The sequence below is a fragment of the Kitasatospora brasiliensis genome (assembly GCF_032654805.1).
GTDB lineage: Bacteria > Actinomycetota > Actinomycetes > Streptomycetales > Streptomycetaceae > Kitasatospora > Kitasatospora brasiliensis.
Genome location: NZ_JAUOOW010000009.1, coordinates 1 through 57,671 on the forward strand (window position 1 = coordinate 1; position 57,671 = coordinate 57,671).

Annotated in this window: 30 protein-coding genes (1 of these 30 running past the window's edge); 12 read left to right on the forward strand and 18 right to left on the reverse strand. The window is 73.5% G+C overall.

Features of this window, described 5'->3' with window-relative positions:
* Positions 1-480: 480 nt before the first annotated feature.
* Positions 481-1,089: a DJ-1/PfpI family protein gene (locus QWJ13_RS30355; protein WP_316528892.1), complete on the reverse strand. Its 609-nt coding sequence runs from the start codon at positions 1,087-1,089 to the stop codon at positions 481-483.
* Positions 1,090-1,233: 144 nt separating this feature from the next.
* On the opposite strand from QWJ13_RS30355, the gene QWJ13_RS30360 reads away from it, so the two are divergent.
* Positions 1,234-1,587 (forward strand): helix-turn-helix domain-containing protein, encoded by a 354-nt coding sequence (locus QWJ13_RS30360; protein WP_316528497.1) that lies wholly within the window; start codon positions 1,234-1,236, stop codon positions 1,585-1,587.
* Between the two features lie 385 nt (positions 1,588-1,972).
* On the opposite strand, the gene QWJ13_RS30365 is transcribed toward QWJ13_RS30360, so the two are convergent.
* Positions 1,973-2,248: a zinc-binding dehydrogenase gene (locus QWJ13_RS30365; RefSeq protein WP_316528499.1), complete on the reverse strand. Its 276-nt coding sequence runs from the start codon at positions 2,246-2,248 to the stop codon at positions 1,973-1,975.
* 137 nt (positions 2,249-2,385) lie between these two features.
* Here QWJ13_RS30365 and QWJ13_RS30370 point away from each other — a divergent pair, with 137 nt between their 5' ends.
* Both QWJ13_RS30370 and QWJ13_RS30375 read left to right on the forward strand, forming a co-directional pair.
* Entirely contained in the window at positions 2,386-3,354 is a 969-nt protein-coding gene (locus QWJ13_RS30370; protein ID WP_316528501.1) for a phosphotransferase family protein, read from the forward strand.
* Between the two features lie 449 nt (positions 3,355-3,803).
* Positions 3,804-5,315: a glycoside hydrolase family 18 protein gene (locus QWJ13_RS30375; protein WP_316528503.1), complete on the forward strand. Its 1,512-nt coding sequence runs from the start codon at positions 3,804-3,806 to the stop codon at positions 5,313-5,315.
* Between the two features lie 342 nt (positions 5,316-5,657).
* Here QWJ13_RS30375 and QWJ13_RS30380 read toward each other — a convergent pair whose 3' ends face one another.
* Positions 5,658-6,368, reverse strand: coding sequence for a DUF6434 domain-containing protein (locus tag QWJ13_RS30380; protein ID WP_316528505.1), 711 nt, complete (start codon positions 6,366-6,368; stop codon positions 5,658-5,660).
* Positions 6,369-6,460: 92 nt separating this feature from the next.
* Between QWJ13_RS30380 and QWJ13_RS30385 the strand changes: the two genes are divergently transcribed.
* Complete coding sequence (locus QWJ13_RS30385) at positions 6,461-7,765, forward strand: M64 family metallopeptidase (RefSeq protein ID WP_316528507.1); 1,305 nt, start codon at positions 6,461-6,463, stop codon at positions 7,763-7,765.
* A 69-nt stretch (positions 7,766-7,834) separates the two neighbouring features.
* Here QWJ13_RS30385 and QWJ13_RS30390 read toward each other — a convergent pair whose 3' ends face one another.
* Both QWJ13_RS30390 and QWJ13_RS30395 read right to left on the reverse strand, forming a co-directional pair.
* Positions 7,835-10,201 (reverse strand): DUF8508 domain-containing protein, encoded by a 2,367-nt coding sequence (locus tag QWJ13_RS30390; protein WP_316528509.1) that lies wholly within the window; start codon positions 10,199-10,201, stop codon positions 7,835-7,837.
* Positions 10,202-10,559: 358 nt separating this feature from the next.
* Positions 10,560-10,919 (reverse strand): hypothetical protein, encoded by a 360-nt coding sequence (locus QWJ13_RS30395; RefSeq protein ID WP_316528511.1) that lies wholly within the window; start codon positions 10,917-10,919, stop codon positions 10,560-10,562.
* Positions 10,920-11,302: 383 nt separating this feature from the next.
* Between QWJ13_RS30395 and QWJ13_RS30400 the strand changes: the two genes are divergently transcribed.
* Positions 11,303-12,463 carry a Rieske 2Fe-2S domain-containing protein gene (locus QWJ13_RS30400; RefSeq protein WP_316528513.1) on the forward strand — a complete coding sequence of 387 codons (1,161 nt, stop codon included), beginning with the start codon at positions 11,303-11,305 and terminating at the stop codon, positions 12,461-12,463.
* An 87-nt stretch (positions 12,464-12,550) separates the two neighbouring features.
* Positions 12,551-12,985 (forward strand): SRPBCC family protein, encoded by a 435-nt coding sequence (locus QWJ13_RS30405; protein WP_316528516.1) that lies wholly within the window; start codon positions 12,551-12,553, stop codon positions 12,983-12,985.
* Positions 12,986-13,137: 152 nt separating this feature from the next.
* Here QWJ13_RS30405 and QWJ13_RS30410 read toward each other — a convergent pair whose 3' ends face one another.
* The 4 genes from QWJ13_RS30410 to QWJ13_RS30425 form a co-directional block, all read right to left on the reverse strand.
* Positions 13,138-14,022, reverse strand: a complete 885-nt coding sequence (locus QWJ13_RS30410) for a hypothetical protein (protein WP_316528518.1) — start codon at positions 14,020-14,022, stop codon at positions 13,138-13,140.
* A gap of 138 nt (positions 14,023-14,160) precedes the next feature.
* Entirely contained in the window at positions 14,161-15,102 is a 942-nt protein-coding gene (locus QWJ13_RS30415) for a TIGR01777 family oxidoreductase (RefSeq protein WP_316528520.1), read from the reverse strand.
* Positions 15,103-15,664: 562 nt separating this feature from the next.
* Entirely contained in the window at positions 15,665-16,855 is a 1,191-nt protein-coding gene (locus QWJ13_RS30420) for a cytochrome P450 family protein (RefSeq protein WP_316528522.1), read from the reverse strand.
* 90 nt (positions 16,856-16,945) lie between these two features.
* Positions 16,946-17,824, reverse strand: a complete 879-nt coding sequence (locus tag QWJ13_RS30425) for an alpha/beta hydrolase (RefSeq protein ID WP_316528523.1) — start codon at positions 17,822-17,824, stop codon at positions 16,946-16,948.
* Positions 17,825-17,964: 140 nt separating this feature from the next.
* Between QWJ13_RS30425 and QWJ13_RS30430 the strand changes: the two genes are divergently transcribed.
* Positions 17,965-19,902, forward strand: coding sequence for an AfsR/SARP family transcriptional regulator (locus QWJ13_RS30430; protein ID WP_316528526.1), 1,938 nt, complete (start codon positions 17,965-17,967; stop codon positions 19,900-19,902).
* A 27-nt stretch (positions 19,903-19,929) separates the two neighbouring features.
* Here the strand turns inward: QWJ13_RS30430 and QWJ13_RS30435 are convergent, their stop codons facing one another.
* From QWJ13_RS30435 to QWJ13_RS30475, 9 genes are all read right to left on the reverse strand, one after another.
* Complete coding sequence (locus QWJ13_RS30435) at positions 19,930-20,280, reverse strand: hypothetical protein (protein ID WP_316528528.1); 351 nt, start codon at positions 20,278-20,280, stop codon at positions 19,930-19,932.
* Between the two features lie 488 nt (positions 20,281-20,768).
* Positions 20,769-20,969: a hypothetical protein gene (locus QWJ13_RS30440; RefSeq protein ID WP_316528530.1), complete on the reverse strand. Its 201-nt coding sequence runs from the start codon at positions 20,967-20,969 to the stop codon at positions 20,769-20,771.
* A gap of 8 nt (positions 20,970-20,977) precedes the next feature.
* The gene (locus QWJ13_RS30445) at positions 20,978-21,748 is read right to left on the reverse strand and encodes an SRPBCC family protein (RefSeq protein ID WP_316528531.1); all 771 of its coding nucleotides are present in this window, start codon (positions 21,746-21,748) and stop codon (positions 20,978-20,980) included.
* 3 nt (positions 21,749-21,751) lie between these two features.
* A complete protein-coding gene (locus QWJ13_RS30450; RefSeq protein WP_316528533.1) occupies positions 21,752-23,023 on the reverse strand; it encodes a cytochrome P450 in 1,272 nt (423 codons plus the stop codon).
* A 5-nt stretch (positions 23,024-23,028) separates the two neighbouring features.
* Positions 23,029-23,244: an MbtH family protein gene (locus QWJ13_RS30455; protein WP_316528535.1), complete on the reverse strand. Its 216-nt coding sequence runs from the start codon at positions 23,242-23,244 to the stop codon at positions 23,029-23,031.
* A gap of 3 nt (positions 23,245-23,247) precedes the next feature.
* Complete coding sequence (locus QWJ13_RS30460; RefSeq protein WP_316528536.1) at positions 23,248-47,196, reverse strand: non-ribosomal peptide synthase/polyketide synthase; 23,949 nt, start codon at positions 47,194-47,196, stop codon at positions 23,248-23,250.
* A 104-nt stretch (positions 47,197-47,300) separates the two neighbouring features.
* A complete protein-coding gene (locus tag QWJ13_RS30465; protein ID WP_316528537.1) occupies positions 47,301-49,598 on the reverse strand; it encodes an ATP-binding cassette domain-containing protein in 2,298 nt (765 codons plus the stop codon).
* Between the two features lie 188 nt (positions 49,599-49,786).
* The gene (locus QWJ13_RS30470) at positions 49,787-50,131 is read right to left on the reverse strand and encodes a DUF5132 domain-containing protein (RefSeq protein ID WP_316528539.1); all 345 of its coding nucleotides are present in this window, start codon (positions 50,129-50,131) and stop codon (positions 49,787-49,789) included.
* Between the two features lie 312 nt (positions 50,132-50,443).
* Positions 50,444-52,135: a DUF885 domain-containing protein gene (locus QWJ13_RS30475; protein WP_316528541.1), complete on the reverse strand. Its 1,692-nt coding sequence runs from the start codon at positions 52,133-52,135 to the stop codon at positions 50,444-50,446.
* Between the two features lie 211 nt (positions 52,136-52,346).
* Between QWJ13_RS30475 and QWJ13_RS30480 the strand changes: the two genes are divergently transcribed.
* The 5 genes in view from QWJ13_RS30480 to QWJ13_RS30500 are tightly spaced (at most 15 nt apart) and all read left to right on the forward strand, a layout consistent with a single transcriptional unit that may run on beyond the window.
* The gene (locus QWJ13_RS30480; RefSeq protein WP_316528543.1) at positions 52,347-53,933 is read left to right on the forward strand and encodes an ABC transporter substrate-binding protein; all 1,587 of its coding nucleotides are present in this window, start codon (positions 52,347-52,349) and stop codon (positions 53,931-53,933) included.
* Between the two features lie 15 nt (positions 53,934-53,948).
* Complete coding sequence (locus tag QWJ13_RS30485) at positions 53,949-54,917, forward strand: ABC transporter permease (protein ID WP_316528544.1); 969 nt, start codon at positions 53,949-53,951, stop codon at positions 54,915-54,917.
* A gap of 1 nt (position 54,918) precedes the next feature.
* Positions 54,919-56,769, forward strand: a complete 1,851-nt coding sequence (locus QWJ13_RS30490; RefSeq protein ID WP_316528545.1) for a dipeptide/oligopeptide/nickel ABC transporter permease/ATP-binding protein — start codon at positions 54,919-54,921, stop codon at positions 56,767-56,769.
* Positions 56,766-57,542, forward strand: a complete 777-nt coding sequence (locus QWJ13_RS30495) for an ABC transporter ATP-binding protein (protein WP_316528547.1) — start codon at positions 56,766-56,768, stop codon at positions 57,540-57,542. The genes QWJ13_RS30490 and QWJ13_RS30495 overlap by 4 nt, the downstream gene beginning before the upstream one ends.
* Positions 57,542-57,671 carry the beginning of an NAD(P)/FAD-dependent oxidoreductase gene (locus QWJ13_RS30500; protein ID WP_316528548.1) on the forward strand. Its footprint extends 1,169 nt past the window's final position, so 130 of the gene's 1,299 nt are visible here — the first part of the coding sequence; the start codon lies at positions 57,542-57,544; the stop codon falls past the right edge of the window. The genes QWJ13_RS30495 and QWJ13_RS30500 overlap by 1 nt, the downstream gene beginning before the upstream one ends.

Consider the following 57,671-nt stretch of genomic DNA (forward strand, 5'->3'; position numbering starts at 1 on the left):
AACCACTACGACCCCACCCACATCCTCACCCCAGGCCAAACCATCCACACCCCCTAACCCCACCCACACACCCCCAACCCCCCAACCCCCCAACCCCCCAACCCACACAGGACCGGGAGCCCGGGGGCCGCGGGGCCCGGGGGGGGCCACGGGCCCCGGAGGCCGGGAGGCCAGGGGGGCCAGGGGGGCCAGGGGGGCGGGGGGGGCGGGGGGTCGGGAGGCCACGGAGCCGGGGGGCGCGGGGGCCCGGGGGCCGGGGGCCGGGGGCCGGGGCGCGCGGGCGCCTCAACGGGCCAAGCAAGCCAAGAGGACAGAGGCAACAGCGACACCCACAACAACAACCAACACGAGAACCACAAAACCCAACAACAGACGACAGGAAGCACCCATCAGCAACCCACGCAACACACCAACCTCACAACCAAACGAATCAACCCAACTGACCACCCAAACCCAGCCCGGCATCCCCCTTTCGAACTGTCAAGGCCGGGCGGGCTCGGCCGAACGGACGGCCCGCAGGGCGCGTTCGACGCTCTGGCGCTTCTCACCGACCGGGGCGACGTAGTCGACGACCTCACGGGCGGCGTCCTCGCCCAGGGTGCGGCAGATCACCCAGGTGGCGAGGTACTGGGAGGCCAGACAGCCACCGGCCGTGGCAATGTTCCCCTCCGCATGGAACGGCGCGTCCAGCACCGTGACACCGAGGGCTTCGACGAAGGGCCGACTCGTCACATCCGTACATGCGGGCATGCCCCGCAGCAGGCCAAGGTGCGCGAGCACCAGCGCCCCGGAGCACTGCGAGCCGATCAGCTGCCGCGCCGGGTCGAGCGTCACAGCGGCCAGTGCACGACCGTCGGCGACCACGTCACGGGTACGCACACCGCTACCGACCAGCACCACATCGGCCTCGGCCGTGAACTCCAACGGACGCTGCCCGGCCACCTCGACCCCGTTCATCGATGTCACCCGCGGCGTCGGCGTCGTGAGGAACGCCTCCAGACCCCCGGCACGGCAACGATTGATCAACGCGGAAGCGATGAAGCTGTCCAACTCGTTGAACCCGTCGAAGGTGACCACCGCTACCTGCATCACAACTCATCTCCCTCACCACCACGCCCAGATGGACCGCACCCAGCGTGCCACCCCTCACCGCACGCCGCACACCGGGCGGCTTCACCCACAGCAGAACGCCACCGCCTTCCCCCTTCGACACCGATACCCGACGCTGAACAGATGAGCACTCACACACCCGACGAAACCCGCCCTACCCCGCTACGCCCACAAGAAGCCTCCCCGCGAGGAAGGGAACCGCTGTGGCGCGACCTCATCGGCGACGTACTACGACACGAGCGACTCATCCAACAACGCACCTTGAAAGACGTCGCCCAAGCAGCCCGGATCTCCATGCCCTACCTGTCAGAAATCGAACGCGGCCGCAAAGAAGCTTCCTCCGAAATACTCGCCGCCACCGCTCAAGCCCTCGGACTCACCCTCACCGACCTCCTCTCCCATGCCCGAAACAACCTCACCCGCCATAGCCACACCACATCCACCACACACAACGAAAGCCTGTGCCTAGCCGCCTGAACAAACAACCCACCCGAACCGCCCGCGGGCCGCAGCACGCCACCACCTGTGGCGTGCGGTCAGGCAACCGTGAACCCGCAGCTGAGCACCCGGCCGTCCCCGACGGCGAGGACCCTGCCACCACCCAGATCAACGCACAGCGCGGCCATTTCGCGGCGGGTGTAGCGAGCAAGAACGATCGACCACCAGCCACCACTTCACCGGCCTACGCCAAGCAGGACCCTTCCCCCGGCACTACGTAGGCACTACCAAAATGAACACCCTCCGCACCGAAGAACTCGAACCACGCTTCTCCGGCCGCCAACGCAGCCACGGCCAACACGGCACCGGTCAAAGGCAGATGACGAGGGCACACCCCGCTCGCGACAAAGCCCCCAGGGTGGGATCATTCGCCGACGGTAAGAACGATCTTCCCAGCCTGGGCGCCGGCTTCGAGGTAACGGTGGGCCTCGACGACGGCATCAAGGCCCTCGAAGACACGGTCGACAACAGGGGTGAACGACCCGTCAGCCAGACCCGCCGCGACGAACGCGTGAGCCCGACGCAGGCGCTCATCATCGTGCGTGACGTCATGCATGCTGTAGAAGCGACTCGTGACAGGAGCGAAGGTGTCCTGACCGGGCAGCGGGGTTTCGCGCGGGTCGAGGCGGCCGTTAAACAATCAGGCACCCACCCGAAGCGATGGCCTGAGCGAGGGTCAGGACACCCGGCTCGGCGACGGGGTCGAAGACTGTACGCACCACACGGAAGTTGACAGCCCACCACGCGCTCACGGCCCGGGGCGTAGGCTTGGCGCTCGTGATCGACGACGGCGGGCCGTGGGGCCAGGGGTGGGACGGCACGCGGCGGTGGGTTCAGGGGCACCTCGCGCCCGGCGAGCGCATCGCGCGGGTGAGCGCGCTCAAGGGCGGGTGGACCTCGCGGATGCGTCGCCTGGACGTCGAATGTGCGGGCACCGGCCCGTACGCGCTGGTGCTGCGTTCGTTCGTCAAGCCGTTCTACCGCCGTCACGCACCCGCCCTGCTGGCTCGGGAGGCGGGCGTGCTGCGCCTGTTGGAGGACAGCACCGTGCCGGCGGCGCGCCTGGTCGGCGTCGACGGGGAAGGGGCGGCGTGCGAGCATCCATCGCTGGTGATGACGCACCTGCCCGGCGGTGTGCGCCTGGCCGAGGACGGCGAGGCCCCGGCGCGCGCCGCCTTGTTGGCCGCGCAGCTGGCCGCCGTGCACGCCCTCGAAGTCGGCGAGCGGGAGCGGCCGCGCACCTGGCAGGCGTGGACGGCGGCGGACCGGGTCGTGGTGCCCGAGGGGACGGGGCGGGCTCGGTTGTGGGCGCGGGCGGTGGAGGTGATCGACGCCGCGGCGCCCGCGTGGCAGGGATGCTTCCTGCACCGCGACTTCCACCCGGGAAACGTCCTGTTCACCGGCAGCGGCGGGCAGTTGGCGATCTCGGGGGTGGTGGACTGGGTGGAGACGTCCTGGGGCCCGGCCGACCTGGACGTCGCCCACTGCTCCACCGCGCTGGCGCTGCTGCACGGCCCCGAAGCCGGCCTGGCCTTCGCCGACCGCTACACGGCGGCGGGCGGACGCGCACTCGCGACGGGCCGCGACCACCTGTACTGGCGACTGCTGGACGCCCTCGCCTTCGCCCCCGACGCGCAGAAAGTGGCCGAACCCTGGCGTGAACTGGGCCGCGTCGACCTGACACCACCCGTCCTGGCCAAGCGCCTGGAGGACTACGTACAGGCCCTGTTCGACCGCTACGCCTGAACGGCCGACACCCCGGGAAGCAGGGACCTAGGAGTGCACGCCGCCACCCCGGCCCCGACGCTCCCAGCCGTCCGGGTCCGGCGGCGCGCGGCAACCCGCCGAGCCGGGTAGCGTCGTCTTCTGTGCGAGGACGAACGAGGCGGCCGGCCAGCGGCACAACGCCCTCAGCCTGACCGCCGCCGTTACCGCCATCGGACCGACTTCCGCCGACGGCCGCGACGAACGGGCGCGCTCGGCGGGCGCGGGACACCCCAGGCCGAACCAGGGTGGACCGGGTCTCCGAACCACATGGGTTCGTACTCGCACGACGGGCGGCGGTTCGAGCCGCCGACACCGGCATCCCCAGGGCGAACGGCCCGATCGGTGGCGCACGGCCACCGGACTCGCCGCCGCCACGGCAGCGGTCGAGGACATGCCGGAAACAGCAACGGAAACGAGGTCGACCAGGCATGGGATGGAAGAAGGACTACCCGGAATCCGAATGGCCGAAGTGGGTGCCGCGCGACGCCGGCCATCCGACGGGCGACAAGTGCACCTACGCCGGTGGCGCATGGCAGACGGCGTTCTGGGCGGACGGCAAGGTCAAGCCCGGCGTAGGGGACCCGAACAACAACGGCTGGGCGCTCGTCGACGAGATCTACGACGACCCGGACAACACGTCCAAGCTCCCGCCGTTCACGGGCGCGTCGAACGTGGTGGTGTACCTCCCGACGTGGCGGGGGGCGGAGTACCTCAAGAACACCGAGCAGTTCAAGTACATGACGCACGGTCTGATCAGCTTCATCACGGTCAGCGACAAGAAGGACGGCACCCTTGACGCCAAGTCCATCACGGCCGTGGAGGCGGCGCTGGCCGCCTTCGACAAGCCGGCGCGGGAGCGGGGCGTGAAACTGATGGTCGCGCTCGGCGGCGCCAACGACCTCGCGTTCAACGAGCTGATGGCGATCGGCGGCAACCACCCCGACGACAAGGCCTTCCTCAAGCTCGCGGAGGAGGTCGCGCACTTCTGCACCAGCAAGAAGTTCGACGGCGTCGACCTCGATCTCGAATGCTGGTGGGAGTTGGGCGCGAAGAAGGACCAGGGCGGGCGGTACAGCGACGACGAGGCCGGGCGGGCCGCCGCGAAGGCTGCCAAGCCGCCGGGCAAGGTCGGTCCGGACCCGGCCGGCAAGGGCCTGGCGGAGTTCGCGAAGAAGCTCCGCGAACTGCTCGGCAAGGACAAGGTGCTGTCGGCGGCGGTGACGGCGACGTCGTGGTACGGCAGCGACTACGACGGCGCGGGTCTGGCCAAGCACCTCGACTGGATCGGGCTCATGTCCTACGACTACACCGGGTCCTGGAACGCTTCCCCCGTGGGACCGCACACGCTCGCCCATCGGTGCCCGCACGACAAGCTGGAGGAGCGGTACGGGGCCGAGCAGCAACTCGACTGGCCGCTCTTCAAGGACGGAACCCAGAAGGGCAAGCCCGCGGACAATCCGGTCTGGAGCGTCGAGGACTCCCTCTGGTACTGGACGTTCAACGCGTTCGCCAACTGGCAGGGCACGGGACAGAAGGCGCCTCGGGCGAAGTTCGGTGTCGGGGTGCCCATCTACGGCTACGACTTCTCCTACGAGAAGGACAAGGACCCGGTGACGGGAGACAAGCCTCCGGGCTACAAGGTCGTCCGCTGGTCCGAGATCCTGAAGGACTTCCCGGACGCCGCGTCGAAGAACCCGCCCAACATCAAGGTGGAGGGGGCGACGGCGCGTCCGCCGTTCCTCAAGGCCGTTCCGGGCGATTACAAGTACCAGCACAACATCTGGTACGAGACCCCGGCCACGGCGACGGACAAGATCGAGTTCACCCGGAAGCTCGGGCTCTCCACCGTCATCGTGTGGGAGGGGTCGAACGACGTCTGGGACGATCATTCGATCCTGAAGGCGGTGTACAAGGCATCGGGGAACCCGCCGAAGAAGTAGACCGGCACGCGTGGTGCCGGCGGCCGTGGTCCGTCCCGTACGGATCACGGCCGCCGGCGCGCACTCCACCAAGGCCGACGGCGTTTCAGTGTCAGTGCCCGCGAGCACAATGAAGTACCGCCGCCACGCGCAGTGGTGCGAACCCGGCTGATCCGCCTCCCGCGAACTCGTCGGTCTCCGGCACCCGGGGGCTGTTCAGCCACCGTCCACGATGCGTCTCGTGCGGCACGTCACGGGGGGAGCGTTCAGGTGAGTTTCATGGGCTTCTTCATCGTCTTCGGCATCGTCATCATCGGCGCCACGATCGTCGGCGCGCTGCGCCGAGGCGGCTCGGGCGGGAACTCACGCTCGTCCGGCGACAGCAGTGACAGCGGCGGAGGCTGGAACGGAAGCGACGGCGGCGGGGGGCACAGCGGCTGCGGGGGCAGTTGCGGCAGCGGGTGCGGTGGGGGCTGCGGCGGCTGAATCGCGCTCGTCGGCGTGGGGCTTGGGAAGGGTGCGGTGGGCGTGCCAGGCTTCGCGGGCCTGGGCGCGGGTGCCGGCCGGGTTCTGCCGGTGCCAGGCGCTGGTGAAGCGGTTGAACTCGAACTGCTCCCCGATCTCGCGAGCTCCGGCCGCTTCCACCCGGGTGGCGTGCCAGTGGGCGACGGCGTCGGCCAGCGTCCGACCGGCGCCGCGGGCGATGAAGTCGCGCAGATGGGCGTCGAAGTGGAAGCCGGGGCCGATCGCCTCGACGAAGTACGCCCGCAGGACCTGGCTGCACCGCTGGCCCGGCGGGATCACCGTGTCGCCGTCGACGGGTGCGGCCAGCTGCGCGGTCGCCGCGCGACGGCGGGTGGGGGCGGGAGGCAGCGGCAGGCCGTCCAGCGCCGCGGCGAGCCGGGCGGTGAGCGCCGTCTTGCCGCCGTGCCGGGCGACGCCCATCGTTCGGGCGAGGCCGGTCAGTTCGTCCAGCGTCCAGTACCAGCGCAGCAGTTCGGAGCCGGTGAGGTCGGCCGTCAGCGGAGGCCTCGACTCGCTGGCTGAAGAGCTGGTGCGCCGGTTTTCGATCATGGTGACCATTCTGCCAGGCGCGACACTCGGGGTTGTCAGGTCCCCGCCATGGGAAGGGGCAGGCCACACACCGCTCCCCCAGGAGGACGCCCGTGCACCGCACCGCCGCCAGGACCGCCACCGCCCTGCTCGCCGCGATACTCGCCGGGACGGCGCTCGGGGCCGCGCCCGCCTGGGGTGGACCGGCGGGCACCGGCACCACCCACCCGGTGGAGGTGTTCGCCGAGGACGGCAGCATCTCCCGCGCCCAGGCACCCGCCGCCTCGCCGTACCTCGCCGCCCGGCCCCAGGGCCTCGCACCGGTGCGGGGCGACGGTGAGGTCACCCCGCTGGTGCACAACGGGGACCCGGCCGCCAAGCTGGACGTGGTGGTGATCGGCGACGGCTACACCGCGCAGGAGCAGGAGAAGTTCCGCACGGACGCGACCGCGAAGTGGAACGAGCTGAGCGCCGTCGAGCCGTACGCCACCTACCGCGGACTGTTCAACGTCTGGGCGGTGTCCGCCGTTTCGCCGGAGTCGGGGGTGACCGGGGATCCGGACCGGGCCACCGTGCGGCACACCGCGCTCGGCTCGTACTTCTGGTGCGGCGACATCGAGCGGCTGCTCTGCGTGGACGAGAAGGCCGTCGAGTCGTATGCGGCGAAGGCCCCGCAGGCGGACCTGGTGCTCGTGGTGGCCAACAGCGCGAAGTACGGCGGCGCCGGCTACAACGACTCCACCTCCCCGGTCGGCTACGAGGGGATCGCCACCGTGGCGGGCGGCAACGCCAAGTCCGGGCAGATCGCGGTGCACGAGACCGGGCACTCGCTGGGCAAGATCGCCGACGAGTACGCGTACGAAGGCCAGGGGACGTACCAGGGCGAGGAACCGATCGAGGCCAACCTCAGCACCCTGACCGCCGACACGATGCGTCGGCAGGGCACCAAGTGGTCGCGCTGGCTGGGCCAGGCCTCGCCGGACGGAGGCACCGTCGGCGCCTACGAGGGCGGCGGCTACTACCCCACCGGGCTCTACCGGCCGACCGAGAACTCGATCATGCGCTCGCTCGGACGGGAGTTCAACCTGCCCGGCCGCGAGGCGATGATCGCGGGCTTCTACCGGCACGCGACGCCGCTCACCAGCCCGACGGCCGACGGCAGTCGGCTCACCGCCGCGGACCGCCTGAGCGTCGACCTGCCGGTGCCCGGCACCCGGCTGCGCTGGTACCTGGACGGCCGGGAGCTGCCCCGGCTGGACGGCCGCACCGCGCTGGACCTCGCCGAGCTCAAGCTGACCGGGCCGCGTTCCCGGCCGCACCTGCTCACCGCCGTCGCCACCGACCCGACCCCGGCCGTCGCGGACCCGGCGCTGCGCGCGAAGCTGACGGCCCGCCTGTCCTGGCTGGTGACGCGCTAGCCGAAGACGGGTGCCGGTCCCCCTGCCCGCCCGCGGCGGGGAGACCGGCACCGTCGTCCGGAAGGCCCGCTACGGCAGCGGGATCCGCACCACCTGCGGGTCGTGGTCGCTGAGCTGCGTGCTGAACTCGCTGTTGATGTGCACGATGTCGTAGCTGTACGACGTGGCCGCCGGCGCGCCGGAGATCAGGATGTGGTCCAGCACCTGCGAGTTGCCCTCGTACACGTAGGTGTAGCGCTCGGGCAGCGGCAGGGTGCGCGGCAGGTCCACGAGCGAGCCGCCCGCGGTGAGGATGTCGGCGGTCTGGGAGAACTCGAAGTCGTTGAGGTCGCCGAGCACGATGACCGAGGCGTTCGGGTCCACGGCCAGGATCTGGTCGGTGAAGTTCTTCACCACGGTCGCCTGGACGTGCCGCTGGCTCTCCGAGGGGTGGGCCGGCTGCTGGTAGCGGCCGAAGAGGGGCTGGTCGCCGCCTTTGGAGTTGAAGTGGTTGGCGATCACGAAGACCGGCTTGCCGTTCCAGCGGAACTCACCGGCCAGCGGCTTGCGGCTGGAGTTGAACGCCGCGTTGGTCGGGTCGATCCGCCCCGGGGAGTAGGCCAGCTGCGGGGTGCCGCCTGCGTTCACCACGGAGTCGGCGGTGGTGGATCCGGCGCCCGGCCGGTCGGTGAAGGACAGCCCGCGGTCGGTGCGGAACAGGAACACCTGGCGAATGTTGCCGCCGGGCTGCCCGCCGTCCTGGCCGTCCACCGGGTCGATCTCGCGGTAGGAGTAGGCGGGGCCGCCGGCCGCGGTGATGGCCGCGGTCAGCTTGGCCAGGGTCTGGGTCGCGCTCACCGTGCCGTCGTTGGTGGCGCCGCTGTTGTCCTGGATCTCCTCCAGGGCGACCAGGTCGGGCGAGCGCAGGTTGGTGACGATGCCCGCCGCGAGGCCGTCGAACTTGCTCTGCGGGTCGGACGGGGCGAGGTTCTCCACGTTGAAGGTGGCCGCGGCGAGCTGGCCGGCCGTCGGCGCGGCGGTGACCTCGGGGGTGGTGGTGCCTGGGGTGACCGTCGGGGTCGCGGTGACCTGGAGGGTGAAGTTGCCGAAGGCGTAGTCGAGCACGCCGACGGTGGCGCCGGTCAGGGTGTCGCCGACGTTGGCGGTCGGGGTGGGCGCGAGCGCCTTGCCGAGGACGACCCGCTCCGGGTTGCCGTCGTTCGGCTGGAGCAGGATGCCGCCCCGATTGGTGCGGGTGCCGCTGCCCTGCGGGACGACGGGGACCTCGCCGTACGAGTTGCTCGGCCCGACCACGGCCGCGTTGTCGATCTCGACCCGCATGCCCTCCAGGGACTCCCAGAAGTCCAGGCCGTCGGTGGCGGGCTGGTAGTTCCCGGCGGTCTCGACGTCGCCGGAGGTGACGCTGGAGATGACCGCGGACGGGGGTATCCGTCCGCCCGGGCCGACCACGGTGGCGGCGGGCAGCGGCACGTTGTGGGCGACCACCGTGACGGTGGGACCGGTCAGTTCGGTGATCGACAGGTTGTTGGTGCCGCCGGTGCCGCCCGGGCGGTACTGGCTGACGGTGGCGCTGACCATGACCGAGTCGCCGACCGCGACCGAGGGCGCGCCGGCCGTGTAGACGTAGATGCCCTCGCTGGTGCCGGGGTCGCCGTCGGGCTGCGGATCCTGGTACCAGAAGCCGTTGGGGCCGACGGCCGTCACCACGCCGGGCACCGCGCTGACGGCGCTGCCGGCCAGCGGGGAGACCCGGGCGGCACCCTGGATGTCGTGGATGCGGGTGCCGCCGGGGTTCGGGGTGCCCCCGCCGGTGGAGGAGGAGTTACGCGGCGTGGGCGCGCCGATCGCGAAGTCCGCCGCGTTGTTGTCGGTGTCGGTGGCGCCGCCGCCGGCGCGCAGGGCGGCGGTGCTGTTCGACAGGTTGCCGGTCGGCGAGCCCTCGGCGGAGCCGGCGCCGCTGCCGTAGCCGACGAGGTCCTTCACCCCGGGCTGGGTCGCGCAGCCCGAACCACAGGTCAGCGCCGTGCCGTTGGTGACGAGGGCGACCTTGCCGGAGGTCGCGGACATGGCGATGCTGCCGGTGGCGTCCGCCGTCGGCAGCGCGGCGCCCGTCCCGCTGCCCGCGGCCTCCTGGACGAGGAAGTAGTGGCCGGGGGCGATCGTGCCGGAGAGGGCGGTCTTCGACCAGCTGGAGCCGGTGGCCGAGGCGTACTGCACCGTCCAGCCGGTGACGGACACCGGCGCCGTGCCGCGGTTGTACAGCTCGACGAAGTCATTGGCGTACGGGGCACCGGAGTTGCCACCACCGCCGTACACCTGGCTGATCACGATGTCGGGCGACGCCGCCTGCGCCACGCCGCCGGGCAGCGCCACCAGCGCCGCCACCACGGCCGCGGCGGAGGCCGCCGCCGGCGTTCGGCGCCGAACCCGCCGCATTCTCGGGGCATTCGGGGTCGTCCGGGGAATCGGGGTGCTCCACATGAGGCTCGCTCCTGACCGCCGCCCGGGCTCGCGGCCCGGCGGTGTGACCACGGATGGGAAAGGTTGGGCGCTGCGGTTGTAGCAGCGCCACCAGATCCCTACCGCCCGCGCCGGGCAACGACCAGACGTACAGCGGAAGAACGTTTCTACGCGCGCCAAGTGGGAGGTGATGCTCCGGATGTCCGGGCGCGCCCTTCGGAGTGAGGACGATCCCAACACCCCTTTCCGGCAAGGATGATGGACGGCAGCGGGCCCGGATCCCGCGGCGCCCCGCGCCGCCGGACCCGGGCCCGCCGATCTCGCCCCGCCGGCCTCAGTCCGGACGGTGACGCGCCGGTGCGGCCTGGGGCGGGCGCCGGCGCAGTGGTGCCAGTTCGCGCTCCAGGGTCCGTACGTCCAGCGCTATCCGGGACGCGATCTCGCGCGGACCGGTGCCAACGGGCAGTCGGCGCGACCAGGAGCGCGGCTTGGCCGGACCGTCCTGGACCATGTGGAAGTCGAGTCGCAGCACGTCGGCGACCTCGACCAGGTTCACCAGGATCCTGGTGTCCGCGAGGTCGATGCTGACTTCGTTCCCGATGCACGAGCAGGCCACCAGGCCCTCGATGGCCTCCTCCGCCAGGTATCTGGCCAGGGGTACCGCCTTCCCCCGGACGAGAAACGGACGTTCCACCGGAGTCACCGGAACCGCCTCCTCCCCAGCAGCCGTACGACGCCTCGGCCGCGGCGCGGGCGCACCGCAACAGACCGGGGGCCCGGCCTATGCTCCACCACATCCACGCGGATCGCCAACTCGGCGTCTCACCAACTGAATTGGGCGAGTTCACCGACCCGGCGCACCGGCGCACGGCCCGGCGCGGCGACCCCACGCCGAGACCCCCATGATCGGCCGTCACACAGAGATTCCACTGATCTAACACATCATCAGACTTATTAGGAGTCAGGTGGATTGTCCGTGCACCCACTCGTCATCCGTGGATAGCATCTGAATTCCATTCTGTTCGAGCGCTAATCGCCTGGGAGGGGCGGCGCCGGGCAGACCGACAGGAGAAACTCATGCGCGTGTCCGAACACGTCCACCCCGTCAGCAGCCGCCCGACCGCGGCCGACGTCGCCCTGCCACCCGCGCTGCCCTATCCCGACGGCTGGTCCGCACTCGCATTCTCCGCCGAGCTCCCGCCCGGCACCGTCCTCACCCGCCAACTCGCGGGCGAGGACGTGGTGCTGTACCGGCCGCGCAACGGCCGTCTGCGCGCGATCCGCCCGTACTGCCCCCACCTGGGCGCCCACCTCGGCCTGGCCTCGGTCGAGGGCAACGACCTGGTCTGCCCCTTCCACCGGTTCGCCTTCGACACCGACGGCCGCTGCGTGCGCACCGGGTACGGCACCCCGCCGCCCAAGGCGGCGCTGACGCAGCTGCCGGTACGCGAGGTGAACGAGACGGTCTTCGTCTGGCGCCACCACGCCGGCCGGGAGCCGTACTGGGAGATCCCCGTCTGGCACCGGCTCGGCGGCCGGCCCCTGCGGTACACCTCCTTCGAAATGCCCGGCTACGCCCAGGACGTCATGGAGAACTCCTTCGATCTGGGCCATTTCGTCACCCTGCACGGCTGGCCCCAGGGCGAGTTGGCGCGCCCGGTGGAATTCGACGGCACCGGCTTCCACATCTCGATGCGGGTCCTGGAGACCTTCCCGCTGCTCGGGACGCGCCAGGTCGACGTCGAGGTCGACGGGTACGGCCTCACCGCCCTGCACACCGATGTGCGCACCCCTTCCCTCGGCCTGGAGATGTGCTCGCTGGTGATGGCCACCCAGGTCGCCCCCGGCCGGATGCAGCTGCGGCAGGCGAGCCGTTTCGTGATGAACGAGCCTGACAGCCTGCCGCCGGTCATCGCCCGGGCGCTCAGCCGGGCGATGACCAGGCTGCTGGCCGCCCCGATGTTCAAGTACAGCCTGGAGTTCACCTCGGCCGACTTCCCGATCTGGTCCACCAAGCGGTACGTGTCGCCGCCCCGGCTCGCCGCGGGCGACGGGCCGATCGGCGCGATGCGGCACTGGGCCCGGCAGTTCTACCCGCCGGACCAGCACGCGCACCTGCCGGAGGCGGCGCCGCCCGCCGACGGGAACTGCCAAGGCTCGCCCGGGGGCGAAGCCGCCCCGAACGGCACCCGGCCGGAGGACCCCGACAAGACGCCCAGCGGAGCGGCCCAAGGCTGAGCCGGCCCTTCGGAGCCGCCCACGGGCGCCGGCCCGGCTGCCCGGGCCACACCCCTGGCAGCCGATCTGTCGCTAGGCTGACGGGCTGTGGCCCGCTTCTTCCTGATCCGCCGTACGCCGCTGCCGCCCACCGAGTGCTGGGAGCGACTGACGGCCTGGCCCCGGCACGGGGACCGGGTGCCGTTCACCCGGGTCTCCTTCGTCCGGGGCACCGGCCGGGAGGTCGGCGACGTCGTGCTTGCCCGCACGGTCCTCGGGCCGCTGCGCTTCGACGACCCGATGGAGATCACCGAGCTGGTCGCCCCCGGGCCCGAGCGGGACGGCCGGTGCCGACTGGTCAAGCGCGGCCGTCCGGTGCGCGGCTGGGCCGAGCTGCGGGTCCGGGCGGTGGGCGGCGGCAGTGCGGCGGTCTGGACGGAGGAACTGACCGTCGCCGGTCTGCCTGGGCCGTTCGATCCCGTCCTCTCCCGGGCGGGGCGCCTGGTCTTCGGCCGGGTGCTGGACCACCTGTTGGGGGCGTAGCGGCGAGGGGCGGGCCGGTCGCGCGGCCGGCCCGCCCCGTCGATCGCGAGGCTGTGGCGGCGTCAGCGGGTGATGATGTCGAGGCTAGCGATCACCCGGGCACTCGGCTGACAGAGCCCGTCGCGCTCCGGCCGCCATAGCCTCGGCGGGCGTCAGCGCCCCCGGTGGCCCGGCCGCCGGGCGGCGCGGGCCCGGTGCCAGGCCAGGTACTGCTGGCGGACATACCGCCGCGCGGCGTCGCCGTCGGCGGCGGTGACGCCGTCGTGCTCGGTCAGCCGACCGGCCGAGAAGCGCACCCGCCCCGCCTGCGCGAGGCCGAGGTCGCCGTCGGCCAGGGCGGTCCGGTCGTCGAGTGCGGCGCTGCGCAGCAGGTACTCGCGCCGCTTGCGGGGCGGGCTCGTGGCGGTGTCCCGGCAGGTCGCCAGGTAGCCGCCCTCCTCCTCGACGCCCGGGGCGTCGGCGTATGCCTCCGCCGCCGTGGGCACCGGACCGACCGGCACGCCGCGCACCGGCGGGGGCGGCAGCCGCGGCAGCCCGTGGGCGTTGAGCACGGCGTTGGCGAACTCCGGTTGGTCCACGGGCAGTCGGTGCCGACCGAACAGGGCGAACAGCTCGGCCAGGGCGGGCGGTTCGACGCCGCGCGGCCGGTCATCGTCGGTGACGTCGATCCGGCCGAGCGACGGGCCCCAGTACCGGCCCGGCGGGTCCGTGAGGCGCAGCCGGAGGACGGCCTGGTGGGCGCTGGTCTCGATCTCCTCGTGGAACTCCACGGCCAGGCCGCGGATCTCCGACCAGGCGTAGCGGCGCGGGACCAGCAGCCGGACCACGGTGAGGCCGTCCTCGTCCTCGCGCAGCCAGAAGGTGTACGGCAGCCCGACGGCCACTCCGGCCGCGATCAGCACGCCGATCAGGGTGGCCGCCCCCGGGCCGACGGCGCCGGATCCGCCCAACGTGATCGACGCCACCAGGGCCAGCGCGCAGCCGATCCCGATGTTGCTCCCCCACTGCCGCATGAACGCCAGCCGTACCGTCCGCATCCCGCCCCCTGATGCCCCGCGCGGGTGGCTCCACGCGTGTGGCTCCACGCTCCCGGGAGCGCCGGGGCCAAGCAAGCCTCGGCGTGGAGCTGTGACGGCCCCGTGACCAAGCTGCCGCACCGCGGGACGGGGGCGGGGCTACCGCCCCCGCAGCCGGCGGACGAGGTTGCGGGCGGCCTCCGACCAGCTCGGGTAGTCGAAGTCGAAGCCCGCGTCGAGCAGCCGGGTCGGCACGACGCGGCGGCTCTTCAACAGCAGCTCGGTGTCGGAGCGCAGCGCGAAGGCGCCCAGCTCGGCCATCCAGCGGGTGGCGGGCAGGGCCAGCGGCATGCCCCAGGCCGTCCGCAGCTCGCGCATGAACTCGCGTTGGGGCAGCGGGTTCGGGGCGGCGAGGTTGACCGGGCCGGCGAGGTCCTCGCGGGTGAGCAGGAACTCGACGGCGCGGGCGAAGTCCCGTTCGTGGATCCAGGAGACGTACTGGGCGCCGCCCGCGACCGGGCCTCCGGCGCCGAGCCGGGCCAGCCAGGAGAGCGCGTCGAGGGAGCCGCCGCGCTCGGGGCCGAGCACGGCGGCGGTGCGCAGGGCGACCCGGCGGGTGTGCGGGGTGTCGGCTTCCGCCTGGGTGCGCTCCCAGGCCTGCGCGACGTCGATGCTGTGCCGCCAGGCGGGTGGGGCGTCGGGTTCGCCGCCGCCGATCAGGCCGTCCCGTTCGTCGTTGGGGGCGTCGTGGCGGTGGGCGTAGACGGTGGCGGTGCTCATCTGGAGCCAGTGGGCGGGCGGCCTCCGGGCGGCCGCGATGGCCTCGCCGACGACCCGGGTGGAGTGCACCCGGGAGTCCATCATCTCCTGCCGGTTGGCCTCCGTGTAGCGGCAGTTGACGCTGCGGCCGGCGAGGTTGAGCACGACGTCGGCGCCGTCGACCTCCGCCGCCCAGGCTCCGAGGGTCCGTCCGTCCCAGCCGACCTGCCGGGGGCCGGCGGGCCTGCGGGTCAGGACGACGACCTGGTGTCCGGCGGCGGTCAGGCTCCGGTCGAGCAGGGTTCCGAGCTCCCCCGATCCGCCGGGAATGACGACCTTCATGGGCTCCCCCTTGTGCCTCGGCTGCGCGAGCCAGCCTAGCCCATGCTTCTGAACACGTTCAATTATGCTGCGTTCACGCACGTGAAGCAGTGTGCCCGGCAGACTCGGGCACCTGCGCCCGGCCGTCGCGCTCGCCGAGCCGGAAGGCGACCACCTGGTTGCCGATCCCCCGGCGTGTCAGCTCCCGGCGCCGGCCGAGGGTGAAGGCCTCCGTCCCGCCGCTGCCCGGCAGTAGCGGCAGCGGCGGAGTCCAGACTGACGCTCCCGGATTCCCCGGATGGCTGCGTTCGCCGCCGCGGCGGGGGCGGTTGGCGGACAGCAGGATCGTGGGGCAGAGGGGGGCGGGCGGAGCAGGCGCTCAGGAGGTTCCCTAACACGTTCGGGCCGCCCTTGGCGCGGTCGATGATGTGACAGCGGTCCTGAGTGGGGAACCGGCAGCCTTGGAACGGACAGGCGAAGCCGACGTCGAGATCGAGGTCGCACTTGAGGCGCTCGGGAATCTCCGGACGGCCACGCATGCCCCCGTCCCGCCAGCCGGGTTCGTGATCGATCACCGGGGCCATCATGTCGCGTCGTCGAACCGCACCGGCAGGCTTGCCAGCCCCCTCAGCATGGTGCTCGGCCGCCGGACGAGGTCTGCCGGGTCGACGTCGAGGGCGAGATGGGGGCGGCGCTCGATCAGGGTCCGCAGGGCGACGGCGGCTTCCACCCGGGCGAGGGGGGCACCGAGACAGTGGTGGATGCCGTGGCCGAAGGCCAGGTGGCCGGCGGGCTTGCGACGGATGTCGAACCGGTCCGGGTCGGGGAAGTGCAGCGGGTCGCGGGAGGCCGCGGCCAGGGAGACGAGGACGCTGTCGCCGGCCGGGACGGTGGTGTCGCCGATCCGGACCGGTTCGGTGGCGAAGCGGAAGGCCGCGGCCTCCACCGGGCCGTCGTGGCGCAGGGTCTCCTCGATCGCGCCGTCGACGAGGCCCGGATCACAGCGCAGGGCGGCGAGCTGCTCGGGGTGGGAGAGCAGGGACAGCACCGTCCCCGAGATGAGGTTGACGGTGGTCTCGTGCCCCGCGACGAGGAGGAGGAAGGCCATCCCGAGCAGTTCCTCGGCGGAGAGCCCGTCGGCGGCCGGGGCGACGAGCGCGCTGAGCAGGTCTTCGCGCGGGTCGGCCCGGCGCTCCTCGATGAGGGCCGTGAGGCGAGCGGTCATGGCGCCGGCCGCCTCGCCGACAGCCTGCGGCGAGCTGGGCGCGACCAGTTCGGTGGACCAGGCGCGGAATCCGGCGCGATCCGCCGCCGGTACGCCGAGCAGTTCGCAGATGACGGTCATCGGCAGTGGCAGTGCGTAGGAGGCGACGAGGTCCGCGGAACCCGCGGCGGGCAGGGCGTCGATCAGGGTGTCGGCGATCTCCTGGACGCGGGTGCGCAGCGCCCGGATCCGGCCGGCCGTGAACTCGGCGGCGACCAGTGCGCGCAGCCGGGTGTGCTGGGGCGGGTCGCTCTGGAGCATGTTGACCCCGAGGGCGTGGCCGCCGTCGTCGGTCCATGTGGAGGAGTGCCGGATGTCGTTGCTCAGCCGGGGATCGGTGAGTGCGGCGCGGGCCTCCTCGCGGGCGACGACGAGCCATGCTTCACCGGATCCCGGCACGAGAATCCGGTGGACCGGCCCCTTCTCGCGCAGTGCCGCGTAGGCGGGGTAGGGGTCGACGGTGACGTCGAGTCCGGTGGGAGACAGTTCCTGGAGCGTCGGAGCCGGCATGGATACCTCCTGGAAAACGGGGAGTCCTCCCCGATTGACTGACCCTGACCTTACCAAACCGGGGACGATCCCCCATTTCCAGGTGATCGCTCACCGGGCCAGCAGGCTCCGGATCGCCGCCGCGATCTCCTCGGGCGCCTCCTCGGCCATGAAGTGCCCCGCCCGGGTCAGCCGGTGGTCGAGGTCCGGCGCCCACGCCCGCCACACCGCGGCGGCGTCGTAGCCCAGTTGCGCGCCCCAGTCCTGCTGGACGACCGTCACGGGCATCGCCAGCTGCGACCCGGCGTCCAGATCCGCCTGGTCGTGCGCGACGTCGATGCCGGCCGACGCCCGGTAGTCCGCGACGATCGACGGCACCGCCGCGGCACTCGCCCGCAGGTACTCGGCCCGCACGTCCTCCGGCAGGGCGGCCGGATCCCCGGCCCAGGCGTCGAGGAACGAGCCGAAGAAGGCGTCCGCGCTGTTGGCGATCATCGTCTCCGGCAGGCCCGGCGGCTGCGCCATCAGGAAGAGGTGGTAGCCGACCGCCGCCGGCACGCCCCGCAGGACGTCCCACATGTCGAGCGTCGGCACGACGTCGAGGATGCCCAGGTGCGTGACGGTCTCGGGGTGGTCCAGCCCCGCCCGGAACGCGACCAGCGCACCCCGGTCGTGGCCGACCAGGGCGAAGCGCTCGTGCCCGAGCGCCGCCGACAGGGCCACGACGTCGGCGGCCATGGTGCGCTTGGCGTAAACCGCCGGGTCGGTGCCCGCCGGCTTGTCGCTGGCGCCGTAGCCGCGCAGGTCCGGACAGATCACCGTGTGCTCACCGGCGAGCCGCTCGGCGACGTGCCGCCACATCAGGTGGGTCTGGGGAAAACCGTGCAGCAGCACGACCGGGCTGCCGCTGCCGCCGACGGCGGCGGCCAGCTCCACACCGTCCGCACCGGGCAGGCGTACAAGGTCGAAGCCGGGAACAGTGAGCGTCATGGGAAGACCGTCCTCTCGTGTCGGGGGGTGACCCGGCCGGCGCGGACCGGTCGGGGGTGACCGGGCCAGCCTGGACGACGTCGATCAGCAACCGATCAGTACGGTTGGGCGCGGTCGGCTCCGGCACGGAGGATGGGGGCATGCGAATCGACGTGCTGGGTGCCGTGCGGGCCCTCCGCGACGACGGGAGCCCCGTCGACCTGGGCGGGCCCCGCCATCGGGAGGTGCTCGCCCGGCTCGTCGCCGCCGAGGGACGGATGGTCACCACCGACACCCTGGTCGACGACCTGTGGACCGACCCCCCGGCCCGCGCCGTGGGCGCCCTGCGCACGTTCGTCGCCGCGCTGCGCCGCGCCCTCGAACCCGACCGGCCGCCCCGCACCCCACCGCGCGTGCTCGTCACCGAAGGCCCCGGCTACGCGCTGCGCCTGCCGCGCGAGGACGTGGACGTCCACCGGTTCCAGGACGCCCTGGTCCGCGCCCGGCGCGACCCCGACGCCGTACCCGACCTCGACGCGGCACTCGCGGCCTGGCGCGGGCCCGCCTACGCCGACGTGACCGACGCCGCATGGGCGCGGCGCGAGCGGACCCGGCTGGAGGAATGGCGGCTGGAGGCGGTCGAGCTGCGAGCCCGCGCCGTCCTCGACTCCGGGGAAGGAGCCGGCCTCGTCGCCGAACTGGGTGCCCACGTCGCCGAACACCCCTGGCGAGAGCCGGCCTGGGGGCTGCTCGCCCGCGCGCTGCACCAAGCGGGCCGCCGGGCCGACGCGCTGGCCGCCCTGCGCCGCGCCCGTGCGATGCTCGTGGACCGGCTCGGACTGGACCCCGGCCCCGAACTCCGGCGCCTGGAGGCGGACTTCCTCCGCGAGTCGGCTCCCTCGGAAGGCGCCGGCACCGTGTGGAACGGCCCCGGTGTACGGCTCGGCCCACGCACCACCGTGGACCTGGCCCGCACCCTCGCACTGGCGGGTGGCGACGCCCTCGTCCGCTCGCGGCGCGACCGCCTCGCCGCGATCCGGGCCGCACAGCGCACGGGAGACCTCCGGTTGACCGCCCGGATCATCGGCGCCTACGACGTGCCCGCCCTCTGGAGCCGAGCCGACGACCCCGGACAGTCCCGCGCCGTCGTCGCGGCCGCCGAGCACACCCTCACCGCACTGGGCCCCGACGGCCCCGCCGACCTGCGCGCCCGCCTCCTGGCCACGATCGCCGTCGAGAGCCGCGGCGCCGACCTCTCCGGGACGGAACGGGAACGCGCGCTGCGAGCGGCCCGGCAGGCCGAGGCACTGGCGCGGGACCTGGCCGATCCCGCCGTGCTGGCGTTCGCCCTCAACGGGGTGTTCCTGCAGACCTTCACCCGCTGCGGGCTCGCCGCCGCACGGGACGGGATCGGCACCGAGATCCTCGACCTCGCCACCCGCCACGAGCTGCCGAACTTCGCCGTCCTCGGACGACTCGTCCGCCTGCAGAGCGCCTCCGCCCTCGGCGACCTCGACACCGCGGCCTCACACGCCGAAGCCGCCGAACGGCTCGCCGCCACCGCCGAGGCGCCCCTCGTCCCCGTCCTCACCGCATGGCTGCGGGCCCTGACCACGGCCACCCGCAGCACCGAACCCGGCGGACCGGGCGCCGCCGCGGCCGCGGAGCACTACCGCGCCGCCGAGGACGCCCTGCGCACGGCCGGCATGCCGGGGCTGCACCGCGGCCTGCTCGCGCTCGCCCTCCTGGGGCTGCGCCTGCTGCACGACCGGCCCGCGCCCACCGACCCGCGCCTGGACTGGGGCCCGTACCAGCCATGGGCGCACCCATTGGTGCTGCTCGCCCAGGACCGGGTCGAACAGGCCCGGGCCGCGCTCGCCGCGGTGCCCGAACCCCCGCGCGACCACATGCAGGAGGCCCTGTGGTGCCTGACCGCCCGCGCCGCCGTGCACCTGGGCGAGCGCACGGTCGCCGCGCGCGCCGAGGCCGCCCTGCGCGACGCCCCTACGGAACACGCCGGCGCCGCGAGCGGAATGCTGACCCTCGGCCCGGTGGCGCGGTACCTGGCGGAGGCACGGGCGTGTGCCGCGGCCGGGTGAGCGACAGCGACCGGCCACCCGGCCTGCTCAATCCCCCTGGGACCAGGCGGCGACCGGCAGGGACAGGTAGACGCCGAAGTCGACGAGCCCGGTCGCGGCACGGATGCCCGCGTGGAGCGAGTCCACGCGCTCCTGCCGGTTGGCCGCCCTCGCGGCGAACCACTTCGACCTGATCTCGATCACCACCGGCAGGCCGCCGCGGTCCAGCGGGCCCAGCGGCCGGAAGCGGATCTCGACGTCCCCCGGCCGCAGATCGCCGTCGTACGGCTCCTCGGGGCACTCGACGGCCAGGGACACCAAATGGGGCAGCACCGCGCCCAGTTCGCGCAGACAGGACTCGGGCACGGTGGACGCGTACGTCACCTCGACAAGTGGCATACCCGGCACCCTACGGCCCGTCCGACGCACGGTCACCCGGCCTGGTCGCGAAGCCGGAGGAGCAAGGCCCGCCCGCCACCCGTACATCACAACGGTTCCGGTACCGCACGTGGCAGACGGCGCACCGCGGGGACCGCCGGCGGCAGCAGGGCGACCGGGACGGCCAGGACCGGTAGAGCAGGCTGCTGCTCAGCAGCACGCCGGCGCCGCGCACGCTGAGCACCAGGCCACAGGTCACGGCCGAGGACGTGTCGATGGTGAGCCGAGAGCCCAGGGCGCGGGACCGTCAGATACGTCGAGACCATCAGGTCGGTGATCCGCCACTCCTGCACGAGGCCGTCGAGGTGCCATCCGGGGCCGTCGATCCTCTGTTCCACCAGCGGCCGGATCGGCTGGTCGGCGGCATGTCACTTCCCACGAGCTCGGACGAGTCCTGCCGTCCGGACTCGGAGGTCCCGGACGGCCCGGCTTCGTGGGGTCGACGAGGTCTACCAGCGGCCGCGTGAGGGTGAGGAGTTGAGCTTGGCGCTGAGCGCCGCGAGGAAGGTCGGGAGCTTGTCGACCATGCCCTTGGGGACCGGGGTGGTCTGGACGGTGTCCCGTCGTACGTCCTGGACGACGAGGGTGTAGGTGCCGTTCTCCTCGACGAGTTCGGCGGCGTAGAGCAGGGTTTCGGTGGAGGTCTGCATCGGGGTTCCTAGGCTTGGGTGTCGTTGAGCCAGGCGGTCCACGCCTGGGTGGCCCGCGGTTCGTCGGTGTCCTCGGCGAACAGGTGGTGGGCCAGCCAGATCGGGGTGTTCCAGGTGCTGCCGTTGAAGAATCGGTAGAGGGCGTCCGGGCCGCGCAGGCCGACGAAGTCGGGGCTGAGCCAGTCCACGACCACTTCTTCGGGGCCGCCGTCCGGCCCCGGGACGTGGAGGGTCAGCCGGTCGCCGACGGCCGCGTCCTCGGCGAGGCCGAGGCGGCGGCGCAGGGCCGCGAAGTCGGCCGGGTCGGCGGTGGGTTCGGGGCGCACGGCCTTGACGTAGACGGCGGGGCGGCCCGCGAAGTGCCGCAGGTACTCGGCGAGGCCGTGCTGGTAGAAGTGGACGTGCTTCTCCGCCGCGTCCGCCTTCCGGTCCCAGAGTTCGTCCCAGACGCCCTCGTGCACCCAGTGGATCCCCATCCGCAGGTGGCTGGTTCCGCCGTCGGCCGGCTCGATCCAATAGCTGAGGGTGTTGGAGAACTCGTCGCCGAAGGTCGCCCGGACGGCGAAGTGGTGTGGGGGCTCCCACGCCACGACGGTGCTCTCGGCCCGGGTGACCTTTCCGCCGACGCGCGGCTCGATCTCCATCGGGTACAGCCAGCCGAGGTTGCCGGCGCCGGTGGCGACCGCGGCCCAGACCTGTTCGGGGGTCGCGGGCAGGTCCTGTTCCTTGCGGACCTCGAACTCTCGGGCCATGGTCGGGTTCTCCTTCGTCGTCGTCATGGGTCAGTAGGTGACCGGGAGGGCACACAGTCGCCGCTGCAACGGGTTGGGCCGCCACTCCAGCGCCGCCTCGTCGGCCAGCCGCAGTTCGGGCAGCCGGCGGACCAGCGTGCCGATCGCCACCTCCGCTTGCAGCTTGGCCAGCGGGCCGCCGAGGCAGAAGTGCGGGCCGTGGCCGAAGCTCAGGTGCCGGTTGTCGGGGCGGGTCAGGTCGAGCCGGTCGGGGTCCGCGAAGCGCTCGGGGTCGCGGTTGGTCGCCCCGAGGAACAGGTAGACCAGCTCGCCCTCGCGCAGCGTCCGCCCGCCGATCTCCAGGTCCTCCGCGACGACCCGGACGATCGCCTGGGTCACCGTGTCGTAGCGCGCCAGTTCCTCGATGGCGCCGCGGATCAGCCCCGGGTCCGCGCGCAGTCGGGCCAGCTGGTCGGGGTGGCGCAGCAGGGCCAGCATGCCGTTGCCGATCAGCTGGGTGGTGGTCTCGTCGCCGGCGGTGATCAGCACGAAGCAGGTGGACAGCAGTTCGGAGTCGGTGAGCCGGTCGTCCTGCCCCTGGGTGGCGACCAGGGCGCTGATCAGGTCGTCGCCCGGCTCCGCCCGGCGGCGCCGGATGAGGCCGGCGAGGTACTCCTCGTACTGGTCGATCGCCTCCTCGGACTTGTCGAGGTCCTCGCTCAGCCGGCCGAAGCGGCTGAACCAGGTCTTGACCTGCGGGAGGTCGTCGTCGGGGATGCCGAAGAGCCGGCAGACGACGGACATCGGCAGCGGGGCGGCCACGGCCTCGATCAGGTCCGCGGTCGGCCCGGCCGCGACGGCCTCGTCGATCAGCCGGTCGACGATCCGCTGGATGCCGTCGCGCAGGGCTTCGACGCGCCGGGCGGTGAAAGCGCGGTTGGCGAGCTTGCGCAGCCGGGCGTGGTCCGGCGGGTCGGTGTTGGACATCACCCGGCCGAGCCGGTCGGTGAGCCGGCTGAAGGCCTTGAGGTCGCCGCCGAGGGCGACGTAGGCGCGGGTCATCCGGTCCCGGTCGTTGGACAGCCGCAGGTCGGTCAGCGCCGCCTCGACGTCGGCGTACCGGGTGAGGTACCAGATGCCCTGGGCGCTGCGGTGGACCGGGCTCTCGCGCCGCATCCGGGCGTAGAAGGGATACGGGTCCCGCCGGGCCTCGGGGGTGAGCAGGTCCGCGGCGAGGTCGCCGGGCCCGGCGAGGTCGGTGTCGCCGGGCCGGGCGGGGCCCGCGGTGCCGCGGGCCCCGTCCCTGGTGTCGGTGGTGGTCACGTCGGCTACCGCCGGGCGTCCATGGCGTCGGCCAGGCTCTTGGGCCGCATGTCGGTCCAGGACTTCTCGACGTACTCCAGGCAGGCGGCGTGGGTGTCCGGGCCGTGGGCGACGGTCCAGCCGTCCGGGACGTCCGCGAACTGCGGCCACAGCGAGTGCTGGTTCTCGTCGTTGACGAGCACGAGGAAGGTGCCGTCCTGGTCGTCGAAGGGGTTGGTCATGGGTCAGTCCTCCTGGTAGTGGGAAACAGTGGCGTCGCCGGTCGTGCCGGCTTCACCGGCGGCCTCGGCGATCCTGGCGGCCAGGACCGGTCCGATCTGGGCCAGTGAGCCGGGTTGGGTCATCCGGTTGTGCCGGGTGGTGACCTCGTGCGATTCGATCCGGCCGGTGACGTAGGGCTGCCAGATCGCGGGCCCGGCGTTGTCCTCGGCGCTCCGGTCGATCGTGGAGTTGAAGAGCAGCAGGTCCCCGTCGAACGTCCGGGGGACGAAGTCGACCGCCAGCTTCGCGTTGTTGATCATGATCTGGACGACCACCTCGACCTGCCGCTCGGTCAGGCCGGCCAGCGCGCTGCCCCGCCGGTTCAGCACCTCGGCGACCTCCGCATAGGTGATGTCGCGGTCGCCCAGCTCGTCCGGGTCGACGTCGAGCACCCCGACCAGCACGTCCCGCTCGGTGGGCACCGGCACCTCGTCGAACTTCACGTCCTTCACCGGGTAGGCGTCGAGGATCGCCAGCAGCGCGGTGCGCTCGCCGCGTGACTGCAATTCGCAGGCGAGCGCGTGGGCGATCAGCCCGCCGGCGGACCAGCCGAGCAGCAGGTACGGGCCCTCCGGCTGGATCTTCCGGATCTGGTCGGCGTAGTCGGCCGCCATCTCCTCGTAGGACGTCGGCAGGGGTTCGGGCCGGCCGAGGCCTCGTGCCTGGATCGCGTAGACCGGGTGCTGCGGGCCGACGTGGTTCAGCAGCCCGCTGTAGGACCAGCTGATGCCACCGCCGGGGTGGACGCAGAACAGCGGGGTGGCCGTCCCGGTCGAACGCAGCGGCAGCACCACGTCCAGGGCGTCGTCGGGGTCGTTCATGACCAGGCGTTCGGTGAGCCCGGCCACGGTCGGCGCCTCGAACAGCATCCGCAGTCCCAGCTCCAGGCCGAGGGTCTCGCGGACCCGGGAGGCCAGCCGGGCGGCCAGCAGCGAGTGCCCGCCCAGGTCGAAGAAGTTGTCGTCGATGGACACCAGCTCCCGGCCGAGGACTTCGGCGAACAGGCCGCACAGCAGCTGCTCCTGGGGCGTCCGGGGGCCGCGGCCCGCGTCCGACGCCTCGTACTCGGGGGCGGGCAGAGCAGACCGGTCGAGCTTGCCGTTGGCGGTCAGCGGCAGCGCGTCCACGGAGACGAACGCGGCCGGCACCATGTAGTCGGGCAGGTCGCGGCGCAGCCGGCCGGCCAGCTCGACCGGCTCGGGCGCCCCCTCGGGGGCGGGCACCAGGTAGGCGACCAGCCGCTTGTCGCCCGGCCGGTCCTCGCGGGCGACCACGGCCGCCTGGGCGACGCCCGGGCAGGCCGCCAGGATCGCCTCGATCTCGCCGGGCTCGATCCGCAGGCCGCGCAGCTTGACCTGGTGGTCGGCGCGTCCGGCGAACTCCAGCCTCCCGTCGGCCCGCCACCAGGCCAGGTCGCCGGTGCGGTACATCCGGCTCCCGGGCGGCCCGTACGGGTCGGCGGTGAAGCGCTCCGCCGTCAGGCCGGGCCGGCCGTGGTAGCCGCGGGCCACGCCCACCCCGGCGAGGTACAGCTCGCCGACCAGGCCCGTCGGCACCGGCCGCAGGTGGTCGTCGAGCACGTAGGCGCGCATGTTCGCCATCGGCCCGCCGATCGGCACGGTCGCGGCGTCCTCGGAGAGGGCCCCCACCGGGTGGCAGGTGGCCAGGGTGGTGGCCTCGGTGGGCCCGTAGCCGTTGACCACCTCGATGCCGGGGCAGGCCGCCCGCACCCGGGCGACGGCGGCCGGGGAGACCACGTCGCCGCCGGTCCACACCTCGCGCACCCCGGCGAGCAGGCCGGGGCGCTCCTCGGCGACCAGCCGGAAGAGCCCGGCGGTGAGCCACAGGCCGGTCACCCCGTACGTGGTGACCGTGTGCTGGAGCAGGTCGAGGTCGAGCTGCTCGGGCGGTGCGACCACGATCCGGCCGCCGTTCAGCAGCGGCACCCAGAGCTCGTAGGTCGAGAGGTCGAAGGCCGTCGGAGAGTGCATCAGCACCCTCTCGTGTCCGCCGCCGCGCCACTCCGGGGTGAGCGCGAGGCCCACCACGTCGCGGTGGGTGACGGCCACGCCCTTCGGCCGCCCGGTCGAGCCGGAGGTGTACATGATGTACGCCAACTGCCCTGGATTGCACGGGACTTCGACGGCGGACGGATCGGGCTCGGTCTGCTCCAGGGCGGCCAGCACCTCCCGGGTGAGCACGAGGGCGGCCCCGCTCTCCCGCAGGATCAGCTCGATCCGGGACGCCGGGAAGCGCGAGTCCAGCGGCACGTAGGCGCCGCCCGCCTTGATGATCGCGAGAATGGCCGTGACCAGCTCCGCGGAGCGCTCCAGCATGACCGCGACCGGCGTCTCCGGCCGCACGCCGTGGCGGATCAGGGCCTGGGCGAGGCGGTCGGTCCGCAGGTCGAGCGCGCGGTAGGTCAGCTCGACGCCACCGGCCACGACCGCCACGGCGTCCGGGGTGGCCCGGACCTGGCGGGCGAACAGCTCCGGCACCGCGGCCTCGGGCAGCTCGGCGGCGGCGCCCATGAACCCGGACAGCAGCCGGTGACGCTCCTCGCCGGACATGATGTCGATCCGGCTGATCGGCCTGTCCGGGTCGGCGACCGCCGCGCGCAGCAGCCGCGCCCAGCGGTCGAACAGCAGCTCCACGGTGGGCGCGTCGAACAGGTCGGTGGCGAACTCCACCGCGCCGACCAGGCCGTCGGGCCCACCGTCCGGGCCGAACCGCTCGGCCAGGCTGAAGGTCAGGTCGACCCGGGAGGTCCCGGTCGGCGCCGGCAGGTGGCCGGTCTCCAGCCCCGGCAGCGCGAACTCGCCGAGCGGCGCGTTCTGCAGCGCCAGCATGATCTGGAACAGCGGGTGGTGGGCCAGCGAGCGCACCGGGTTGGCCACCTCGACCAGGTACTCGAACGGCACGTCCTGGTGGTCGTACGCGGTGAGCGCCTTCTGCCGCACCCGGCCGAGCAGTTCGGCGAAGCCGGGGTCGCCGCCGGTGTCGGTGCGCAGCACCAGGGTGTTGACGAAGAAGCCGACGAGCTCGTCCAGCGCCTCATCCGTACGCCCCGCGATCGGGCTGCCGATCGGGATGTCGGTCCCGGCGCCGAGCCGGGTGAGCAGCGCGGCGAGGCCGGCCTGGAGCACCATGAACATGCTGGCGCCGCGCTCGGCGGCCAGGTCCCGCAGGGCCCGGTGGAGGTCAGCGTCCAGCCGGACCGCCACCTGGCTGCCCCGCTGGGAGGCCACCGGCGGCCGGGGCCGGTCGGCGGGCAGCTGGAGCTGCTGCGGAATGCCGGTCAACTCCTCCTTCCAGTAGGCCAGTTGCCGGGCGAACAGGCTGTCCGGATCGGCGGCGTCGCCGAGCAGGTCGCGCTGCCAGCCGGTGTAGTCGGCGTACTGCACCGGCAGCGGGGACCACCGCGGTTCCTCGCCCCGGCGCCGGGCCGCGTAGGCCGCGGCCAGGTCGCCGGCGAGCGGGCCCATCGACCAGCCGTCAGCGGCGATATGGTGCACCACGACCAGCAGCGCGTGCCGGTCGGGGGCGAGCGCGTACAGCTCCGCCCTGATCGGCGGCTCCGCCGCCAGGTCGAAGCCGCGCCGGGCCGTGTCCGCCAGCCGCTCGGCCAGTCGGCTCTCGTCCAGCGTGACCACCGGAAGCTCCGGGCTCGCCTCGGACGCGCTCAGCACGACCTGGTACGGCACGCCGTCCGTCTCCCGGAAGACCGTCCGCAGGCTCTCGTGCCGGGCGACCACGTCCGCGAGCGCGGCGTGCAGGGCGGGCCGGTCGAGGTCGCCGGTCAGGCTCAGCGCGAGCGGCATGTTGTAGGTGGCGCTGGGCCCGTCCATCCGGTGCAGGAACCACAGGCGGCGCTGGGCGAAGGACAGCGGCACCCGCTCGGGGCGCGGCCGGGTGGTCAGCGCGGGCCGCGCCGCGCCGGAGCCGTCCAGCCGGGCCGCCAGGGCGGCCACGGTCGGGGTCTCGAACAGCGTGCGGACCTCAAGCTCCGCGCCGAGGGTCGCCCGGACCCGGGAGGCCAGCCGGGTCGCCAGCAGGGAGTGCCCGCCGAGGTCGAAGAAGCTGTCCTCGACCCCGACCTGGGCCAGCCCGAGCACCTCGGCGAACAGCTCGGCGAGGAGCTGCTCCTGCGGGGTGCGCGGCGCCCGCCCGGCAGCGGCCGGGCCGAGGTCGGGGGCGGGCAGGGCACGGCGGTCGAGCTTGCCGCTGGCCGTCAGGGGCAGCGCGTCCAGCGCGACGAACGCCGTCGGGACCAGGTAGTCGGGCAGCCGGCCGCGCAGCCAGTCGCGGAGTTCGCCGATGAGGGCACCGGTGCCCCGGCTGCCGGTCGGGCGGTTGGTCAGCGAGGACAGCGGCCGGCCGGCCCGGGCCGGCCGGTAGGCCTCGACGGGCGCGTCCGCCGGCCCGTCGGTGAAGAGCACGTCGAGGGCCTCGGGCGCGTCGGTCGACCAGGTGAGGTCCACCCGGCGGCCGAGCTCCCCGCCGAGGACGTGGAAGTCCTCCGGGTCGGGCAGGTCGCCGCCGTCCGGGCCGTGCAGTCGCTCCAGCAGCCCGGCGAGCGCGCCGTCCCCGTCGCGCACCGCCCGGGCCAGCTCGGCCTCGCGGGCGACGCGGCGGTTCGGGACGCCGGTGAGGCGCACCGGGCCGGTGCCCGGTCGCCCGAGCAGTTCGCGCAGCTCCGCCAGGTCGGCGATGTCCCGGCCCCAGGCCAGGTCCAGCGACCGGACCGGCACGGCGGGCCGCTTGTGCAGCGTCACGTCGTAGCGGTAGCGGCTCAGCTCGTTGTGGTGGCGGCCGCGCTTGACCTCCACGGCCACCGTGCCGATGTCCATGCCGTGCTCCCGCAGGGCGGTGAAGAAGTCCGGGTCGACCAGGAGTTCCTTCTCGACCCGGAGGGCCTGCTCCACGGCTCGGCGCACCGTGGCGAGGTCGGCGCCGTCGCCGCTCCGGTGCAGTTGGACGGCGGTGGCCAACGGGCGCAGCAGCCGTAGGTTGCGGACGTCGCCGATGAACAGCGCGCCGCCGGGGGCGAGCAGTGCCGTCAGCTTCCCGATCACGTCGGCGAGGTACTCGGCGGACGGGAAGTACTGCACCACCGAGTTGATCACGATGGTGTCGAACGTCCCGGCCGGCAGCCCGTCGGTGTCGTGCGCCGGGCGGGTCTGGAGCACCACACGGTCGGCCAGGTCCGGCCGGCGCGCCACCTGGGCGGCCAGCGCGTCGATCGCGGTGGCGGAGAAGTCGGTCGCCCAGTAGGCGGCGCAGTGCGGGGCGACCTGCGAGAGCAGCAGACCGGTGCCGACGCCGACCTCCAGCACCCGGCGGGGGCGCAGGGCCAGGATGCGGTCGACGGTGGCGTCCCGCCACTCCCGCATCTGCTCGACCGGAATCGGGGCGGCGTCGTAACTGCTGTTCCAGCCGACGAAGTTGTGACCGAAGGCGGTCTCCTCGGGGGTGATGGGCAGGGCGTCGTAGATGTCCCGCCACTCGCCCACGTGGTCCGCCTCCAGGCCGCCGTCCCGGGCGTCGTCCTGGCGCGGCACGACGTAGCCGATCAACCGGTCGTCCTGGGCGACGACGGCGGCCTGCGCGACGGCGGGGTGCTCGGTCAGGGCCGACTCCACCTCTGCCGGCTCGACGCGGAAGCCGCGTACCTTGACCTGGTCGTCGGCGCGGCCGAGGTACTCCAGCTGGCCGTCGGTGCGGAACCGCACCACGTCGCCGGTGCGGTACATCCTGGCGCCCGCAGGATCGAACGGGCAGGCGACGAACCGCCCGGCCGTCAACCCCGGCCGGTTCAGGTAGCCGCGCGCCAGGCCGGCGCCCGCCACGTACAGCTCTCCCGGCACGCCCGGCGGGACCGGCCGGAGTCGCTCGTCCAGCACGTACACCCGGGCGTTGGCGATCGGACGGCCGATCGGCGGCACACCGGACGTCGGCGACAGCGGGGCGCTCATCGTCGCGCACACCGTCGTCTCCGTCGGACCGTACGCGTTGATCATCCGCCGGCCCGGCGCCCAGCGTTCCACCAGCTCCGGCGCACAGGCCTCACCGGCCACCACCAGCGTGGACACCGTCACCGAGCCTTCCGGCAGGGCGGCCAGGACGGACGGCGGCACAGTCACATGGGTGGCGTCGAGGCCCGGGGCCGTCAGCGCGGCGACCGGATCCCCTGCCGGGGGCAGCACCAGGGCCGCGCCGCGCAGCAGGGCGGTGTAGATCTCCGACACCGATGCGTCGAAACTGGGCGAGGCGAACTGGAGCACCCGGCTGCCCGGGTCGATCGCGAACCGCTCGATCTGGGCGGCCACCAGGCTCGCCACTCCGCTGTGCGCGACCACGACGCCCTTGGGGCGGCCGGTCGAGCCCGAGGTGTAGATCACGTACGCCGGGTGCCGGACGTCGAGCGCAACCTCCGGGTCTGTCTCCGGCCAGTCCCCGTCCGAGACCATCGCCGGATCGTCGACCACCATCGCCGGACGGGCGTCCTCCAGCATGAAGTCGATCCGCGCCTGCGGATACGCCGGATCCACCGGCAGGTAGGCGGCCCCGGTCTTCAGCACCCCCAGGACGGCCACCACCGACTCCACCGAACGCGGCAGCGCCACCGCCACCAGCTGCTCCGGCCCGACACCCCGGGCGATCAACGCATGCGCGAACCGGCTCGCCCGCGCGTTCAGCTCCCGGTACTTCAGCTCGACGCCTCCGCAGACGAGAGCGACCGCGTCCGGTGTCGCCGCCACCTGGTCCGCGAAGGCCTGCGGCACCGGGACGGCGCCCACCTCCAGGGCGGTCGCGTTGCCCCGCTCCAGCAGTCGCTGCCGCTCGTCGGCGTCGAGGAGGTCGATCCCCCCGATCGGCCGCTCCGGGTCGGCGGTGACGGCCTCCAGCAGGAGGGTCCAGCGCCGGGCCAGGGCGGCGACCGTCTCGCGGTCGAACAGGTCGGTGGCGTACTCGACCGCGCCGACGATCCCGGCCGGGTTGCCGTCCGGGCCGAACTGCTCGACCAGGCTCACTCCGAGGTCGAACTTGGCGGTACCGGTGGCCACCGCGTAGGTGGACACCTCCATCCCAGGCAGCGAGAACCGGCCCATCGGCGCGTTCTGCACGGCCAGGATGGTCTGGAACAGCGGGTGGTGGGACAGCGAGCGGGACGGGTTCAGCACCTCCACCAGGTGCTCGAACGGCACGTCCTGGTGCGCGTACGCCGACAGGGCCGTCTCCCGCACCCGCTCCAACAGCTCCGCGAAGCTCGGGTCACCGCTGGTGTCCGTGCGCAGCACCAGCGTGTTGACGAAGAAGCCGACCAGGTCGTCCAGCGCCTCGTCCGTGCGCCCGGCGATCGGGCTGCCGATCGGGATGTCCGTCCCCGCACCCAGCCGGGTGTACAACGCGGCGAGCGCGGCCTGGAGCACCATGAACAGACTCGTCCCGGTGCGCCGGGCCAACTCCGCGAGGGCCTTGTGCAGTTCGGGGCTCAGCTCCAGGCCGACGTGGTCCCCGCGCCAGCCGGCGACGGCCGGCCGGGGGCGGTCGACCGGTAGCTGGATCAGTTCCGGCAGGTCGGACAGCTGACGCTTCCAGTAGCCGAGCTGCTCGGCGAACCGGCTCTCCGGGTCGGCCGCATCACCCAGCAGCTCACGCTGCCACAGGGTGTAGTCGGCGTACTGCACCGGCAGCGCCGGCCGGCTCGACGCCCGGCCCTCGCACCGGGCCGCGTACGCCTCGGCCAGATCCCGGGCCAGTGGGCCGGTGGACCAGCCATCCCCGGCGATGTGGTGCATCACCAGCAGCAGCACGTGCTCATCGGTCTTGCCCGCGAGCGCGAACAGGCCGGCCCGCAGCGGAGGTTCGGCCGCCAGGTCGAAGGGCCTTCGGGCGAACTCGGCGAGCCGATCGAACAGTTCGTTCTCCGACACCTCGGTCAGCCGCGCCCGGGGCCGGGCCCCTGCCGGGTCCAGGACGCGCTGGCAGGGCACGCCGTCGACCTCCGGGAACACCGTCCGCAGGCTCTCGTGCCGGGCCACCACGTCGGTCAGTGCCTCGTCCAGCGCAGCCCGGTCGAGCGTCCCGGTCAGCTGGAGCACCAGCGGGATGTGGTAGGTCGCCGCGCTGCCGTCCATCCGGTGCAGGAACCAGAGCCGGCGCTGGGCGAAGGACAGCGGCACCGCGTCCGGCCGCTCGTGCACGGTCAGCGCCGGGCGGGCGTGGCCCGCCCCGGCCAGCACCTCGGCCAGGGCCGCCACGGTGGGCGCCTGGAACAGCGCGCGCAGCCCCAGCTCCACGCCGAGCACCGAACGCACCCGTGCGGCCAGCCGGGTGGCGAGCAGGGAGTGCCCGCCCAGGTCGAAGAAGTCCTCGTCGACCCCGACCTGCGGCACACCGAGCACCTCGGCGAACAGGCCGCAGAGGATCTGCTCCTGCGGGGTGCGCGGCGCCCGGCCCGCCTCCGTGGTCGCGACCTCCGACGCGGGCAGAGCGGCTCGGTCGAGCTTCCCGTTCGGGGTCAGCGGCAGCGCGTCCAGCACCACGAACGCCGACGGGACCAGGTAGTCGGGCAGCCGGTCGCGCAGGTGCGCCGCCAGCTCCGCCGGCCGGACGGCCGCGCCGGGACGGACCGCCGCGTAGCCGACGAGCCGGTCCTCGCGGGCCAGGACGGCAGCCTGGGCGACCGCGGGGTGGTCGGCCAAGGCCGCCTCAACCTCGCCGAGTTCGACGCGGAAGCCGCGCACCTTCACCTGGTCGTCGGCGCGGCCGAGGTACTCCAGCTCGCCGTCGTTGCGCCGACGCACCAGGTCGCCGGTGCGGTACATCCTGGCGCCCGAAGGGCCGAACGGGCAGGCGACGAACCGCCCGGCCGTCAGACCGGGCCGGTTGAGGTAGCCGCGAGCCAGGCCCGGGCCCGCCACGTACAGCTCCCCCGCCACTCCCGGCGCCACGACGCGCAGCCGCTCGTCCAGCACGTACACCCGGAAGCCCGCCACGGGCCGGCCGATCGGCGGCACGCCCGCCCCCGGGGCCAGCGGGTCGCTCATCGTCGCGCACACCGTCGTCTCCGTCGGACCGTACGCGTTGATCATCCGCCGGCCCGGCGCCCAGCGGGCGACCAACTCCGGCGCGCAGGCCTCGCCCGCCACCACCAGGGTCGACGCGGTCACCGAGCCCTCCGGCAGGGCGGCCAGGGCCGACGGCGGCAGCGTGACGTGGGTGACGTCCAGCCGGTCGTCCGTCAGGGCCTCCAGCGGGTCCCCGGCCGGGGGCAGGACGAGGGCGGCACCGGTGAGCAGGGCGCTGCACAGGTCCCAGAAGGACGCGTCGAAGCTGGGCGAGGCGAACTGGAGCACCCGGCTGCCCGGCGCCACGCCGAGCCGCTCGACCTGCGCCGCCACCAGGCCGGACACTCCGCTGTGACTCACGGCCACGCCCTTGGGGCGGGCGGTCGAACCCGAGGTGTAGATCACGTACGCCGGGTGCCGGACGTCCACCACGACACCCGGATCGGTCTCCGGCCAGTCCCCGTCCGAGACCATCGCCGGATCGTCGACCACCACCGCCGGCCGGGCATCGTCCAGCATGAAGTCGATCCGCGCCTGCGGGTACGCCGGATCCACCGGCAGGTACGCGGCCCCGGCCTTCAACACCCCCAGGACGGCCACCACCGACTCCACCGAACGCGGTAGGGCCACCGCCACCAGCCGCTCCGGCCCCACACCCCGGGCGATCAACGCATGCGCGAACCGGTTCGCCCGGCCGTTCAATTGACGATACGTCAGCTCACCATCCCCATGGACGAGCGCGACCGCGTCCGGCGCCGCCGCCACCCGCTCCGCGAACAGCTCCGGCAGGCTCACCGCGGCCTTCTCGCCGTCGACAGCGGGAAGCAGCTCACGCCGCTCCTCGGCGGACAGCAGATCGATCCCGCCGATGGGCTGGTCAGGGGAGGCGGCGACCGCCGCCAGCAGCCTGGTCCACCGGGCGGCCAAGGCCTCGACCGTCGCGCGGTCGAACAGGTCGGTGCTGTACTCGACCGCGCCGCTGAGCCCGGCCGGCTCGCCGTCGGGCCCGTACTCCTCCGCGAACCCGAAGGTCAGGTCGAGCCGCGCCGTCCCGGTGAGCACGGTCACTCCGGAGACCTGGAGGCCCGGCAGCTCGAAGTCGCCGCCCGGCGCGTTCTGCACGACCAACCCGGTCTGGTACAGCGGGTGGTGGGAGAGCGAGCGGGCGGGGTTCAGCGCCTCCACCAGATGCTCGAACGGCACGTCCTGGTGCGCGTACGCCGACAGCGCGGTCTCCCGCACCCGACCCAGCAATTCGGCGAACGACGGATCACCGCTGGTGTCCGTCCGCAGCACCAGCGTGTTGATGAAGAATCCGACCAGGTCGTCCAGCGCCTCGTCCGTGCGCCCCGCGACCGGACTCCCGATCGGGATGTCCGTCCCCGCGCCCAGCCGGGTGTACAGCGCGGCGAGCGCGGCCTGGAGCACCATGAACAGGGTCGCGCCCGAGCGGCGCGCCAACCCCGCCAGCGCGGTGTGCAGTTCGGCGTCGATCCGGAGTTCCAGCAGGTCGCCGCCGTACGTCAGGGCGGCCGGGCGCGGCCGGTCGGCGGGCAGTCGCAGCTGCTCGGGCAGCCCGGCCAGCGCCTCGCTCCAGTAGCCGACCTGCCGGGCGAACAGGCTGTCGGAGTCCTGCTCGTCACCGAGGAGTTCGTGCTGCCACAGGGTGTAGTCGCCGTACGTCACCGGGAGCGGCGGCCAGGCCGGCGCCCCGCCGCCGTGGCGGGCGGTGTAGGCGGTGGCCAGGTCGCGGGCCAGCGGGCCCATGGACCAGCCGTCCCCGACGATGTGGTGCATCACCAGCAGCAGCACGTGCTCGTCGGTCTTCTCCGTCACCACGAACAGCTCGGCCCGCAGCGGCACTTCCGAGGTGAGGTCGAAGCCGCGAACCGCCGCCTCGCGCAGCAGGGCGGGCAGTTCCGCCTCCCCGGCAGCGCGCACGGTCAGCGGGACGGCGGCCTCGGCGGCGTCCAGCACCCGCTGGTACGGGACTCCGGCGAGGTGCGGGAAGACCGTGCGCAGCGCCTCGTGCCGGGCCACCACGTCCGCGAGCGCGGCGCTCAGGGCGGCCCGGTCGAGGTCGCCGGACAGCCGCAAGGCCAGCGGCATGTGGTAGGTGGCGCTCGGCGCGCCGAACTGCTGGAGGAACCAGAGCCGGCGCTGGGCGAAGGACAGCGGCATCGGCTCGCGGCGGGGCCGGGGCACCAGGGCCTGCCGCGCGGTACCGGCGCCCTGAAGCCCGGCCGCCAGTCCGGCCGGCGTCGGGGTCCGGAACAGGCTGCGCAGTTCCAGCTCGACCCCGAGGGTCGCCCGGACCCGCGAGACCAGCCGGGTGGCGAGCAGGGAGTGCCCGCCCAGCTCGAAGAAGTCCTCGTCGACCCCGACCCGGGCCACCCCGAGCGTCTCGGCGAACAGCTCGCAGAGGATCTGCTCCTGCGGGGTGCGCGGCGCCCGCCCGGTCCCGGTCGAACCGAAGTCGGGCGCGGGCAGCGCCGCTCGGTCCAGCTTCCCGTTCGGCGTCAGCGGCAGCGCGTCCAGCAGGACGAACGCGGACGGCACCAGGTGATCCGGCACCCGCTCGCGCAGGTACGTCGCCAGCGCCGGCGCGGTCGTCCCGGTCCCGGCCGACGGAACGACGTATGCGACGATCCGGTCCTCGCGGGCGAGCACCGCGACCTGGGCCACGCCCGGGTGGGCGGTCAACTCGGCCTCGATCTCACCCGGTTCGATCCGGAAGCCGCGCACCTTCACCTGGTGGTCCACCCGGCCGGCGAACTCCAGCTCGCCGTGGGCACCCCAGCGGGCCAGGTCGCCGGTGCGGTACATCAGCGAGCCCGCCGGACCGTACGGGTCGGCGACGAACCTGCTCGCCGTCAGCCCCGGCCGGTTCAGGTAGCCGCGGGCCAGTCCCGTCCCCGCCAGGTACAGCTCTCCCGTCACCCCGGGGGCGACCGGCCGCAGCGCGGAATCCAGCACGTAGGTACGACAGTTGGCGATCGGACGGCCGATCGGCACCGGCAGCGGGCAGTCCGCCGGGTCGGCCGGCAGCGGGTAGGCGGTGATCACATGGGTCTCGGCGGGCCCGTAGTGGTTGTGCAGCACCCGGCCCGGTCGGCGGGCCTGGAAGCGGCGCACCGCGCCGCCGAGGCGCATCGCCTCGCCGGCCTGGGCGACCAGCCGCAGGCTCGGCAGCTCCAGCCCGGCCTCCTCGGCGGCCTCGGCCAGCGCCTCGACCACCAGGTTGGGCGCGAACAGCTCGCCGACCTCGTGCCGGTCCAGCCAGTGCGCCAACTGCTCGGCGCTGCGCCGCTGTTCCTCGGTCGGCACCGCCAGCGTCTTGCCGTAGAGCAGCGCGGAGAGCAGCTCCTGCACCGAGACGTCGAAGCTGATCGCGGTGAACTGCGCGGTGCGGGTGCCGGGTTCGCCGCCGACGGCCTCGTGGTGCCAGGCCAGCAGGTTCAGCAGCCCGGCGGCGGGCATCACCACGGCCTTGGGCCGGCCCGTGGAGCCGGAGGTGTAGATGACGTAGGCCGGGTGCCGCGCGTCCACGGCGAGGGCCGGATCGTGCTCCGGCCACTCCCCGGCCGGCGTCACGGCCGCGAGGTCGTCCAGGACGACGGCCGGCCGCGCGTCCTCCAGCATGAAGGCGATGCGGGCGGCCGGGTAGTCCGGGTCGACCGGCAGATAGGCCGCACCCGTCTTGAGCACCGCGAGGACGGCGACCACCAGCTCGGCCGAGCGCGGCAGCCGCAGCGCGACGACCTGCTCCGGCCCCACGCCTCGGGCGATCAGCGCGTGCGCCAGGTGGTTGGCCCGCCGGTTCAGCTCCCGGTACGTCAGCGTCGTGTCCTCGAACACCACCGCCGGAGCCTGCGGGGTCGCCCGGACCTGCGCCTCGAACAGCCCCGGCAGCGTGGCGGACGGGACCGGGCGGGCGGTGTCGTTGCGCGCCACCAGCAGCTCGTGCCGCTCCTCGGCGGTGAGCACGTCGATCCGGCTCAACGGCAGCTCCGGCTCGGCGACCACCGCCGCCAGCAGCCGCAGCCACCGGGCGAACAGGGCCTCCACCGTGGCCTGGTCGAACAGGTCGGTGCGGTACTCGACCCGCCCGACGATGCCCTCGGCCGACCCGCCGGTGCCACCACGTTCCAACAGGTGGAAGCCGAGGTCGAACATCGTCGTGGGCGTCCGCACCGGAAGGATCTCGGAACGCAACCCGCTCAGCGCGAAGTCCGTGCGAGGCGTGTTCTGCAGCGCCAGCAGCACCTGGAACAGCGGCTGGCGGGCGAGCGACCGGGACGGGTTGAGGGCCTCGACGACCTGCTCGAACGGCAGGTCCTGGTGCGCGTACGCGCCGAGCGCGGCCTCCCGGACCCGGCCCAGCAGCTCGGCGAAGGTCGGGTCGCCGCCGGTGTCCGTGCGCAGCACCAGGGTGTTGACGAAGAAACCGACGAGCCCGTCCAGCGCCTGGTCGGTCCGGCCGGCGATCAGGCTGCCGACCGGGATGTCGGTGCCCGCGCCGAGCTTGTCCAGCAGCGAGGCCAGGGCGGCCTGCAGCACCATGTACACGCTGGCGCCGTGCTCCCGGCCCAGCCGGACCAGCCCGGCGTGCAGGTCCGCGTCCAGTTCGACCGAGAGGTGGCCGCCGGAGTAGGAGGGCGTCGCGGGGCGGTGGCGGTCGGCGGGGAGCCGGATCTGCTCCGGCAGGTCGGCCAGCGTCCGCTTCCAGTAGGCCGTCTGGCGGGCGAACAGGCTGCCTTGGTCACCCGCTTCGCCGAGCAGCTCGTGCTGCCACAGGGTGTAGTCGGCGTACTGCACGGGCAGTGGCGCCCACCCCGGTTCCTCGCCCCGGCGGCGGGCCGCGTAGGCGGTGGCCAGATCGGCGGCCAGCGGGCCCAGCGACCAGCCGTCACCGGCGATGTGGTGGATCACCAGCAGCAGCACGTGTTCGTCGGCGGAGAGCTCGAACAGCTCGGCGCGCAGCGGCGGTTCGGCCGCGAGGTCGAATCCCCGCGCCGCCGCTGCCTCCAGCGACTCCCGCAGCTCCGCCTCGCCGACTCGGGTGACGGAAAGCCCCGGCGGGGCGGCCTCGGCCTCCAGTACGTCCTGGTGGGGAACCCCGCCGACCTGGGGGTAGATCGTGCGCAGGCTCTCGTGCCGGGCGGCGACGTCGCCGAGCGCCGCGTGCAGGGCGGCCCGGTCGAGTTCGCCGGACAGCCGCCAGGCGAGCGGCATGTTGTAGACCGAGCCGGCATCATCCAGCTGGTGCAGGAACCACAGCCGCTGCTGCGCGAACGACAGCGGCACGGTGCCGGGTCGCTCCGCGCGGCGCAGCGCGAGCCGCGCCCGGCCGGCCCCGGCGAGTCCGGCGGCGAGCCCGGCCACGGTCGGCGTCTCGAACAGGGCGCGCAGCTCCACCTCCACCCCGAGGGCCGCGCGCGCCCGGGCGACCAGCCTGGTGGCGAGCAGCGAGTGCCCGCCGAGGTCGAAGAAGTCCTCGTCGACCCCGACCCGGGGCAGGCCCAGCACCTCGGCGAACAGCTCGGCGAGGACCTGCTCCTGCGCGGTGCGCGGGGCCCGGCCCGCCCCTGCCGCGGCGTACACCGGCTCGGGCAGAGCGCGCCGGTCCAGCTTGCCGTTGACCGTCAGCGGCAGGTTCTCCAGGGACACGAAGGCGGCCGGGACCATGTAGTCCGGCAGCCGCTCGCGCAGGTGCGCCCGCAGCGCCTCCGGCTGGAGTTCCGCCCCCGCGACGGGCACCGGGTAGGCGACCAGGCGCCGGTCCTCCGCCCGGGCCTGCCGGACGATCACGGCGGCCCGCGCGACCTGCGGGTGTTCCGCCAGGGCCGCCTCGATCTCGCCGAGTTCGATCCGGAAGCCCCGGACCTTGACCTGGTCGTCGGTGCGGCCAAGGAACTCCAGGTCACCGGAGGCGCCCCAGCGCACCAGGTCCCCGGTGCGGTACATCCGCGTGCCGGACGGCCCGAACGGGTCCGCGACGAACCGCCCGGCGGTCAGCCCCGGCCGGTTCAGGTAGCCGCGGGCCAGGCCCGCACCGGCGATGTACAGCTCGCCTGGCACCCCAGCGGGCACCGGCTGCAACGAGGCATCGAGCACGTGCAGCCGCACGCCGCCGAACGGTCGGCCGATCACCGGGCGCGGGCTCGACTCCAGCGGCGCGAAGACCGAGTCGACCGTGCACTCGGACGGCCCGTAGTAGTTCAGGGAGAACACCCCGTCGGCCGCCCGCAGCCGCTCCCAGAGCTGCTCCGGCACGGCCTCCCCACCCAACCCGACCATCGCCGGGCGCCAGTTCGGGTGGTCCAACAGGCCGTGCTCGACGAGGACTTGGAGGTAGGACGGGGTTCCGCCGACGGTGTCCAGCCCGGCCCGCACGGCGTAGTCGAGGTAGGCGTCCGGGTCGGACCAGGTGGCTTCGTCCAGGACGTGCAGCTCGTGACCGGCGAACAGGGCGAACAGCTGGTCGCTGGAGCCGTCGAAGGACACCGACGTGGTCAGCCCGACCCGCATCCGCTTCCCGGTCCGGAAGACCAGCGGGCACTGGTTGGCGAACAGGTTGGCCAGGCCGCCATGCGTCGCCACCACACCCTTGGGCGTGCCGGTCGAACCGGAAGTGTAGATGACGTAGACCGGGTGGTCCGGGTCGACGGCCACCCCCGGGTCCGTCGCCGGGCAACCCGCCACCAGCCCGGCTGTCTCCGGCGCGTCGAGCACCAGCCACCCGGCCGAGCCCGCCGGGCCGTCCGGCAGTCGGCCCCGGGTGGCGGCGTCGGTCAGCCCCAGGACCGGCCGGGCGTCGTCGAGCATGTGCTCGATCCGGGCAGCCGGGTACTCCGGGTCGACCGGGAGGTACGCCGCACCGGACTTCAGCACCGCGAGGATCGCCACCACCAGCTCTGCCGAGCGCGGCAGCGCCACCGCCACCAGCCGCTCCGGGCCGGCTCCTCGCGCGATCAGGGCGTGCGCCAGCCGGTTGGCCCGCGTGTCCAGCTCCGCGTAGGTCAGCGACGCTTCCGGCGCCACCACCGCGACGGCGTCCGGAACGGACCGCACCTGAGCCCGGAACAGCTCCGGCAGGCTCGCGATGTAGGGCCGGGCCGCTGGCCCGGTACCCAGGGCCGTCAGCTCGCCGCACTCCTCGGCGGTGAGCAGGCCGAACCGGCTGAGCCGCTGCCCCGGGCAGGCGACCGCGGCGCGCAGCAGCCGCTCCCACCGCCGGATCATCGTCTCGACGGCGGCCGGGTCGTACAGGTCGGCGGCGTACTCGACGGACCCGTCGATCCCCTCCGGGGAGCCGTCCTGCGCGTGCCGCTCGGACATGGTGAAGATCAGGTCGAGCTTGGCCGTGGTCGACGCCGACGGCACGTCCTCAACGCGCAGCCCGGGCGGCGCGAACTCGGCCCGGGGGGCGTTCTGGAGCACCAGCATGACCTGGAACAGCGGGTGGTGCGACAGCGACCGGGCGGGGTTCAGAGCCTCGACCAGGTACTCGAACGGCAGGTCCTGGTGGGCGTACCCGGCCAGCGCGGTGTCCCGGACTCGGCCCAGCAGCTCGGCGAACGTCGGATCGCCGCTCGTGTCGGTGCGGAACACCAGGGTGTTGACGAAGTAGCCGATCAGTTCGTCCTGGGCCTGGTCGGTCCGGCCCGCGACCGGACTGCCGATCGGGATGTCCTCGCCCGCGCCGAGCTTGCTCAACAGCGCCGCCAGCGCCGCCTGGAGCACCATGAACAGACTGGTCCCGTGCGTACGGGCCAGCTCGCGCAGGCCGCGGTGCAGCTCGGCGTCCAGCCCGGCGAGCACGGAACCGCCCCGGTGCGAGGGGACCGCCGGGCGGGGCCGGTCGGCGGGCAGCTCGATCCGCTCCGGGAGGTCCGCCAACTGCCGTGTCCAGTAGGCGGCTTGGCGGGCGAACAGGCTGTCCTGGTCGGTGGCCTCGCCCAGCAGCTCGTGCTGCCACAGGGTGTAGTCGGCGTACTGGACGGGCAGTTCCTCCCACCGGGGCGCCTCGCCCCGGCAGCGCGCCGCGTAGGCGGCGGTCAGGCCCTGGGCGAGCGGGCCCAGCGACCAGCCGTCACCCGCGATGTGGTGGAGCACCAGCTGGAACACATGGTCGTCCGGCGCCAGCTCGAACAGCTCGACCCGCAGCGGCACGTCCACCGCCAGGTCGAACGGGCTGTCCTTCGTCTCCGCCAGGACGGCCGGCAACTCGGCCTCGGTGGTCGGACTCACGAGCAGCCGCGGGCGGGCCGCCGCGACGCTCAGGACGCGCTGGTGCGGCACGCCGTCCAGCGCCGGGAAGACGGTGCGCAGGCTCTCGTGCCGGGCCACCACGTCCGCCACGGCGGCCTCCAGGGCCCGCCGGTCCAGCTCCCCGGACAGCCGCCAGGCGAGGGAGATGTGGTAGTTCGCGCCGGCGCCCTCCAGCTGGTGCAGGAACCACAGCCGCCGCTGCGCGAACGACAGCGGGAGCATCTCGGGGCGCTCGCGCCGCGCCAGGGCGGTCTGCGCCGGTCCGGCGGCCACCAGGGCGGCCGACAGCCCGGCCGGGGTCGGTGCCTCGAACAGGGTGCGCAGCGGCATCTCCACGCCGAGCGTCGCCCGGATCCGGGCGGCCAGCCGGGTGGCCAGCAGCGAGTGCCCGCCCAGGTCGAAGAAGCCGTCCTCGACACCGGCCGAGGCCACGCCCAGGACCTCGGCGAACAGCTCGCAGAGGATCTGCTCCTGCGGGGTGCGCGGCGCGCGGGCGGTCGCCGCCGGGGCGAGGTCGGGTACGGGCAGGGCGCGGCGGTCGAGCTTGCCGTTGGCGGTCAGCGGCAGCGCGTCCAGCAGGACGAACGCCGATGGCATCAGGTGTTCCGGCAGCCGCTCGGCCAGGTGCCCGCGCAGCTCGGCGGGGCGGGGCGCGGCACCGGCGGCCGGCACCAGGTAGGCGACCAGCCGGGTGTCGTCGGCGCGGTCCTGCCGGGCCAGCACGGCGACCTGGGCGACACCGGGGTGCGCGGCGAGCGCCGCCTCGATCTCGCCGAGCTCGATGCGGAAGCCGCGCACCTTCACCTGCTGGTCGGCCCGGCCGACATAGCGCAGGCTGTTGTCCGCCGCCCGGCGGACCACGTCACCGCTGCGGTACATCCGGGAGCCGGCCGGCCCGAAGGGGTCGGCGACGAACCGTTCGGCGGTCAGGCCGGGCCGGTTCAGGTAGCCGCGGGCCAGGCCTGGGCCCGCGACGTACAGTTCGCCCGCGACGCCCGGGGCCGTCGGGCGCAGCCCGCCGTCGAGCACGTACGTCCGCAGGTCCGGCAGGGCCGTGCCGATCTGCCCGGCGGCGGCGCCGGAGCCATCGAGGGCGGCGTGGGTGACGTGCACGGTGGTCTCGGTGATGCCGTACATGTTGACCAGCCGCGGCGCGTCCTGCGGGTGCCGCTCGTACCAGCTCGCGAGCCGGGCGTGCTCCAGCGCCTCGCCGCCGAACACCACGGTGCGCAGGGCGAGTTCGGGCCCCACTTCCTGGTCCGCCTGCATCAGCTGGTAGAAGGCGGAGGGTGTCTGGTTGAGCACCGTCACCCGCTCGCGGGCGAGGAGTTCCAGGAACCGGTGGGGCGAGCGGCTGGTCTCGTGGTCGACGACCACCAGCCGGCCGCCGTGCAGCAGCGGGCCCCACAGCTCCCACACCGAGAAGTCGAAGGCATAGGAGTGGAAGAGCGTCCAGACGTCCTCGGCGGTGAAGCCGAACAGCCCCCGGGTGGTGTCGAACAGTCGCACCACGTTGCCGTGCGGGACCACGACGCCCTTGGGGTTGCCGGTGGAGCCGGAGGTGTGGATGACATAGGCCGCCTGGCCTGGGTCGATCGCGACCGGCGGGTCGGTGTCCGGCTGTCCGGCCAGGTCGACGGTGTCCAGCAGCAGCCGGTCCACACCGTCCGCTCCCGGCAGCTCGCCGACCGCGCCGGACGTCACCAGCAGCGTGGGCCGGCCATCCTGGAGCAGGTAGGCGATCCGGGCGGCCGGGTACCGCGGGTCCACCGGGAGGTACGCGGCGCCGGCCTTCAGTACGGCGAGCACCGCCACGACCTGCTCCGCCGAGCGCGGCAGGGCCAGCGCGACGAGCTGCTCCGGGCCCACTCCCCGGTCGATCAGGGTGTGCGCGAGCCGGTTCGCCCTGGCGTTCAACTCCCCGTAAGTCAGGGAGAGTTCGCCGTCCGTCAGGGCGACGGCGGCCGGGTTCGCCCGCACCTGCCGCTCGAACAGTTCGGTCAGACCGTTCCCCGGCAGCCGCTCGCCCCGGTCGGTACGGGCCGGGAGCAGCGCGCTCAGCTCCTCGGCGGACAGCACGTCCACCCGGCCGATCCGCCGGCCGGGGTCGGCGACCACGGCGCGCAGCAGTCGCAGCCACCGCTCGACGATCCCGGCGGCGGTGGCCGCGTCGAACAGGTCGGTGCTGTACTCCAGGACGCCCGAGAGCCCGTCCTCGCCAGGCTGTTCGGCCAGGATGAAGGTCAGGTCGCACTTGGCCGTCCCGGTGTGGACCAGGTCGGTCGCCACCCGCAGCCCCGGCAGCTCGAAGGTGCCGAGCGGCGTGTTCTGGAGGGCGAGCATGGTCTGGAACAGCGGGTGGTGCGCCAGCGTCCGGGTCGGGTTCAGCGCCTCCACCAGGTGCTCGAACGGCACGTCCTGGTGGGCGTACGCGGCCAGCGCGTCGGCGCGCACCCGGCCGAGCAGTTCGGTGAACGACGGGTCGCCGGACAGGTCGGTGCGCAGCACCAGGGTGTTGACGAAGAAGCCGACCAACTCGTCCACGGCCTCGTCGGTGCGTCCGGCGATCGGGGTGCCGATCGGCACATCGCTGCCCGCGCCGAGCTTGCCCAGCAGGGCGGCCAGCCCTGCCTGGAGCACCATGAAGAGGCTGGCCCCGCCGTCCCGGGCGAGCGCGCGCAGGCCCCGGTGCAGCTCGGCATCGATCCGCACCGGCAGGTGGGCACCCTGGTAGGACATCGCAGCCGGGCGGAGCCGGTCGAACGGCAGCTCGATCTGCTCCGGCAGGTCAGCCAACTGCTCGCGCCAATAGGCGAGTTGGCTACTCAGCAGGCTGTCCTGGTCGGCGCCGTCGCCGAGCAGCTCCCGCTGCCAGAGGGCGTAGTCGGCGTACTGGACGGGCAGCGGCGACCATTCCGGCTTCGCGCCCTCGGCGCGGGCCGCGTAGGCGGTCGTCAGGTCCCGCGAGAGCGGCCCCATCGACCAGCCGTCAGCCGCGACGTGGTGCACCACCAGCAACAGCACGTGCTCCTCGGCCGCCACCCGGAAGAGTTCGGCGTGCAGCGGCGGTTCCTCGGCGAGGTCGAAGCCGTGCCGGCCCGCATGCCCCAGCCGCTCGGGCAGCTCTCGCTCGGCGGTCTCGGTCACCCGCAGCCGCGGTCGGGCCTCCTCGGGGTCCAGCACCCGCTGGCACGGCACGCCGTCGACCGTCGGGAAGACGGTGCGCAGGCTCTCGTGCCGCTCGACCAGGTCCGCCAGGGCGGCCTCCAGGGCCCGCTGGTCGAGGCTTCCATTCAGCCGCAGCGCCAGCGGGATGTTGTACGTCGCGCTCTGGGCGGGCTCCATCCGGTGCAGGAACCACAGGCGCCGCTGCGCGAACGACAGCGGCACGGTCTCCGGCCGCTCCCGCCGCCCCAGTGCCGGGCGTGCCCGGCCCGCGACGTCCACGGCCGCCGCCAGTTCCGCCACCGTCGGCGCGTCGAACAGGTCGCCGAGCCGCAGTTCCACCCCGAGGATCGAGCGGGCCCGGGCGACCAGCCGGGTGGCCAGCAAGGAGTGCCCACCGAGGTCGAAGAAGCTGTCGTCCAGCCCGGGTTCGGAGACTCCGAGCACCTCGGCGAACAGCCCCGCGAGCAGGTGCTCGGTCGCGGTGCGCGGGGCCCGGCCCGGCTCGGCGGGCTGCCGGTCGGGGGCCGGGAGGGCCCGCCTATCGAGCTTGCCGTTCGGGGTCAGCGGCAGCGCGTCCAGCAGTACGTACGCGGCCGGCACCATGTGCCGGGGCAGCCGGTCCCGCAGGTGGTCGCGCAGGGTGGTCTCGGTCAGCCCGGCTCCGGGCTCGGGCACCGCGTAGGCGACCAGCCGGGGCTCCTCCTCGGTGCGCACCGCGACGGCGGCCCGGGCCACCTGCGGGTGCTCCGCCAGGACGGCCTCGATCTCGCCGAGTTCCACCCGGAAGCCGCGGATCTTCACCTGGTCGTCCGTGCGGCCGAGGAACTCCAGGTTGCCGGAGGCGTCCCAGCGCACCAGGTCCCCGGTGCGGTACATCCGCGTGCCGGACAGGCCGAACGGGTCCGCGACGAACCGCCCGGCGGTCAGCCCCGGCCGGTTGAGGTAGCCGCGCGCCAGGCCCGCGCCCGCGATGTACAGCTCACCCGCCGCGCCGGTCGGCAGCGGACGCAGGGCCCCGTCGAGCACGTACAGCCGGGCGTTGGTCACGGGCCGGCCGATCACCGGGCGCGGGCTCGAATCCAACTTCCCGACAACCGAGTTGACGGTGCATTCAGATGGCCCGTAGAGGTTGAGGCCGTGCACCCCCTCCGCTGCCCGCAGCTCCGACCAGAGCCGCTCCGGAACGGCCTCGCCTCCGGCCGCGACCAGCGCCGGGCGCCGCTCGGGATCGCTCAACAACCCTTGGGCGAGGAGGACTTGAAGGTAGGACGGGGTGGCCTCCACGAAGTCCAGCCCGCACCGCGCGGCGTAGTCGACAAAGGCGTCCGGGTCGGTCCAGGTCGCATGGTCCAGGACGTGTAGCTCATGGCCCCCGAACAGGGCGAGCAGCTGGTTCAGCGAGGCGTCGAAGGACACCGAGGTGGTCAGCGCGACCCGCAGCCGCCGCCGCTGGTCGAGCACCGGCCGGAACACGGACTGCCGGTGGTCGGTGAGCAGGTCGAGCAGGCCGCCGTGGGTCGGCAGCACCCCCTTGGGCCGCCCGGTGGAACCGGAGGTGTAGATGACGTACGCGGGGTGGCCCGGGTCGACGGTCACCATCGGGTCGGTGTCCGGCAGCCCGTCCAGGTCGACGGTGTCCAGCACCAGCCGGTCGACGGACCCGGCCCCGGCCCCGGGCAGCCGCCCCTCGCTGCGGGAGTCCGTGACCAACAGGGCCGGCCGGGCGTCGTCGAGCAGGTAGGCGATCCGGGCAGCCGGGTACTCGGGATCGACCGGGACGTAAGCCGCGCCGGTCTTCAGCACCGCGAGGATCGCCACCACCAGCTCGGCCGAGCGCGGCAGCGCCACCGCGACCCGCTGCTCCGGGCCGGCGCCCCGGGCGATCAGCGCGTGCGCCAGCCGGTTCGCCCGCACGTCCAGCTCCGCGTACGTCAGCGAGAGGTCGCCGCAGACCAGCGCGACCAGCTCCGGGGTCGCCCGTACGTGCTCCCGGAACAGCTCCGGCAGGGTCGTGGCCGGGGCCGGCGCCACCGGCCCGGTGCCGAGCACCGCCAGTTCGCGGTGCTCCTCGGCGGTGAGCAGCTCGATCCGGCCCACCGGCTCGTCCGGGTCGCAGTCCGCGAGGGTGTCCAGCAGCGCGAGCAGCCGCTCCTGGTGGTCGGCGAGGTCGCCGTCGCCGTACGCCTCCGGCGAGCCGTGCAGCCGGAGCAACGGCGGATTGCCGTCCCGGTAGTCGAAGACCCAGACGGCGAGGTCGGTGGTCGACCCGGACACGAAGTGGTGCACGTCGGCGGGGTGCCCGGCGAAGCTCGGCCGGGAGTTGAAGGCCATGATGTTGACGATCAGCGGGAACGCCGTGCCGATGCTGCCCGGGGCGCCGAGGTCGCGCAGCAGGTCCTCGCTGCGGTAGCGCTCGTGCGCGACGGCCCGTTCGACCTCCCGCGCCGCCTGGGCCACGAGGTCGCCCCACGGCATGTCCGGTCGCACTGTCAGCCGCAGCGGCACCACGTTGGACATGGTGCCGGGCACCGCCCGTAGGTCCCGGTCGCCGCCTCGACGGGCCGTGACGGGCATGGCGAGCACCACGTCCCGGTTGCCGGTCAGCCGGTGGGCATAGAGCGCCGTCGCCGCGATCACCAACCGGGACCAGCGGACGCCGGAGCGATCCGCCGCCGCCCGCAGCGCGTCCGGGCGGCGCAGTTCCCGCTCCTCGGCCAGCCGGAGGGCGCGGTGCGGGTCAGTCACGGAGGTGTCGGTGAGCCGGGTCGGGGCGGGCAGGTCGGCGAGGCGCTCGGTCCAGTAGGAGCGGTCGGCGGCGAAGTCGGCGGACGCGCGGTAGGCGGCGTCGCTGTCGACCAGGTCCCGTAGCGAGCCGAAGGGGCACGGCGGTGCGGCGTCGCCGTCGGCGAGCGCCGAGTACACCTCGCCGACCCGCTGCCGGAGCATGGAGCTGCTGATCGCGTCCAGCACGACATGGTGGTAGTTCAGGTACCAGAGGAATTCGGTCGGCGACGCCTTGATCAGCGCGTGGCCGAACAGCGGGTCACGGGCGAGGTCCAGCGGGCGCAGCAGGTCCCGTTCCATCCACGCCATGGCCGCCGCGCGGGGGTCGGGCTCCCCGCTGAGGTCGAGGTGCGCGGGCGACCAGTCCCAGCTCTCCCGGAGGACCTGGTGCGGGCCGTCGCCGCCGTCGACGAAGGTCACGTGCAGGGCGTCGACCTCGTCGACGACCCGGCGCAGCGCGGTCTCGAACAGCTCCCGGTCCACCGGCCCGTGGATCTCCAGGCACTCGCCGACGCGGTAGCCCGGGATCGGCGTCCGGGAACTCTGTTCGGCGAGCCAGATCTCGCGCTGGGCGGCTGTCAGCGGAAGGACGTCGCCGTCGCGACGGGACATGGGGGTACCTCCAGAAGAGTGGGCAGGCGTGAGGGCAGGGCACGCCTGGCCCCGCCGACCGCGGTGGCGTCACGCGGGCGGCGGGCGGGCGCTGCTGCTGTGGGTCAGGCGGCGAGTTCGCCGGCCTGGAGCTGCCAGAGGGATGCGTAGAGTCCGTGCAGCGCGAGGAGTTCGTCGTGGGTGCCCTGTTCGGCTACCACACCACCCTTGTCCAGGACGTAGATCCGGTCCGCGTGGCGAACGGTGGACAGCCGGTGGGCGATGACGACCATCGTCCGCTCGGCCGCGAAGCTCCGCAGCGCGCGCTGGATCGCGGCCTCGGTCTCGTTGTCCACGGCGGAGGTGGCCTCGTCCAGGATGACCACCGGCGAGTCCTTGAGGATCGCCCGGGCCAGGGCGATCCGCTGACGCTGGCCGCCGGAGAGGGCGGCGCCGCGTTCGCCGATCAGGGTGTCGTAGCCGTCCGGGAGCATCTCGACGAAGGTGTGCGCCTCGGCCATGGTGGCGGCCCGGGCCACGGCCTCGTCCGAGGCCCCGAAACTGCCGTAGCGGATGTTGTCGGCGATGCTGCCGTCGAAGAGGAACGGGTCCTGGGCGACGAAACCGACGGCGTGGCGCAGGTCGTGCCGACGCAGCTCCCGGACGTCCTGTCCGTCGAGCAGCACGCGACCGGACTCCGCGTCCTGGAAGCGCATCAGCAGCTTGGCGACCGTGGTCTTGCCGGAGCCGGTGGCCCCGACGAGGGCGGTGACCTGCCCGGCGGGGACGGTCAGCGAGAGGTCCTCCAGCACCGGCGGCCGGCCGGGGTAGGCGAAGGTGACATCGTCCAGGACGATCTCGCCGCGCACCTTCCCGGTGTCGAGCGGCCCGCCGGTGCCGTCGGCCTCGACGGGCAGTGCGCGCAGCCGGTGGACCCGGTCGTAGGCGGCGAGCGTGCGCTGGTACTGGTCGACGATGCCGCCGAGCCGGTTCATCCGCAGCATCACCATCTGGGGCAGCCCGATCAGCGGGCTGAACACCTCGAACGGCAGGCTGCCGTTGAGCACCGACCGGCCACCGATCAGCAGGGTGCCCGCCATCGAGCTGGTCGTGCAGACCCGGACGGTCTCGGCGTGCCGGATCGTGCTCCGGTCGGTCTGCTGGTTGCTGTCCTGGGCCTGCGCGCTCAGACGGTCGATCCGCTCGGCCTCGTAGTCCTCGGTGCAGAAGCTCTTGACGGTGGCGCCGGCCTCCAGGGTGTTCACCAGCTGGCTGTGCAGCCTGGCCCGGTCCTCCCCGGCCGCGGCGTAGTCGGCGGTGACCTTCTCCTGGTAGCGCAGCGACAGCCAGGCGATGACCGGGATCGGCAGGAAGGCGATCCAGGCGATCTGCGGTGCCAGCAGCAGGAACACCGGCACCAGGATGGCCAGGCTGGTGCCCATCTGGAGCACGTCGCTGGCCGAGGTGGCGAAGAAGGCGCCCAGCTGGCGGGTGTCCTCGGTGAGCACCCCGGCGATCCGGGTGGTCCGTTCGCCCTCCAGGTGCCGCAGTTCGAGGCGCTGCACGTGGTCGTACGTACGGCTGCGCCAGTCGTGCTCGATGTCCTGTCCGAGTCGGCGCCACTGGAGGTTCGAGGAGTAGGACAGACCCGCGACGGCGGCGCAGGCGACGGCCACCAGCCCAGCCAGGCCCCAGAGTTGGGCGGACGCGGTGGTCAGCCCGATCCGGACGAGCGGCGCAGCCTCACCCTTGATGAGGACCAGCGCGGTCCAGCCGAGGAAGGTGGCGAGCGCCATCTCCGCGACCTGGCAGGCGACGGAGAGCGCGGAGGCCTGGAGGAGCCGGCGTCGGTGCGGTCCGACGATCTCCCGCAGGGGGTGGCGTTCGTCGGCGAGCCCGGCCAGCTCGCCGGCCGTGTCGACCGTTCTGCGCCAGGCCTTCCGGACGACGGCCGCGGTCGCGACCGCGATCCCGCCGAGCGCCACCAACTGCCTGCTCAGTGCCGATCCACGGATCAGCGCGACACCGGCCGCCGCTGCGCCGCCGACGGCGAGGACCGGTCGCACGACGAGGCCTCGGTCCGGGCGCGGAGCCGGTGCGGTGGCGGGCCGGGCCGACGCAGGCCTCCCCGTCCGGGGCGGCCCCTGGGTGACCAGGGCGACCGCCCTGCGGACGATCCGGCCGACGTCCGCGGCGCGCACCCGCGCGTCGTACCGAACGAGCACCCCACCGGTGATCGGACTCGCCTGCGCCTCGGTGATCCCGGGGACGCGCCGCAGGGTGGCGGCGAGGAGTTCGGCCGTCCGGGGCCGCCCGAGGATCAGTTTGACGTCCCAGCGCTGGCGCCCCGGGATGACCGAGCGCGGGCGCACGTCCGAATCCAGGGTGAGGTTCCCGGCTGCGGCACCCAGCAGAGATGGCATGTGTACGTTCACCTGTTTGCGGAGGTCGCGGATGGGCCGTCATTGGGCATGGCGGAACATTGCGACGGAGTGGAAAGAGTGAAGGGGAATGCGGTTCGACCGAAGGAATGACGGCCGCCGCGTGGACACATATTCCGGACCTGGCCGGAACATGCGCCCAGGCGGGTGATCGGGCCCTGGAACGGGCGTCAGTGCGCCTTGCCGACGGCGGCTCCGGCGCCCGCGCGGATCTTGGGGGTCCTCGGTTCCTGCTCGGTCCGGTGGTTGCCCTCGTCGCCCTTCTCGCCGTTCGGAGCGGGAGCCTCGGCGCTCCGGTGGTGCTCGTCGGAGGCGATCTGATCGGCCATCATGTCGGCGGCCACTTCGGCGGCGAGGTCGTGGATGTTCTCCCCGGCCTCATGGGCCGCCTTCTTCACCTCCATCACGATGCCGACGGACGTCTTGACGACGCCGCGGACCAGCGGCTTGAGGAGGCGCTTGGCCAGTGGCGCGACGATGAGGCCGACCAGGAAGGGCGGTACTACGGGCGGCATGATGCTCCAACCTCTCTACGCAGACGGATGACAGGGGACCCCGGGGGCACTGCGAACTCCGGAGCACACACAACAGAGCGGACCGAAGCTCCCATCTCCGGAATTCTCGAATCCCTTGCCGGATTTCCCTGCTGGGCCGAATTCCTCGTCGATGGGGTCCATCGCCCGCTCCCTCGCCACCGTAGTCCAGCCGGACTCAGCGGGGCCAAATATCCTCGGTCGATTCACCCGTGCGAGTGCTTTACCGGCCACTCGCTTCCACAGGTTGCAGCATGCATACTCACCCAATAAGCCACTAATCCTATTTAGGGATTAACGCCGAATGCCGAGCTCCCGCTCCACCCTCCGCCCCAGCGCCGGAAACGGCAGCCCGCCGCCACCCAGCACCGCCTCGTGGAAGGCCCGCACCTCGAACCCGGCGCCCAGCTCCACCTCCGTCCGGGCCCGGAGCCGACTGAACTCCAGGTAGCCCGCCCGGTAGGAGAGCGCCTGCCCGGGCAGGTCCGTCCCGTACCGCAGCAGGTCCGAGGCGATCTGGCCGTCCGCCTCGGTGGAGTTGGCACGCATGAAATCCCGGGCTTGCTCCAGGCTCATCGTCCCGAGATTGAGCCCGGTGTCCACGACCAGCCGCTGCGCGGTGAACCGCTCCTGGGTGAGGCGACCGTAGGCGTCCCACGGGTCGTCGTAGAGGCCCATCTCCCAGCCGAGGCCCGCCGCGTACTCGGCCCAGCCCTCGTTGAAGGCGCCGAACTCGGCCACCTCACGGCGCAATTGCGGAAGACAATCATTCTCCGCCTGGCGGGCGAGGTGGAAGTGGTGCCCCGGCGCCAGCTCGTGGTAGATGAGCGAGGCCGCACCGAGCAGCGAGCGCCCGTCCAGGCCGGAGCCGTTGTAGCGGTAGCGCCCTACGGGCGTGGCCGGGGTCGGCTGCTCGTAGTACCCGAAGGTCATCCCGGCCTCCAGCGCCGGATCCAGCCGCGCCAGTCCGTGCGGCGCGGCCGGCAGCACCGCGAACCAGCGCGGCAGCAGCGGGGTGAGCCGGTCGAGGTAGCCCTGGTAGCGGGCCTCCACCTCCTCGGGGGTCCGGGCGTACAGCCGTGGCTCGGTGCGCAGCCGGTCGTGGAACTCGGCCTCCGGGCCGTGGAAGCCCAGCGTCGCGCGCACCTCCCCCATCCGTTCGGCGAGTTCGCGGCACTGCTCGCGGCCGAGTTCGTGCAGCCGCTCGGGTGGCGTGTCACCCCCACTGTGGGCCCGGACGAAGTCCCGGTAGGCCTCCTCGCCTCCCTGGTACCAGGCCCAGCCGACCTCCTGCGGCGCCTCGCGCAGGTAGGCCGGGTCGTCGAGGACGGCGAGCAGCCGGTCGAAGCCTTGCGTCAACTCGCCCTCCACCAGCCGCCGTACGCCGTCGCGGAGTTGCCCGCGTCTGGCCGGCCCCAGCCGGTCGAGCCGTCCGTCGTCCACCTCCACCCGGTGTGTGAGCGACGTCCGCAGCCCGGCGAGGGTGACGCGCGCTCCGGCCAGCGCCGGGGCGGGCACCCGGAAGCCGCGCGCCGCCTGGCCCGCCACCTTGTCCCCGATCGAGCCGACCACCCGGGACAGCTCCCGCACCAGCCCCAAGTACCGGTCGGCGTCGGGCGGTTCGGCGAAGACGAACGGGCGTAGCACCGCGTCGGCGTACAGCGACAGCGGGAACAGCCGGTACGGGGTGGCGGCGGGCGTCAGCCAGTAGCAGCGGTGGGCCCGAAGTTCCTGCTCGGCCAGCCCCACGAGGAATCCGCGGGTGTCCGCGTCGGCGCCGGACAGCTCCGCCTCGGCCAGCGCCCGTACCCGTTCCAGCACGCCCCCGGCGAACCGCGCCCGCTCCTCGGCCTCGGCGAGCGAGGCCCCGGGCAGCGTCTCGACCGGGAGCCCCTGGCGGACTCTCAGCAGTGGCTCGCGCTCCAGCAGGAACTCCCAGTAGCGGTCCGCCAGGTGTCCGATCTCCCGGCTCGGTTCGTTCGTCATGCGGCCCATCCTGGCGACGACCGACCACCGAGCGGCCCGATCCGGGATTCGCGGACTGTGACACCCCTCGAAAGGGTGAATCACGATCGCCCTCCGCAGCCGCCGCCACGGCGTCCGACCGGGTCGGCAGGCGTCTCCGACCATTCAAACATCCGTGCCGTACGTGCTGGTTGACTCACCACGGCCAAGACCTGGTGGCACCATGGCCGCCATGTCCCGACGCACCCCGCCGGTCACTCTGGCGGCCACCCTCACCGCCTCGGCCGTCGCGCTGAGCGGCTGCGGCGGCGTCGCCCCCTCATCGACGACCACCCCCCTGATCGAGCACGGAACGGTCCGGATCGCCGAGTCCAGTGAGACGCCGAGCTTCGATCCGTACTCCACCTTCGGGGCCAGTCAGGCCCGCTACGCCTACGACTCGCTGGTCAACGTCGCCCCCGACGGCACCGTGGTCTCCGGCCTCGCCTCCTCCTGGCAGGCCACCACCACCACGGCGGTCTTCACCCTCCGCCCGGGCATCACCTGTTCCGACGGCACCCCGCTCACCGCCTCCGCCGTGGCCCGGGCACTGACGTACGCGAGCGACCCGGCCAAGCAGCTCGCCGGCGCCCAGACCGTCCTGCCCAACGTCCCGTTCACCGCGACCGCCGACGACCAGGCCGGCACGGTGTCCGCGACCGCCGCCGCCCCCTTCCCCTTCCTCACCCGCACCCTCGGCCTGCTGCCGATCGTCTGCCCCGCCGGGCTCGACCATCCGCAGTCGCTGGACCGCGCCACCCAGGGCACCGGCCCGTACGTGCTCACCCGCTACTCCCCCGGCGGGCCCTACGAGTTCACCGTCCGCGAGGGCTACAGCTGGGGCCCGTCCGGGGCGACCACCGCGACGCCCGGCCTGCCGGCCCGGATCGTGCTCTCGGTGGTGCCCCAGGCCGCGACCGCGGCGAACCTGCTGCTGACCGGGGGCATCGACATCGCGGGCGTGAACGGGCCCGACCGCGCCCGGCTCGCCGGCCACGGCCTCACCGCCGAGGACGTGGAGACGGTGGTCGGGCTGACCTTCTTCAACCAGCGCCCCAGCCACCCACTGGCCGACCCGGCCGTGCGCCGCGCCCTGGTGTCCGCCCTCGACCGCCAGGGCCTCGCCAACGTCGCCGTCGGCGGCACCGGCCGGCCCGCCACCGGCTTCGGCGCCGAGGGGGCCGTCTGCCACGCCGACCTCGCCGACGCCAACCTGCCCGCCCAGGACGCCGCCGAGGCCCTGCGCGCCGCCGGCTGGACCCGCGCGGGCCCGGAGGACCTGCTGACCAAGGACGGCCGGCCGCTGCGGCTGCGCCTGATCACCAGCCCGGACCTCGGGCCGACCCTGCCACCCGCCGCCGAGCTGATGGCCCGGACCTGGACGGCGCTCGGCGCGGACGTCACGCTGGTCACCGAGAGCCTGCCCGCCCTCGTCAACGCGATGTACCAGACCGGCGATTTCGACGTCGTCGTCGGCACCTCGCCGGGCTTCGCCCTGCCGGCCGGCTTCATCCCGTTCTTCTCCGGGCCCACCCCCGCCCGGGGCCTCAACTTCGCGGGCGTCAGCAACCCCGAGTACGACACCCTGGTCGCACAGGCCCTCCGGGAGCCCGACACCGAGGGCTGCGACACCTGGAACCGGGCCGCCGCCGCGCTCTTCCGCGCGGCCGACGCCCTGCCGATCGCGGACGGCCGGAGCACCCTGTACGGCCGGAGCACCACCTTCGCCACGACCTTCGGCGGCCAGCTCGTCCCCACCAGCATCCGCCTCCACCAGTGACCCAGGGGCCCACCGTTGTCCGTACCCCGCCTGCTGCGGCACCCCTGGACGGTGTTCCTCGGACGCCGCGCCGCCCGCCTGCTCCTCTCCCTCGGGGTGGTGCTCACCGCGTCCTTCGCGATGATCCGTCTCATTCCCGGTGACCCGGTCCGCGCCGCCCTCGGCGTCGACGCCGCCCCCGCTCTGGTGGCCGCCCGCCGGCACCAACTCGGGCTCGATGCGCCGTTCCTGGCCCAGTACCGGCACTACCTGGACGGCCTGGTACACGGCGACCTCGGGACGTCCCTGGTCACCGGCACGCCGGTCGCCGAACTGGTCCGCACCCGGCTGCCGGCCACTCTGGAGATCGCCGGCCTGGCCTTCCTGGTCACCCTCGCCGTGGCCCTGCCCGGCGGACTGCTCGCCGCCGTCCGCACCCGCGACGGCCGGCGCCCGCGCAGCGAGCTGGCGTTCACCATGGTCACCGCCGGCCTGGCCGGGGTGCCGGACTTCGTGCTGGCGGCCGGGCTCACCGCCCTGCTGGCCGTCGGCCTCCAGCTGCTGCCGGTGGCCGGCGCGGCGGGCGCCGAGTCCTTCGTCCTGCCGGTGCTGGCCCTCGCTCTCGCGCCGACGGCCGTCCTGCTGCGGATCGTCCGGGTCGAGGCACTGAAGGTGCTGGGCGAGGACTATCTGCGCACCTCCCGGAGCAAACGGCTGTCCCCCGCCCGTCGCTACCTGCGGCACGCCGCGCCGAACACGGCGACCGCCGCGCTCACCGTCGCCGGGAGCCTGCTGCCCGCCATGATCGCCGGCACCGTGCTGGTCGAGAAGGTGTTCGCCTGGCCCGGCATCGGCTCGGCGCTGGCCCAGTCCGTGGTGAGCCAGGACTACCCGGTCGTCCAGGCGATGGTGCTGATCCTGGGCACCACCGTGTTGCTGGCCGGCCTCCTGGTCGACGTGCTGCTGGCCGTGCTCGACCCCCGTTCGACGATCCGGGAGAGCTGAGATGCCCCTTCCCCGCAGGTACCTCCGCTCACCGATGGCCTGGATCACCGCGGTCATGCTGGCCTCGCTGCTCGCCCTCGCCCTGGCCGCACCGCTCCTGTGGGGCGCGGCGGCCGACCGCCCCAACCCCTCCGCGGTACTCCAAGGCCCTTCCACCGCCCACCCGTTCGGCACCGACAACCTCGGCCGCGACGTGCTCGCCCGGGTGCTGACCGCCACCCGCCCCTCCCTGCTGCTCGCACTGGCCGCCACCCTGCTCGGCGCCACCGGCGGCATCCTGCTCGGCGCGGCCACCGCCGTCGTCGGCCGCCGCGCCCGCCGGCTGCTCGCCGGGCTGATCAACCTGCTGCTCGCCTTCCCCGCACTGCTGGTCGCGATGTTCCTCGCGGTCGTCTTCGGCGCGGGCACCGCCGGGGCGGTGCTCGCCCTCGCCGTCGCGGGCATCCCCGGCTTCGCGCGGCTCGCCCAGACCCTCGCGGCCGCCGTCGCGGGCACCGACCACCTGGCCGCAGCCCGGGTCCTCGGCCTGCGCCGGCACCGGCTGCTGTGGCGGCACGTGCTGCCCAACATCGCCGAACCGCTGCTGCTGGCCACCACCACGGCCGCAGGCACGGCCCTGGTCGCACTCGCCGGGCTGAGCTTCCTCGGCCTGGGCGTCCAGCCGCCCGCCTACGACTGGGGCCAACTGCTCAACCAGGGGCTCGACCGGATCTTCGCCGACCCCCTGCCCGCGCTCGCCCCCGGCCTGGCCGTCCTCTACGCGGCCCTGACCTTCCAACTGCTCGGCGAGGTCCTGGCCGGCCGCGTCGCCCGGCGCACCCCGGCGCCCCGGACACCCGCGCCACCGCCCGCCCCGAGCGAGCGCGCCGAGGACGGCCTGGTGCTCCAGGTCGAGGACCTCAGTGTCGAACTCCCCACCCCGGAGGGCGTGATCCGGCCCGTGTGCGGAGTGGACCTCTCGCTGCGCCCCGGCGAGATCGTAGGGCTCGTCGGCGAGTCCGGCTCCGGCAAGTCGCTCACCGCGCTCGCCATCGCCGATCTGCTCCCGGAGCAGGCCCGCATCACCCGGCGGACGCTGCGCCTGCTCGGCGCCGACCTCGCCACCATGACGCCGAGGCAGCGCGATCGCGACCTCGCGACCGGCCTGGCGATGGTCTTCCAGAACCCGGCCTCCGCGCTCAACCCGTCGCTGCGGATCTCCACCCAGCTCACCGAGGCCGTCCGCGCCCACCGCGGCATGAGCCGCACCGAGGCGCTGACGCAGGCCTCCGACGCCCTGCGGCAGGTGGCCCTGCCGCCGACCGTGCTGCGGGCCCGCCCCCACCAGCTCTCCGGCGGCCAGCGCCAGCGGGTGATGATCGCCGCCGGGCTGATGATGCGGCCGGGCCTGATCATCGCGGACGAGCCGACCACCGCGCTCGACGTCACCGTGCAGCGGCAGATCACCCAGCTGCTCTCCGGCATCCGGCGGGACAGCGGCGCCGCCATCCTGTTCATCAGCCACGACATCGCGCTGGTCGGCGAGTTCTGCGACCGGGTCCTGGTGATGTACGCGGGGACCATCGTCGAGTCGCTGCCCGCCGACCGGCTCGCCACCGGCGCCCGGCACCCCTACACCCACGCGCTGGTCGCCTCGGTCCCGGACCTCGGGGCGGACCGTGACCGGCCGCTGCCGACGGTTCCGGGCGCCCCGCCCGACCCGCTCGCCCCCGCCCCTGGCTGCCCGTTCGAGCCCCGCTGCCCGCGCCGCCGGGACCGCTGCGCCGAACAGGCCCCGCCGCTGGGAGACCTCGACGCGGAGCAGCGGGTCGCGTGCTGGAACCCGGTGCCGGTGGAGGTCCTCGCCTCATGACCGCCCTTCAGGTCCGCGACCTCACCGTCCGCCACCACGGCCCGCACGGCCCGGTCACCGCCGTGGACGGCGTCTCCCTGGAGATCCCTCCCGGCACCACGCTCGGGCTCGTCGGCGAGTCCGGTTCCGGGAAGTCGAGCCTGGCCCACGCCCTCGTCGGCCTCACTCCGGTGCACGGGGGACGCGTCCTGCTCGACGGCCGGGAGGTCCGGGTCCGGACAGTCGGCGACCGGCGCCGGCTCGGTCGCCTGGTCCAGATCGTCCTCCAGGACCCGGACTCCGCGCTGGACCCCCGGATGACCGTCCGCCAGACGCTGGTCGAGGCGGCGACCGTCTTCCACCGGCTCGACCGGCCGGCCCGGGCCGCGCGCGTCACCGGCCTGCTCGAACTCGTCGGCCTGGACCCCGGGCTCGCCGATCGCCTGCCGCGACAGCTGTCCGGCGGACAGCGCCAACGGGTCGCCGTCGCCCGCGCCCTGGCCGTCGGGCCGGAACTGCTGATCGCCGACGAGATCACCTCCGCGCTCGACGTCTCGGTGCAGGCCGCCGTCCTCAACACCATCCGCGACCTCCAGCGTCGGCTCGGCCTGTCGATGCTCTTCATCGGCCACAACCTGCCCGCGGTCTGCCATGTCTCCGACACGGTGGCGGTCATGCGGGACGGCCGGATCGTCGAGACCGCCCCCACCGAGGCCCTGCTGCGCTCCCCGCGGCACCCGTACACCCGGGCCCTGCTCGACTCCGTGCCCCGCCTACCCCCGGGAAGGTCCTGATGGCCAGTCTCCAGCCGGACGCCGTGATCGTCGGAGCCGGGGTGATCGGCTCCGCCGTCGCCCTCGAACTCGCCCGCGCCGGGCGGCAGGTGCTCGTCGTGGACAAGGCGGGTGCCGCCGGCCACGGCT

Excerpts from the sequence above, each read along its gene's own strand:
- QWJ13_RS30355 (WP_316528892.1), bottom strand. The coding sequence starts at position 1,089 with ATGCAGGTAGCGGTGGTCACCTTCGACGGGTTCAACGAGTTGGACAGC.
- QWJ13_RS30360 (WP_316528497.1), top strand. The coding sequence starts at position 1,234 with ATGAGCACTCACACACCCGACGAAACCCGCCCTACCCCGCTACGCCCA.
- QWJ13_RS30375 (WP_316528503.1), top strand. The coding sequence starts at position 3,804 with ATGGGATGGAAGAAGGACTACCCGGAATCCGAATGGCCGAAGTGGGTG.
- QWJ13_RS30380 (WP_316528505.1), bottom strand. The coding sequence starts at position 6,368 with ATGATCGAAAACCGGCGCACCAGCTCTTCAGCCAGCGAGTCGAGGCCT.
- QWJ13_RS30390 (WP_316528509.1), bottom strand. The coding sequence starts at position 10,201 with ATGCGGCGGGTTCGGCGCCGAACGCCGGCGGCGGCCTCCGCCGCGGCC.
- QWJ13_RS30400 (WP_316528513.1), top strand. The coding sequence starts at position 11,303 with ATGCGCGTGTCCGAACACGTCCACCCCGTCAGCAGCCGCCCGACCGCG.
- QWJ13_RS30410 (WP_316528518.1), bottom strand. The coding sequence starts at position 14,022 with ATGCGGACGGTACGGCTGGCGTTCATGCGGCAGTGGGGGAGCAACATC.
- QWJ13_RS30415 (WP_316528520.1), bottom strand. The coding sequence starts at position 15,102 with ATGAAGGTCGTCATTCCCGGCGGATCGGGGGAGCTCGGAACCCTGCTC.
- QWJ13_RS30420 (WP_316528522.1), bottom strand. The coding sequence starts at position 16,855 with ATGCCGGCTCCGACGCTCCAGGAACTGTCTCCCACCGGACTCGACGTC.
- QWJ13_RS30425 (WP_316528523.1), bottom strand. The coding sequence starts at position 17,824 with ATGACGCTCACTGTTCCCGGCTTCGACCTTGTACGCCTGCCCGGTGCG.
- QWJ13_RS30430 (WP_316528526.1), top strand. The coding sequence starts at position 17,965 with ATGCGAATCGACGTGCTGGGTGCCGTGCGGGCCCTCCGCGACGACGGG.
- QWJ13_RS30435 (WP_316528528.1), bottom strand. The coding sequence starts at position 20,280 with ATGCCACTTGTCGAGGTGACGTACGCGTCCACCGTGCCCGAGTCCTGT.
- QWJ13_RS30440 (WP_316528530.1), bottom strand. The coding sequence starts at position 20,969 with ATGCAGACCTCCACCGAAACCCTGCTCTACGCCGCCGAACTCGTCGAG.
- QWJ13_RS30445 (WP_316528531.1), bottom strand. The coding sequence starts at position 21,748 with ATGACGACGACGAAGGAGAACCCGACCATGGCCCGAGAGTTCGAGGTC.
- QWJ13_RS30455 (WP_316528535.1), bottom strand. The coding sequence starts at position 23,244 with ATGACCAACCCCTTCGACGACCAGGACGGCACCTTCCTCGTGCTCGTC.
- QWJ13_RS30460 (WP_316528536.1), bottom strand. The coding sequence starts at position 47,196 with ATGTCCCGTCGCGACGGCGACGTCCTTCCGCTGACAGCCGCCCAGCGC.
- QWJ13_RS30465 (WP_316528537.1), bottom strand. The coding sequence starts at position 49,598 with ATGCCATCTCTGCTGGGTGCCGCAGCCGGGAACCTCACCCTGGATTCG.
- QWJ13_RS30470 (WP_316528539.1), bottom strand. The coding sequence starts at position 50,131 with ATGCCGCCCGTAGTACCGCCCTTCCTGGTCGGCCTCATCGTCGCGCCA.
- QWJ13_RS30475 (WP_316528541.1), bottom strand. The coding sequence starts at position 52,135 with ATGACGAACGAACCGAGCCGGGAGATCGGACACCTGGCGGACCGCTAC.
- QWJ13_RS30480 (WP_316528543.1), top strand. The coding sequence starts at position 52,347 with ATGTCCCGACGCACCCCGCCGGTCACTCTGGCGGCCACCCTCACCGCC.
- QWJ13_RS30490 (WP_316528545.1), top strand. The coding sequence starts at position 54,919 with ATGCCCCTTCCCCGCAGGTACCTCCGCTCACCGATGGCCTGGATCACC.
- QWJ13_RS30495 (WP_316528547.1), top strand. The coding sequence starts at position 56,766 with ATGACCGCCCTTCAGGTCCGCGACCTCACCGTCCGCCACCACGGCCCG.